Origin of the sequence: Ligilactobacillus aviarius subsp. aviarius DSM 20655 (genome assembly GCF_001436315.1) — a bacterium.
GTDB classification, from domain to species: domain Bacteria; phylum Bacillota; class Bacilli; order Lactobacillales; family Lactobacillaceae; genus Ligilactobacillus; species Ligilactobacillus aviarius.
Genome location: NZ_AYZA01000004.1, coordinates 1 through 57,226 on the forward strand (window position 1 = coordinate 1; position 57,226 = coordinate 57,226).

68 protein-coding genes and 1 tRNA gene (1 of these 69 cut by a window edge) are annotated in these 57,226 nt (G+C 40.8%); 59 read left to right on the forward strand and 10 right to left on the reverse strand.

Annotated elements, in window-relative coordinates:
• The first annotated feature begins 115 nt into the window (after positions 1-115).
• The 3 genes from FC33_RS00205 (at position 116) to FC33_RS00215 (ending at position 3,235) form a co-directional block, all read left to right on the forward strand.
• Positions 116-189 (forward strand) — tRNA-Pro (locus tag FC33_RS00205).
• A gap of 124 nt (positions 190-313) precedes the next feature.
• Entirely contained in the window at positions 314-781 is a 468-nt protein-coding gene (locus tag FC33_RS00210) for a CtsR family transcriptional regulator (protein WP_057826618.1), read from the forward strand.
• Positions 782-796: 15 nt separating this feature from the next.
• The gene (locus FC33_RS00215) at positions 797-3,235 is read left to right on the forward strand and encodes an ATP-dependent Clp protease ATP-binding subunit (protein WP_057826619.1); all 2,439 of its coding nucleotides are present in this window, start codon (positions 797-799) and stop codon (positions 3,233-3,235) included.
• Positions 3,236-3,243: 8 nt separating this feature from the next.
• Here the strand turns inward: FC33_RS00215 and FC33_RS00220 are convergent, their stop codons facing one another.
• Positions 3,244-3,915 carry a TMEM175 family protein gene (locus FC33_RS00220; protein ID WP_057826620.1) on the reverse strand — a complete coding sequence of 224 codons (672 nt, stop codon included), beginning with the start codon at positions 3,913-3,915 and terminating at the stop codon, positions 3,244-3,246.
• A 297-nt stretch (positions 3,916-4,212) separates the two neighbouring features.
• Between FC33_RS00220 and rpoB the strand changes: the two genes are divergently transcribed.
• Together rpoB and rpoC are read left to right on the forward strand one after the other, a co-directional pair.
• Positions 4,213-7,821: a DNA-directed RNA polymerase subunit beta gene (gene rpoB, locus FC33_RS00225; protein ID WP_086427370.1), complete on the forward strand. Its 3,609-nt coding sequence runs from the start codon at positions 4,213-4,215 to the stop codon at positions 7,819-7,821.
• A 50-nt stretch (positions 7,822-7,871) separates the two neighbouring features.
• Positions 7,872-11,540: a DNA-directed RNA polymerase subunit beta' gene (gene rpoC / locus FC33_RS00230; RefSeq protein WP_057826622.1), complete on the forward strand. Its 3,669-nt coding sequence runs from the start codon at positions 7,872-7,874 to the stop codon at positions 11,538-11,540.
• Positions 11,541-11,600: 60 nt separating this feature from the next.
• Here rpoC and FC33_RS00235 read toward each other — a convergent pair whose 3' ends face one another.
• Positions 11,601-12,284 (reverse strand): prepilin peptidase, encoded by a 684-nt coding sequence (locus tag FC33_RS00235; protein ID WP_057826623.1) that lies wholly within the window; start codon positions 12,282-12,284, stop codon positions 11,601-11,603.
• A 208-nt stretch (positions 12,285-12,492) separates the two neighbouring features.
• Here FC33_RS00235 and rpsL point away from each other — a divergent pair, with 208 nt between their 5' ends.
• The 43 genes from rpsL (at position 12,493) to FC33_RS00445 (ending at position 39,455) form a co-directional block, all read left to right on the forward strand.
• A complete protein-coding gene (rpsL, locus tag FC33_RS00240) occupies positions 12,493-12,909 on the forward strand; it encodes a 30S ribosomal protein S12 (protein ID WP_057826624.1) in 417 nt (138 codons plus the stop codon).
• Between the two features lie 28 nt (positions 12,910-12,937).
• Positions 12,938-13,408, forward strand: coding sequence for a 30S ribosomal protein S7 (gene rpsG / locus FC33_RS00245; protein WP_057826625.1), 471 nt, complete (start codon positions 12,938-12,940; stop codon positions 13,406-13,408).
• 97 nt (positions 13,409-13,505) lie between these two features.
• Complete coding sequence (gene fusA, locus FC33_RS00250) at positions 13,506-15,599, forward strand: elongation factor G (RefSeq protein WP_057826626.1); 2,094 nt, start codon at positions 13,506-13,508, stop codon at positions 15,597-15,599.
• 284 nt (positions 15,600-15,883) lie between these two features.
• Positions 15,884-16,192, forward strand: coding sequence for a 30S ribosomal protein S10 (rpsJ, locus tag FC33_RS00255; RefSeq protein WP_057826627.1), 309 nt, complete (start codon positions 15,884-15,886; stop codon positions 16,190-16,192).
• Positions 16,193-16,222: 30 nt separating this feature from the next.
• Entirely contained in the window at positions 16,223-16,846 is a 624-nt protein-coding gene (rplC, locus tag FC33_RS00260; RefSeq protein ID WP_057826628.1) for a 50S ribosomal protein L3, read from the forward strand.
• A gap of 23 nt (positions 16,847-16,869) precedes the next feature.
• Positions 16,870-17,493, forward strand: a complete 624-nt coding sequence (gene rplD / locus FC33_RS00265) for a 50S ribosomal protein L4 (RefSeq protein ID WP_057826629.1) — start codon at positions 16,870-16,872, stop codon at positions 17,491-17,493.
• On the forward strand, positions 17,493-17,780 hold the full coding sequence (gene rplW / locus FC33_RS00270; RefSeq protein WP_057826630.1) for a 50S ribosomal protein L23: 288 nt from the start codon (positions 17,493-17,495) through the stop codon (positions 17,778-17,780). Before rplD ends, rplW begins: the two co-directional genes overlap by 1 nt.
• 28 nt (positions 17,781-17,808) lie before the next feature.
• Positions 17,809-18,642, forward strand: coding sequence for a 50S ribosomal protein L2 (gene rplB, locus FC33_RS00275; protein ID WP_057826631.1), 834 nt, complete (start codon positions 17,809-17,811; stop codon positions 18,640-18,642).
• A 37-nt stretch (positions 18,643-18,679) separates the two neighbouring features.
• Positions 18,680-18,961, forward strand: a complete 282-nt coding sequence (rpsS, locus tag FC33_RS00280) for a 30S ribosomal protein S19 (RefSeq protein ID WP_057826632.1) — start codon at positions 18,680-18,682, stop codon at positions 18,959-18,961.
• Between the two features lie 16 nt (positions 18,962-18,977).
• Positions 18,978-19,325 carry a 50S ribosomal protein L22 gene (gene rplV, locus FC33_RS00285; protein WP_057826633.1) on the forward strand — a complete coding sequence of 116 codons (348 nt, stop codon included), beginning with the start codon at positions 18,978-18,980 and terminating at the stop codon, positions 19,323-19,325.
• A gap of 13 nt (positions 19,326-19,338) precedes the next feature.
• Positions 19,339-19,995 (forward strand): 30S ribosomal protein S3, encoded by a 657-nt coding sequence (rpsC, locus tag FC33_RS00290; RefSeq protein ID WP_057826634.1) that lies wholly within the window; start codon positions 19,339-19,341, stop codon positions 19,993-19,995.
• A gap of 3 nt (positions 19,996-19,998) precedes the next feature.
• On the forward strand, positions 19,999-20,433 hold the full coding sequence (gene rplP / locus FC33_RS00295) for a 50S ribosomal protein L16 (protein ID WP_057826635.1): 435 nt from the start codon (positions 19,999-20,001) through the stop codon (positions 20,431-20,433).
• Complete coding sequence (gene rpmC / locus FC33_RS00300) at positions 20,423-20,617, forward strand: 50S ribosomal protein L29 (protein WP_057826636.1); 195 nt, start codon at positions 20,423-20,425, stop codon at positions 20,615-20,617. Before rplP ends, rpmC begins: the two co-directional genes overlap by 11 nt.
• Before the next feature lie 26 nt (positions 20,618-20,643).
• Positions 20,644-20,910 carry a 30S ribosomal protein S17 gene (gene rpsQ, locus FC33_RS00305; protein WP_057826637.1) on the forward strand — a complete coding sequence of 89 codons (267 nt, stop codon included), beginning with the start codon at positions 20,644-20,646 and terminating at the stop codon, positions 20,908-20,910.
• A 65-nt stretch (positions 20,911-20,975) separates the two neighbouring features.
• Positions 20,976-21,344 carry a 50S ribosomal protein L14 gene (gene rplN / locus FC33_RS00310; RefSeq protein ID WP_057826638.1) on the forward strand — a complete coding sequence of 123 codons (369 nt, stop codon included), beginning with the start codon at positions 20,976-20,978 and terminating at the stop codon, positions 21,342-21,344.
• A gap of 35 nt (positions 21,345-21,379) precedes the next feature.
• Positions 21,380-21,685, forward strand: coding sequence for a 50S ribosomal protein L24 (rplX, locus tag FC33_RS00315; protein ID WP_057826639.1), 306 nt, complete (start codon positions 21,380-21,382; stop codon positions 21,683-21,685).
• A 24-nt stretch (positions 21,686-21,709) separates the two neighbouring features.
• A complete protein-coding gene (gene rplE / locus FC33_RS00320; protein ID WP_057826640.1) occupies positions 21,710-22,252 on the forward strand; it encodes a 50S ribosomal protein L5 in 543 nt (180 codons plus the stop codon).
• Positions 22,253-22,267: 15 nt separating this feature from the next.
• Entirely contained in the window at positions 22,268-22,453 is a 186-nt protein-coding gene (locus tag FC33_RS08120) for a type Z 30S ribosomal protein S14 (protein WP_081035599.1), read from the forward strand.
• A gap of 33 nt (positions 22,454-22,486) precedes the next feature.
• A complete protein-coding gene (gene rpsH / locus FC33_RS00325) occupies positions 22,487-22,885 on the forward strand; it encodes a 30S ribosomal protein S8 (RefSeq protein ID WP_057826641.1) in 399 nt (132 codons plus the stop codon).
• A 30-nt stretch (positions 22,886-22,915) separates the two neighbouring features.
• Positions 22,916-23,452: a 50S ribosomal protein L6 gene (rplF, locus tag FC33_RS00330; protein WP_057826642.1), complete on the forward strand. Its 537-nt coding sequence runs from the start codon at positions 22,916-22,918 to the stop codon at positions 23,450-23,452.
• A gap of 31 nt (positions 23,453-23,483) precedes the next feature.
• A complete protein-coding gene (gene rplR / locus FC33_RS00335) occupies positions 23,484-23,849 on the forward strand; it encodes a 50S ribosomal protein L18 (protein ID WP_057826643.1) in 366 nt (121 codons plus the stop codon).
• A gap of 21 nt (positions 23,850-23,870) precedes the next feature.
• Entirely contained in the window at positions 23,871-24,371 is a 501-nt protein-coding gene (gene rpsE / locus FC33_RS00340) for a 30S ribosomal protein S5 (protein WP_057826644.1), read from the forward strand.
• A 14-nt stretch (positions 24,372-24,385) separates the two neighbouring features.
• Positions 24,386-24,568 carry a 50S ribosomal protein L30 gene (rpmD, locus tag FC33_RS00345; RefSeq protein ID WP_057826645.1) on the forward strand — a complete coding sequence of 61 codons (183 nt, stop codon included), beginning with the start codon at positions 24,386-24,388 and terminating at the stop codon, positions 24,566-24,568.
• 33 nt (positions 24,569-24,601) lie between these two features.
• A complete protein-coding gene (gene rplO, locus FC33_RS00350) occupies positions 24,602-25,036 on the forward strand; it encodes a 50S ribosomal protein L15 (RefSeq protein WP_057826646.1) in 435 nt (144 codons plus the stop codon).
• A 3-nt stretch (positions 25,037-25,039) separates the two neighbouring features.
• Positions 25,040-26,338: a preprotein translocase subunit SecY gene (gene secY, locus FC33_RS00355; RefSeq protein WP_057826647.1), complete on the forward strand. Its 1,299-nt coding sequence runs from the start codon at positions 25,040-25,042 to the stop codon at positions 26,336-26,338.
• 122 nt (positions 26,339-26,460) lie between these two features.
• The gene (locus FC33_RS00360; RefSeq protein WP_057826648.1) at positions 26,461-27,120 is read left to right on the forward strand and encodes an adenylate kinase; all 660 of its coding nucleotides are present in this window, start codon (positions 26,461-26,463) and stop codon (positions 27,118-27,120) included.
• 174 nt (positions 27,121-27,294) lie between these two features.
• Complete coding sequence (infA, locus tag FC33_RS00365; protein ID WP_003692975.1) at positions 27,295-27,513, forward strand: translation initiation factor IF-1; 219 nt, start codon at positions 27,295-27,297, stop codon at positions 27,511-27,513.
• Between the two features lie 34 nt (positions 27,514-27,547).
• Complete coding sequence (gene rpmJ / locus FC33_RS00370) at positions 27,548-27,661, forward strand: 50S ribosomal protein L36 (RefSeq protein ID WP_003689393.1); 114 nt, start codon at positions 27,548-27,550, stop codon at positions 27,659-27,661.
• Between the two features lie 22 nt (positions 27,662-27,683).
• Positions 27,684-28,049 carry a 30S ribosomal protein S13 gene (gene rpsM / locus FC33_RS00375; RefSeq protein ID WP_057826649.1) on the forward strand — a complete coding sequence of 122 codons (366 nt, stop codon included), beginning with the start codon at positions 27,684-27,686 and terminating at the stop codon, positions 28,047-28,049.
• A 24-nt stretch (positions 28,050-28,073) separates the two neighbouring features.
• Positions 28,074-28,460, forward strand: a complete 387-nt coding sequence (gene rpsK, locus FC33_RS00380) for a 30S ribosomal protein S11 (RefSeq protein WP_057826650.1) — start codon at positions 28,074-28,076, stop codon at positions 28,458-28,460.
• 85 nt (positions 28,461-28,545) lie between these two features.
• Positions 28,546-29,490, forward strand: coding sequence for a DNA-directed RNA polymerase subunit alpha (locus FC33_RS00385; RefSeq protein ID WP_057826651.1), 945 nt, complete (start codon positions 28,546-28,548; stop codon positions 29,488-29,490).
• A gap of 26 nt (positions 29,491-29,516) precedes the next feature.
• Positions 29,517-29,900: a 50S ribosomal protein L17 gene (gene rplQ / locus FC33_RS00390; RefSeq protein ID WP_057826652.1), complete on the forward strand. Its 384-nt coding sequence runs from the start codon at positions 29,517-29,519 to the stop codon at positions 29,898-29,900.
• A 246-nt stretch (positions 29,901-30,146) separates the two neighbouring features.
• Positions 30,147-30,977, forward strand: coding sequence for an energy-coupling factor transporter ATPase (locus FC33_RS00395; protein WP_057826653.1), 831 nt, complete (start codon positions 30,147-30,149; stop codon positions 30,975-30,977).
• Positions 30,953-31,804, forward strand: coding sequence for an energy-coupling factor transporter ATPase (locus FC33_RS00400; protein WP_057826654.1), 852 nt, complete (start codon positions 30,953-30,955; stop codon positions 31,802-31,804). The genes FC33_RS00395 and FC33_RS00400 overlap by 25 nt, the downstream gene beginning before the upstream one ends.
• 22 nt (positions 31,805-31,826) lie before the next feature.
• Positions 31,827-32,621, forward strand: a complete 795-nt coding sequence (locus FC33_RS00405) for an energy-coupling factor transporter transmembrane component T family protein (RefSeq protein ID WP_057826655.1) — start codon at positions 31,827-31,829, stop codon at positions 32,619-32,621.
• A gap of 1 nt (position 32,622) precedes the next feature.
• Entirely contained in the window at positions 32,623-33,375 is a 753-nt protein-coding gene (gene truA / locus FC33_RS00410; RefSeq protein WP_057826656.1) for a tRNA pseudouridine(38-40) synthase TruA, read from the forward strand.
• Positions 33,376-33,508: 133 nt separating this feature from the next.
• Positions 33,509-33,952 (forward strand): 50S ribosomal protein L13, encoded by a 444-nt coding sequence (gene rplM / locus FC33_RS00415; RefSeq protein WP_057826657.1) that lies wholly within the window; start codon positions 33,509-33,511, stop codon positions 33,950-33,952.
• A 16-nt stretch (positions 33,953-33,968) separates the two neighbouring features.
• Entirely contained in the window at positions 33,969-34,361 is a 393-nt protein-coding gene (gene rpsI, locus FC33_RS00420; protein WP_057826658.1) for a 30S ribosomal protein S9, read from the forward strand.
• 224 nt (positions 34,362-34,585) lie between these two features.
• Complete coding sequence (locus FC33_RS00425; RefSeq protein WP_162257600.1) at positions 34,586-35,668, forward strand: toxic anion resistance protein; 1,083 nt, start codon at positions 34,586-34,588, stop codon at positions 35,666-35,668.
• A 4-nt stretch (positions 35,669-35,672) separates the two neighbouring features.
• A complete protein-coding gene (locus tag FC33_RS00430) occupies positions 35,673-36,869 on the forward strand; it encodes a hypothetical protein (RefSeq protein WP_057826660.1) in 1,197 nt (398 codons plus the stop codon).
• A complete protein-coding gene (locus tag FC33_RS00435; protein WP_057826661.1) occupies positions 36,869-37,465 on the forward strand; it encodes a hypothetical protein in 597 nt (198 codons plus the stop codon). Before FC33_RS00430 ends, FC33_RS00435 begins: the two co-directional genes overlap by 1 nt.
• Complete coding sequence (locus FC33_RS00440; protein ID WP_057826662.1) at positions 37,466-38,251, forward strand: 5-bromo-4-chloroindolyl phosphate hydrolysis family protein; 786 nt, start codon at positions 37,466-37,468, stop codon at positions 38,249-38,251.
• A 118-nt stretch (positions 38,252-38,369) separates the two neighbouring features.
• A complete protein-coding gene (locus FC33_RS00445; RefSeq protein WP_057826663.1) occupies positions 38,370-39,455 on the forward strand; it encodes an ATP-binding protein in 1,086 nt (361 codons plus the stop codon).
• A gap of 41 nt (positions 39,456-39,496) precedes the next feature.
• On the opposite strand, the gene FC33_RS00450 is transcribed toward FC33_RS00445, so the two are convergent.
• On the reverse strand, positions 39,497-39,733 hold the full coding sequence (locus tag FC33_RS00450) for a hypothetical protein (RefSeq protein WP_057826664.1): 237 nt from the start codon (positions 39,731-39,733) through the stop codon (positions 39,497-39,499).
• 179 nt (positions 39,734-39,912) lie between these two features.
• Here FC33_RS00450 and FC33_RS00455 point away from each other — a divergent pair, with 179 nt between their 5' ends.
• From FC33_RS00455 to FC33_RS00465, 3 genes are all read left to right on the forward strand, one after another.
• Complete coding sequence (locus tag FC33_RS00455) at positions 39,913-40,632, forward strand: glucosamine-6-phosphate deaminase (protein ID WP_057826665.1); 720 nt, start codon at positions 39,913-39,915, stop codon at positions 40,630-40,632.
• Positions 40,633-40,766: 134 nt separating this feature from the next.
• Positions 40,767-41,867, forward strand: coding sequence for a YibE/F family protein (locus tag FC33_RS00460; protein ID WP_057826666.1), 1,101 nt, complete (start codon positions 40,767-40,769; stop codon positions 41,865-41,867).
• Entirely contained in the window at positions 41,867-42,643 is a 777-nt protein-coding gene (locus FC33_RS00465; RefSeq protein ID WP_057826667.1) for a YibE/F family protein, read from the forward strand. The genes FC33_RS00460 and FC33_RS00465 overlap by 1 nt, the downstream gene beginning before the upstream one ends.
• A 49-nt stretch (positions 42,644-42,692) precedes the next feature.
• Here the strand turns inward: FC33_RS00465 and FC33_RS00470 are convergent, their stop codons facing one another.
• Entirely contained in the window at positions 42,693-43,103 is a 411-nt protein-coding gene (locus FC33_RS00470; RefSeq protein ID WP_057826668.1) for a peptide deformylase, read from the reverse strand.
• A gap of 12 nt (positions 43,104-43,115) precedes the next feature.
• The gene (locus tag FC33_RS00475; protein WP_057826669.1) at positions 43,116-44,204 is read right to left on the reverse strand and encodes a DHHA1 domain-containing protein; all 1,089 of its coding nucleotides are present in this window, start codon (positions 44,202-44,204) and stop codon (positions 43,116-43,118) included.
• 143 nt (positions 44,205-44,347) lie between these two features.
• Between FC33_RS00475 and FC33_RS00480 the strand changes: the two genes are divergently transcribed.
• The 5 genes from FC33_RS00480 to FC33_RS00500 are packed head-to-tail and all read left to right on the forward strand — an operon-like array spanning position 44,348 to position 48,530.
• Positions 44,348-45,121 (forward strand): 1-acyl-sn-glycerol-3-phosphate acyltransferase, encoded by a 774-nt coding sequence (locus FC33_RS00480; RefSeq protein WP_057826670.1) that lies wholly within the window; start codon positions 44,348-44,350, stop codon positions 45,119-45,121.
• Between the two features lie 10 nt (positions 45,122-45,131).
• Entirely contained in the window at positions 45,132-45,959 is an 828-nt protein-coding gene (locus FC33_RS00485; protein ID WP_057826737.1) for a glycosyltransferase, read from the forward strand.
• Between the two features lie 14 nt (positions 45,960-45,973).
• Entirely contained in the window at positions 45,974-46,942 is a 969-nt protein-coding gene (locus FC33_RS00490) for a glycosyltransferase family 8 protein (RefSeq protein WP_057826671.1), read from the forward strand.
• On the forward strand, positions 46,936-47,817 hold the full coding sequence (locus tag FC33_RS00495) for a lysophospholipid acyltransferase family protein (RefSeq protein ID WP_057826672.1): 882 nt from the start codon (positions 46,936-46,938) through the stop codon (positions 47,815-47,817). Before FC33_RS00490 ends, FC33_RS00495 begins: the two co-directional genes overlap by 7 nt.
• A 14-nt stretch (positions 47,818-47,831) precedes the next feature.
• Positions 47,832-48,530 (forward strand): zinc-ribbon domain-containing protein, encoded by a 699-nt coding sequence (locus FC33_RS00500; RefSeq protein ID WP_057826673.1) that lies wholly within the window; start codon positions 47,832-47,834, stop codon positions 48,528-48,530.
• A 60-nt stretch (positions 48,531-48,590) separates the two neighbouring features.
• Here the strand turns inward: FC33_RS00500 and FC33_RS00505 are convergent, their stop codons facing one another.
• The 4 genes from FC33_RS00505 to FC33_RS00520 form a co-directional block, all read right to left on the reverse strand.
• Positions 48,591-50,612 carry a KUP/HAK/KT family potassium transporter gene (locus FC33_RS00505; RefSeq protein ID WP_057826674.1) on the reverse strand — a complete coding sequence of 674 codons (2,022 nt, stop codon included), beginning with the start codon at positions 50,610-50,612 and terminating at the stop codon, positions 48,591-48,593.
• A 230-nt stretch (positions 50,613-50,842) separates the two neighbouring features.
• The gene (locus tag FC33_RS00510) at positions 50,843-51,115 is read right to left on the reverse strand and encodes a DUF454 family protein (protein ID WP_057826675.1); all 273 of its coding nucleotides are present in this window, start codon (positions 51,113-51,115) and stop codon (positions 50,843-50,845) included.
• Positions 51,112-51,729, reverse strand: coding sequence for a DedA family protein (locus tag FC33_RS00515; protein ID WP_057826676.1), 618 nt, complete (start codon positions 51,727-51,729; stop codon positions 51,112-51,114). Before FC33_RS00515 ends, FC33_RS00510 begins: the two co-directional genes overlap by 4 nt.
• Before the next feature lie 259 nt (positions 51,730-51,988).
• Complete coding sequence (locus FC33_RS00520; protein ID WP_057826677.1) at positions 51,989-53,683, reverse strand: oleate hydratase; 1,695 nt, start codon at positions 53,681-53,683, stop codon at positions 51,989-51,991.
• A 180-nt stretch (positions 53,684-53,863) separates the two neighbouring features.
• Here FC33_RS00520 and FC33_RS00525 point away from each other — a divergent pair, with 180 nt between their 5' ends.
• The 3 genes from FC33_RS00525 (at position 53,864) to FC33_RS00535 (ending at position 56,357) form a co-directional block, all read left to right on the forward strand.
• The gene (locus tag FC33_RS00525; protein WP_057826678.1) at positions 53,864-54,292 is read left to right on the forward strand and encodes a CopY/TcrY family copper transport repressor; all 429 of its coding nucleotides are present in this window, start codon (positions 53,864-53,866) and stop codon (positions 54,290-54,292) included.
• 227 nt (positions 54,293-54,519) lie between these two features.
• Positions 54,520-54,951 (forward strand): MarR family winged helix-turn-helix transcriptional regulator, encoded by a 432-nt coding sequence (locus FC33_RS00530; RefSeq protein WP_057826679.1) that lies wholly within the window; start codon positions 54,520-54,522, stop codon positions 54,949-54,951.
• Between the two features lie 71 nt (positions 54,952-55,022).
• Positions 55,023-56,357, forward strand: coding sequence for a flavocytochrome c (locus FC33_RS00535; protein ID WP_057826680.1), 1,335 nt, complete (start codon positions 55,023-55,025; stop codon positions 56,355-56,357).
• On the opposite strand, the gene FC33_RS00540 is transcribed toward FC33_RS00535, so the two are convergent.
• On the reverse strand, positions 56,354-57,226 hold the 3' portion of the coding sequence (locus tag FC33_RS00540; protein ID WP_057826681.1) for a LysR family transcriptional regulator. 6 nt of this gene lie beyond the right edge of the window; the window shows 873 of its 879 coding nt (coding positions 7-879); the start codon falls outside the window, past its right edge; its stop codon occupies positions 56,354-56,356. The genes FC33_RS00535 and FC33_RS00540 overlap by 4 nt on opposite strands.

Sequence of the window (57,226 nt, forward strand, 5' to 3'; positions counted from 1 at the left end):
TAGAGCACTTGGTTTGGGACCAAGGGGTCGCAGGTTCGAATCCTGTTTTCCCGATAGTAGAAGTCATCGCTGATCGGTGATGACTTTTTTACTATCAAATTAAAGATAACAATATCGGGAAGTAGCTCAGTTTGGTAGAGCACTACGTTCGGGACGTAGGGGTCGCAGGTTCAAATCCTGTTTTCCCGATAATGTGAAGAGGGTGGACTTTTAAGGTTCATCCTTTTTTTGTTATATTAAGTATTTTTTGCAATTTGTCATTGTCATCAAGTATAATAAAAGTCAATGTTAGTCAAATAATGGAGGCGATTCAATGCAAAATCGAAATATTTCAGATATTATTGAAAGCTACTTAAAAGAAATCCTTGCAGATTCAAAGCAAATTGAGATTAAGCGGTCTGAAATTGCAGAACAATTTGATGTTGTTCCCTCACAGATTAATTATGTGATTAAAACCCGATTTAATATCCAAAATGGATACCTTGTTGAAAGCAAACGAGGTGGGGGTGGGTATATCCGAATCGCTAAAGTTAATTTGATCAATAATGTAAATGTAATTGATGACTTGATCGATTACATTGGCGAGGACATTAATGCCCGTAAAGGCCTTCAAATCATTCAAAGTTTATATGAAGATAAAGTCTTGACTAAAAAAGAAGCAAATTTAATTTTGGCTGCAATCGACAGTAATACGCTTTCGTTTGCAGATAAAAAAATTGAAGATCAGGTTCGGGCACGGGTCTTGATCAGTATATTAAATCGATTAAGGTGTAAAGAATAGGAGGAGCTGATATAAATGGAAAACTACGACTTTACCGCAGCATCACAACGAGCATTGAAATACATCAGCTCATTAAACATTGGTGATCAAAAACGGCAATTAGGAACAGCTGATCTTCTTTGGGGATTAGCCAATTCAACTCCAAGTATTGCAGCCGTTGTTCTGTCTTCAGAGGGTTTATTGCCCAATGAGATCTTAAATGAGATGGAACGCATTGGTGATCACGAGAATGGTGGAAACATTGAGACTAAAGGCGGTTATACTCCAGGATTAAAGGCAACTTTTAAACTGGCAAAAAGAATTGCAGGATTGTTGAAATCTGATGAAATTGGGACCGAACATTTATTATTAGCACTCCTGGCAGCGCCGGATTCCCTTGCCGTTCGGATTTTGAAAAACTTGGATATTGACGTTGCAAATGTAAAACGAACAACGTTGCTCCAATTAGGATTTGCTCCGTCAGAATTGAGTCGAATCCGTAAAGAAGCGGAAAATCCGCGAAAGCAAAAATCATTGATCGAAGAGCTTGGACGAGACCTTACTAAAATGGCTCGGAACGGTGAGATCGATCCGATTTCAGGACGGGAAAAAGAAATTAATCGCGTAATTGAAATTTTAATGCGGCGGTCGAAAAACAATCCGGTCTTACTAGGAGAACCAGGTGTTGGGAAAACAGCGATTGCAGAAGGGCTTGCCCAACGAATTGCCGATGGCGAAGTTCCAACTGAATTAGCTGATAAGCGGATTGTTTCCCTTGATATGGGAACCTTAGTTGCAGGAACCAAATACCGGGGTGAATTTGAAGATCGTGTAAAGAAGATTCTTCGTGAAATCAAAGATGCTGGTGACATTATTTTGTTTGTCGATGAAATGCATACAATGGTTGGAGCAGGAGGCGCTGAAGGAGCAATTGATGCTTCGAACATTATGAAACCAGCGCTTGCACGGGGCGAAATTCAATTATTAGGGGCAACGACCCTTGACGAATACCACAAATATATTGAGAAGGATGCTGCATTGGAACGACGGTTTGCAACGGTTAAAGTTGAAGAACCTTCAAAGGATGAAGCCTTTGAAATTATTTCAAATTTACGGGCTGAATACGAAGAGTTCCACCATGTGTTGATTTCAGACGAAGTTATTCAGGCAGCAATCAACTTAAGCAAACGTTATATTCCAGATCGTTTCTTACCGGATAAAGCAATTGATGTTCTTGACGAAGCTGCTGTTCGGGCTCATCTGCGAGATAATCAAAATAATGAAAGTCAAATTGGCCAGTTACGGCTTCAGCAGAAGAAATTAAAACAGAAAATTGATTTTGATTTGACGACCCGTCATATGGATGATTTAGTGTCAGCCCAAAAGGAATATGAACACAATCAAAAGCAACTTAAACAGTATGAAGAACAAGCAAACGATGAAGATCGCCAAAAGGTTAAGGTTACCCCTGAAGATGTTGCAACGATCATTTCTGAATGGACAAACGTTCCGGTTACACAAATTTCAAAGACCGAAAGTGAACGCTTGTTAAATCTCGAAAAGACATTGCATCAACGGGTAATCGGTCAAAATGAAGCAATCAGTTCAATTGCAAAGGCAATTCGCCGGTCACGCAGTGGATTAGCGGATCCGCATCGTCCAATTGGATCATTTATGTTTTTGGGACCAACGGGGGTTGGAAAGACCGAATTAGCAAAGGCCCTCGCGGCTTCAGTCTTTGGTTCAGAAGATTCAATGATTCGAATCGACATGAGCGAATACATGGAAAAATTTGCATCGAGTCGGTTAGTTGGTGCTCCTCCGGGATATGTTGGTCATGATGAAGGCGGTCAGTTGACCGATAAGGTACGGGAAAATCCTTATTCAGTTGTTTTACTTGATGAAGTTGAAAAAGCCCATCCGGACATCTTTAATTTGCTTTTGCAGGTCTTAGATGATGGCTTTTTGACGGATTCAAAAGGACGGAAAATCGATTTTCGTAATACGATCATCATTATGACGTCGAACTTAGGAGCAACGGATCTGCGTGATGAAAAAGAGGTCGGGTTCGGAGCAGCTACTCCCGAAAACGAATACCGGGCAATGTCGCAAAAGATTCATCAACGGTTAAAGCGGACGTTCCGCCCAGAATTTTTAAACCGGATCGATGATATCTTAGTCTTCCATTCACTTTCGAAAGATGAGTTGCATCAAATTGTAAAATTGATGGCGCAAAAAGTAATTAAACGGGTTGCAGTTCAGGGGGTTAACTTAAAGATTACCTCTGCTGCGATCGATACGATTGCGAAGAAAGGCTACAACCCTGAATACGGGGCACGGCCATTGCGGCGAGCACTTCAAACCGAAGTTGAAGATCGGTTAAGTGAAGCATTGCTTTCAGGCGAACTGGACTTGGCTTCACAAGTAACGATTGGTTCGCAAAAAGGAAAGATCACATTAAAGGTAAAAAAATAAAGCGGTGATTACCGCTTTATTTTTTTGATTAATTTCTTATGACTTGGAAGAAAGAAATCCAAAATTGGAAGTGCTAAATAAGCATAAATCGTTAATTTAGGATTTAAGAGCGCTAAAGCAATCAAGCTTCCGTTTAAGATGAATAGCAAAATCGTTCGCAATCGCATTTGCCGGTCGGTATGGTCTTCAATGATTGCTGCCCGTTCGGCGGGTAAAGCAGAGGAAATATGAATTGAAAAAACGATATGGCGCAGCCAAGTTCGAACGAGTTGGGCAATTAAGTAAACAATTCCGTAATTTGCAACAGCCAAAACGCTTGGCTTTTCGATGATCCATGAAGTAAGAACTGGCAGCAAGGTTAAATCTGCCAGATACATCAGGTCAACGATAATCACTCGCTTGGGGGCCTGCTTAATGTTACTTAACAATAAGGTCAAGTGGTACCAGAAATTTCCAATGACAAAAAAGCTGATCAAAAAGATCGAAATCGACTTGATAAATGCAGGATACGCAGCCTGCGAATGCGGGGCTGGAATTTCTAACGCAAGAATTGTAATGATGATTGCAAATACCCCCTCATTAAAGGCTTTAAGATGTTCCATCATCTTTTCATGAGTTTGATCTTGAAGATGATCGATGTATGAGCGCACTTTCGCTTGATCGATTGTCTTTTTTTCCATGTTGTTCTCTCCCAAACTTAAATAATAATGTTTACTATATAACGCAAATGGCTGATTTTTAAAAGGATAAAGGTTGACGGACAGGTGAAATGTTAGTATACTATTAAAGTATAATTGTAGATCGAAAGTCCAGTGTGATATATTGTCCATACTGGTAGGTGAAACAAAAATAGTGTAGTTTGAAGTTTTCAACGAATCTGTTTTTGGTTTTTTTTTGCCAAAAAAACAGAAAATGAGCATTATTTTTGAATTTGTAAACAAATTGTAATATTAACGATTTACAAAATTTTTGGAGAGGTGAACAACTTGGCAGGACACTTAGTAAAATACGGTAAGCATCGTGTACGCAGAAGTTATTCTCGAATCAAAGAAGTGCTTGATTTACCAAACTTGATCGAGATTCAAACAGATTCCTACAACTGGTTCTTAGATGAAGGCCTTCGGGAAATGTTTGAAGATATTATGCCGATTGATGACTTTGCCGGTACATTATCTTTGGAATTTGTCGATTACCAATTATTAGAACCAAAGTATACCGTTGATGAAGCGCGTGAACATGATGCAAACTATTCTGCACCATTACACGTTACTTTACGGTTAACAAACCATGAAACCGGTGAAATTAAATCCCAAGACGTCTTCTTTGGCGACTTCCCGTTAATGACAAAACAAGGAACTTTCATTATTAATGGGGCAGAACGGGTTATTGTTTCACAACTTGTCCGTTCACCAGGGGTATATTACTCTTCAGAATTAGATAAGAACGGTCGCAACATTTATGGAACAACGGTTATTCCTAACCGGGGTGCTTGGTTAGAATATGAAACCGACTCAAAGAATGTTGCATATGTCCGGATCGACCGGACCCGGAAGATTCCAATGACTGAATTGATTCGGGCTTTGGGATACGGATCAGATTCAGAAATCATCGAAATGATGGGTGAAACTGATTCATTAATGCTGACCCTTGAAAAGGATGTTCACAAGAACACCGAAGATTCACGGGTCGAAGAATCATTAAAGGATATTTACGAACGGTTACGTCCAGGTGAACCAAAGACGGCTGATTCTTCAAGAAGCTTATTGACAGCTCGTTTCTTTGATCCAAAACGTTATGATTTAGCACCGGTTGGCCGTTACAAGATCAACAAGAAGTTGAGCTTAAAGACGCGGTTATTGAATACAACGGTTGCTGAAACATTGGCTGATCCTGATACAGGTGAAATCATTGTTAATAAAGGTGACGTAATTGATAAGAAGGTTATGGACAAACTTGCTCCATACTTAGACCGGGAAGACTTTAAGACGGTTACATACCAACCTTCAGAAGAAGGGGTCGTTCAAGATCCAATGACCCTTCAAGTAATCAAGGTCTACTCAGCTAATGACCCTGAAAAGGTTATTAACATGATTGGAAATGGCAACATCGACTTGAAGTACAAGCACATTACCCCAGCAGATATTATCGCTTCAATGAACTACTTCTTTAACTTACAAGAAGGCTTTGGTTCAACTGACGATATTGACCACTTGGGTAACCGGCGGATTCGTTCAGTTGGCGAATTGCTTCAAAATCAATTCCGGATTGGACTTGCACGGATGGAACGGGTTGTTCGTGAACGGATGTCAATCCAAGATACATCAACCGTTACGCCGCAACAATTGATCAACATTCGGCCAGTTGTTGCTTCGATTAAGGAATTCTTTGGTAGTTCACAACTTTCACAATTCATGGACCAAACAAACCCATTAGGTAGTTTGGAACACAAGCGGCGGTTATCAGCTTTAGGACCTGGTGGTTTGACACGTGACCGTGCCGGATATGAAGTTCGTGACGTTCACTATACTCACTATGGCCGGATGTGCCCAATTGAAACCCCTGAAGGACCAAACATCGGGTTGATCAACAACCTTTCATCATATGCACGGGTCAATAAGTATGGCTTTATTGAAACACCATACCGGCGCGTTTCATGGGAAACACACAAGGTTACAGATAAGATCGATTATTTAGCTGCCGATGAAGAAGATAACTACGTTGTTGCGCAAGCTAACTCACCATTAAATGACGATGGTTCATTTGTAGATGACGTTGTTATGGCACGGCACAAAGATGACAACATTGAAGTTTCAATCGATAAGGTTGACTACATGGATGTTTCACCTAAGCAAGTTGTTGCGGTTGCGACAGCATGTATTCCATTCTTGGAAAACGATGACTCAAACCGGGCCTTGATGGGGGCTAACATGCAACGGCAAGCTGTTCCGTTGATTCAACCACACGCTCCATTAGTTGGAACCGGGATCGAATACAAAGCTGCTCACGACTCAGGTGACGCTTTGATTTGTGAACATGATGGGGTTGTTGAATACGTTGATGCTTGTGAAGTTCGGGTTCGGCGTGAAGACGGAACGCTTGATACTTACAAGTTGATGAAGTTCCACCGTTCAAACAGTGGAAAGAACTACAACCAAACACCAATCGTCCGCGTTGGCGAACACGTTAAGGCTGACGAAGTATTGGCTGACGGTCCTGCAATGGAACAAGGTGAATTAGCCTTAGGTCAAAACCCATTGATTGCCTTCATGACATGGGACGGTTACAACTTCGAAGATGCGATTGCCATCAACGAACGGTTAGTTAAGGAAGATGTTTATACTTCAATTCACATTGAAGCTCATGAATCAGAAGCGCGGGATACGAAACTTGGACCGGAAGAAATTACCCGTGAAATTCCAAACGTCGGCGAAGACGCTTTGAAAGATTTGGATGAATTCGGAATCGTTCGGGTCGGTGCCGAAGTTCATGATGGTGATATCTTGGTTGGTAAGGTAACGCCAAAGGGAGTTACTGAATTATCAGCCGAAGAACGGTTATTACACGCAATCTTTGGCGAAAAAGCACGTGAAGTTCGGGATACCTCACTTCGGGTTCCTCACGGCGGTGGCGGAATCGTTCGTGAAGTTAAGGTTTACACCCGTGAAGCTGGCGATGAATTAGCACCTGGAGTTAACCAAATGGTTCGGGTATTCATTGCTCAAAAGCGGAAATTACAAGTTGGGGATAAGATGGCTGGTCGTCACGGTAATAAAGGGACGGTTTCAGTTGTTATTCCAGAAGAAGATATGCCATTCATGCCTGATGGAACTCCAATTGACATTATGTTGTCACCAATGGGTGTGCCATCACGGATGAACATCGGACAGGTTCTTGACTTGCACTTGGGAATGGCTGCACGGAAGTTAGGAATTCATGTTGCAACGCCTGTTTTCGATGGTGCGCGTGATGAAGATATTTGGGATGCCTTTAAGGAAGCCGGTTTACCAGGCGACGGAAAGAGTATCCTGTATGATGGCCGGACAGGTGAACCATTCGACAACCGGATTGCCGTTGGGGTCATGTACTACATGAAACTGGCACACATGGTTGACGATAAGATTCACTCACGTTCAATCGGACCTTACTCATTAGTTACCCAACAACCACTTGGTGGGAAAGCTCAATTTGGGGGCCAGCGTTTCGGTGAAATGGAAGTTTGGGCCTTGGAAGCTTACGGTGCTGCTTACACATTGCAAGAAATCTTAACATATAAGTCAGACGACGTTGTTGGTCGTGTTAAGACATATGAAGCAATTGTTAAGGGTGAACCAATCCCACAACCAGGTGTTCCAGAATCATTCCGTGTTCTTGTTAAGGAACTTCAAGCTTTAGGCCTTGATATGAAGGTTCTTGATGCAGATAAGAACGAAATTGAATTGCGTGACATTGATGACGATGACGACAGCGTAATTAATGTTGATGCGGTTGCAAAGCTTAAAGAAAAAGAAGAAAACAAACAAGCTCAAGACGTAATGAAGCAGGAAGAAGATCGGAATCCTGACGAACGGAAAGACGATAATAAGTAATTATTTGTTAGTAAAAACTGAAAGAAAAAAATGAAAGGGAGGTCGGTCCTTTGATCGATGTCAATAAATTCGATAGTATGCAAATTGGATTAGCTTCATCAGACAAGATTCGGAGCTGGTCATATGGTGAAGTTAAGAAGCCGGAAACAATCAACTATCGTACATTGAAGCCTGAAAAAGACGGTCTTTTTGATGAACGGATTTTCGGACCTACAAAAGACTGGGAATGTGCCTGCGGAAAGTACAAGCGGATTCGTTACAAAGGCGTAGTTTGCGACCGTTGTGGCGTTGAAGTTACACAAGCAAAGGTTCGGCGTGAACGGATGGGTCACATCGAATTAGCTGCTCCTGTAACTCACATATGGTACTTCAAAGGAATTCCAAGTCGGATGGGCTTAGTCTTAGACATGAGTCCACGTGCTTTGGAAGAAATCATCTACTTTGCATCATATGTTGTTACTGACCCAGGTGAAACTCCACTTGAAAAGAAGCAACTTTTGACCGAAGCAGAGTACCGTGAAAAAGTAGACGAATACGGAAAAGACGCATTCAAGGCCGGAATGGGTGCTGAAGCTATCCGGACCTTATTGCGGGATGTTGATCTTCAAAAAGAATGCGACGAATTAAAGGAAGAATTGCGTGACGCAACTGGCCAAAAGCGGACCCGTGCTGTTCGGCGGTTGGATATCTTGGAAGCATTCCTTGACTCAGGAAATGAGCCTGAATGGATGGTTATGGATGCAATCCCAGTTATCCCGCCTGATTTACGGCCAATGGTTCAACTTGAAGGTGGTCGGTTTGCAACGTCTGACTTGAACGATTTGTATCGCCGGGTTATCAACCGGAATAACCGGTTAAAGCGGTTATTGGACTTAAATGCTCCTGGAATCATTGTTCAAAACGAAAAGCGGATGTTACAAGAAGCCGTTGATGCTTTGATCGATAATGGTCGGCGTGGCCGTCCAGTTACTGGACCAGGAAACCGTCCGTTGAAGTCCCTTTCACACATGTTAAAGGGTAAGCAAGGTCGGTTCCGTCAGAACTTACTTGGGAAACGGGTTGACTATTCTGGTCGTTCAGTTATTGATGTTGGGCCAAAATTGAAGTTGACTCAAATGGGTATTCCGCACGAAATGGCTTTGGAATTGTTCAAACCATTTATGATGCGTGAACTTGTTAAACGTGATATGGCATCAAATATCAAGAACGCTAAGCGGAAGATCGACCGCCGCGATGAAGATATTTGGGATGTCTTAGATGACGTTATTAAGGGCCACCCAGTATTGCTTAACCGGGCCCCTACACTTCACCGTTTAGGGATTCAAGCCTTCGAACCAGTTTTGGTTGACGGAAAAGCAATGCGGTTACACCCATTAGCATGTGAAGCTTATAACGCCGATTTTGATGGGGACCAGATGGCGATCCACGTTCCATTATCTGATGAAGCCCAAGCTGAAGCACGGTTGCTGATGCTTGCTGCTCACCACATTTTGGCACCAAAAGATGGAAAGCCGATCATCTCACCATCACAGGATATGACTATCGGGAACTACTACATTACCCTTGAAGAAAAAGATCGTGAAGGCGAAGGCATGATCTTTAAGGATGTTAACGAAGCGCGGACAGCATACCAAAACAACTATGTTCACTTGCATACACGGATTGGTTTGCAAACATCATCATTAGCTGCAAAGGGTAAGCCATTTACTGATTGGCAAAAGGAACGGATTTTGGTAACGACTGTCGGAAAGGCAATCTTTAACGAAATCTTGCCAGATGACTTTGTATACTTGAATGAACCAACACAAGAAAACTTACAAGGTCATATTCCAGACAAGTATTTCTTGGAACCAGGTGAAGATATTCACGAATTCTTGAAGAAACAAGATTTGATCGGACCGTTCAAGTCAGGTTTCTTATCAGATATCATTGCCCAAGTTTACAAGGAATACAAAGTAACAGCAGCCTCAGAATTGCTTGACCGGATGAAGGATCTTGGCTACTTCGAATCAACGAAGTCAGGATTAACGGTTGGGATTGCTGACGTTACTGTTTTGAAAGAAAAGCCAGAAATTATTGCTGAAGCACGGAAGAACGTTGAAGTTGTTAAGAAACAATTCCGGCGTGGTTTGATCACTGAAGATGAACGTTATAACCGGGTCATTGCAATTTGGAATAAGGCTAAGGATGACATCCAAATGAAGTTGGTTGAAAACATGGATCCATCAAACCCAATCCAAATGATGAGTGATTCAGGTGCGCGTGGTAACATTTCAAACTTTACGCAGTTATCAGGGATGCGTGGTTTGATGGCTGCTCCAAACGGTAAGACCATGGAATTGCCAGTTATCTCAAACTTCCGTGAAGGGCTTTCTGTTTTGGAAATGTTCATTTCTTCACACGGTGCTCGTAAAGGAATGACAGATACGGCTTTGAAGACTGCGAACTCAGGATACTTGACCCGGCGTTTGGTTGACGTTGCCCAAGATGTCATTGTTCGTGAAGAAGATTGTGGCACTGACCGTGGATTAGACGTTTACGCTATCAAGGAAGGTAACGAAATGATCGAACCATTGTACGACCGGATCTTAGGCCGGTACACAATGAAGACGGTCAAGAACCCTGAAACTGGTGAAGTAATTGTTCCAGCAAACACATTGGTTGATGAAGAAATGGCTCAAAAGGTCGTTGATGCAGGTGTTGAAAAGGTAACGATCCGGTCAGCATTTACATGCAACACTCGTCACGGGGTATGTGTTCGCTGCTATGGCCGGAACTTGGCAACCGGTGATGAGGTTGAAGTTGGGGAAGCAGTCGGAACGGTTGCTGCTCAATCAATCGGTGAACCAGGTACGCAATTGACAATGCGGAACTTCCACCAAGGTGGGGTTGCTGGCGACGGTGATATTACTCAAGGGCTTCCTCGTGTTCAAGAATTGTTTGAAGCACGGAATCCTAAAGGACGCGCAATCATCAGTGAAGTTACTGGGGTTGTTGATACGGTTGAAGAAAACCCAGCTGAAAGAACGAAGGTTGTTACGGTTGCGGGTGAAACTGATACCCGGACATATGATTTGCCATTTACTTCAGTATTGAAGGTTAAGGAAGGCGACTCAGTCCACCGTGGTGATCCGTTGACAGTTGGTTCAATCGATCCAAAGGAATTGATCAAGGTTCGCGACGTCTTATCAACTGAAAACTACATCTTACACGAAATCCAAAAGGTTTACCGGATGCAAGGGGTAGATATTTCAGATAAGCACGTTGAAATCATGACCCGGCAAATGCTTCAAAAAGTTCGCATCATGGATCCTGGTGACACATCAATGCTTCCAGGAACATTAATGGATACAAGCGAATTTATGGATCGCAACGTTGAAACCCTTGTAAAGGGTGGAATTCCTGCAACATCACGGCCAGTTCTTCTCGGAATCACAAAGGCTGCTTTGGAAACAAACAGTTTCTTATCAGCTGCATCATTCCAAGAAACAACTCGGGTATTGACGGACGCAGCAATTCGCGGCAAGAACGACCCATTAATCGGTTTGAAAGAAAATGTTATTATTGGGAAGACAATTCCAGCTGGTACCGGAATGAAGAAGTACCACGATATTCAGCCTGAAGAAACTGGACTTGCAACCGACAATGTCTACTCAATTTCAGATGTTGCTAAGCAAATCGGGGTTGAAGAAAGTACAAAGTTGCCAGACCAAAAATAATGAATAATTTAAAATGGTAATCTCGTTGGAGATTACCATTTTTTTATTTAGTAAGACTGATCAGGTTGTTAAATGCAAAAGTAAAGTTACAATGATTCCAATTAAAAGCCATGGAATAAAAGGAAGCGTGGTTTGATTTGAAAACTTCAATGTAATGAAGGCACCGCAAGAAGCAATTAAAATGATCACCGCAAGGGTAATTGGTGGAAATAAAATTCCAAATAAACTTATCAGACAGGTATCAGCCCATCCAAAGTAATTGTTAAGCGATAAAATTGCGAGACTTCCACTGATGATGATCCAGAACTCGATTTGAATTAACGGAATATTGAAAATTCGATTGCCAAAGATTAAGAGAACACTGCATGTACCACCAAGCAAAAGTTTAAGCGAGACCGTCTGGGTGAAGAAATCTTCAAGTGCTAAAATTAAAAGCCAAGTTAATAAGAAACCAAATTGAATTGCAGCTAAGCCGGAAAAGGTTGAAAATAAGTAAATGAAGAATCCCCCGCCGAGAAATTCACCGATGGGGTAAGCAACCGTGATTGGGAAATGGCAATTAACACACTTTCCGCCCTGAAGTAGATATCCAAAAATTGGAATCAACTGCCACCATTTAAGTCGCTGATGGCAATGATCACAAATCGACCAGCTGCAGTTTTGAATTTGCTCAACATACCGCCGTGCTTGGCACATTCCAAATGAAACACATGCGGTTCCGAGAATAAAAAAGATAATTAACATAAAGTCCCTCCTAAAGATAATTACGAAATTTAAAATTATTTTTGAAATTGAATTGACATCAAAAATGCTCTGTGATAAATTAAAAAAGGTGCTTTATGAGAACTGTTTAGCACAGTAATATCTCACACCGAGTTTTTTTATAATTAAAAAAGAAACTCCTGGGTGTGTGTACTAGAAAAATGACAATTAAGGAAGGAGGAAGCTTTAGATGCCTACAATTAACCAATTAGTTCGTAAAGGTCGTAAGTCTAAAGGTTCAAAATCTAATTCCCCAGCTTTAAACTTTGGGTACAACAGTTACAAAAAAGTTCAAACAAACACTCCAGCTCCACAAAAGCGTGGGGTTGCAACTCGTGTTGGTACAATGACACCAAAGAAGCCTAACTCAGCTTTGCGGAAGTACGCTCGTGTACGTTTGTCAAACTTGATCGAAGTTACAGCTTACATTCCAGGTATTGGTCATAACTTGCAAGAACACAGTGTTGTTTTAATTCGTGGTGGCCGTGTAAAAGACTTGCCTGGTGTTCGTTACCATGTTATTCGTGGTGCTTTGGATACAGCTGGTGTTGAAGGCCGGATGCAAAGCCGTTCAAAATATGGTGCAAAGAAGCCTAAGAAGAAATAATCAATACTTATTTTAGGAGGTAGAGCATATGCCAAGAAAAGGTCCTGCAGCAAAACGCGAAGTACCTGAAGATCCAATTTATCATTCACAATTGGTTACAAGTTTAATTAACCACCTTATGTTAGATGGTAAGCGTGGTACAGCTTCAAAGATTTTATACGAAGCATTTGATATGATCAAAGAAAAGACTGGCAAGGATCCATTGGAAGTCTTTGAACAAGCAATGGAAAACGTTATGCCTGTTTTGGAAGTTAAGGCCCGCCGGATTGGTGGTTCTAACTACCAAGTTCCGATCGAAGTACGTCCAGACCGTCGTCGTACATTAGGTTTACGTTGGATCGTAAACTACGCTCGTCTTCGTGGTGAACACACAATGTCTGAACGTTTAGCAAAAGAAATTATGGATGCAGCTAACAATACTGGTGCTTCTGTTAAGAAACGTGAAGATACACACAAGATGGCTGATGCAAACCGTGCATTCGCACACTATCGTTGGTAATATTTTGTGGAATGGCTGTTATAGATTCTTTTATCCTATAATAGTCATTTTTTTGAAAATTCGATTGATTTAATAATTGGAAGGAGAGAATAATTCCATGGCTAATAAACGTGAATTCCCTTTGGAAAAAACACGTAATATCGGGATCGTAGCTCACATCGATGCTGGTAAAACAACTACAACAGAACGTATTCTTTACTATACAGGTAAAATTCACAAAATTGGTGAAACACACGATGGTGCTTCACAAATGGACTGGATGGAACAAGAACAAGAACGTGGGATCACAATCACATCAGCTGCTACAACAGCTCAATGGAAAGATCACCGAATTAACATTATTGATACCCCAGGGCACGTTGACTTCACAATCGAAGTTGAACGTTCACTTCGTGTTTTAGATGGGGCCGTTGTTGTTTTGGATGCCCAATCAGGGGTAGAACCACAAACTGAAAACGTATGGCGTCAAGCAAGTACATACGGGGTTCCACGGATCGTCTTTGTTAACAAGATGGATAAGATCGGTGCTAACTTTGATTACTCAGTTGATACGATCCGGGATCGTCTTCAAGCAAACCCATTGCCAGTTCAAATGCCAATCGGTGCTGAAGATGAATTCGAAGGGGTTATCGACTTAATCGAAATGAAGGCTGACCTTTATGACGAAGATAAGTTAGGTTCAAAGTGGGATACAGTTGATATTCCAGAAGAATACCGTGAAGAAGCTGAAAAGCGTCGTGAAGAAATGATTGAACAAATCGCCGATGTTGACGATGAAATCATGGAAAAATACCTTGGCGGTGAAGAAATTTCAAACGATGAACTTCGGGCAGCAATTCGTCGCGGAACATTAACATTAGACCTCTTCCCAGTATTTGCTGGTTCAGCATTCAAGAACAAAGGTGTTCAAATGATGCTTGATGGGGTTAACGACTACTTGCCATCACCATTAGATGTTAAGCCATATACAGCTACAGATCCTGACACAGGTGAAGAAGTTGACTTAATTGCTGATGACTCAAAGCCATTTGCCGGTTTAGCATTTAAGATCGCAACAGACCCATTCGTTGGTCGTTTAACATACTTACGGGTTTACACAGGTACTTTGGAAGCTGGTTCATACGTATTGAACGCTACAAAGGGCAAGCGTGAACGTGTTGGTCGTTTGTTGCAAATGCACTCAAACCACCGGAAAGAAATCCCAGAGGTATTCTCAGGTGATATTGCAGCCGCAATCGGTTTGAAGGATACAACAACTGGGGATTCATTAACAGACCCAGATCACCCATTGATTCTTGAATCAATGGAATTCCCAGATCCAGTTATCCAAGTTTCAGTTGAACCGAAGTCAAAAGCTGACCAAGATAAGATGGATGTTGCTTTACAAAAGCTTGCTGAAGAAGACCCATCATTCAAGGCTGAAACAAATCAAGAAACTGGTGAAACATTGATCGCCGGGATGGGTGAATTGCACTTGGATATCATTGTTGACCGGATGAAGCGTGAATTCCACGTTGAAGCTAAAGTTGGTGAACCACAAGTTGCTTATCGTGAAACATTTACAAAGCAAGTATCTGCTCAAGGTAAATTCGTTCGTCAATCAGGTGGTAAAGGTCAATATGGTGATGTTTGGATCGAATTCACACCAAACGAAGAAGGTAAAGGCTTCGAATTCGAAGATGCTATCGTTGGTGGGGTTGTTCCTCGTGAATACATTCCTTCAGTTGAACAAGGTTTGAAGGAAGCCATGCAAAACGGTGTCTTGGCTGGTTATCCATTGATCGACGTTAAGGCTAAGTTATATGATGGTAGTTACCACGAAGTCGACTCAAGTGAAGCAGCCTTCAAAGTTGCTGCATCATTAGCTTTGAAGAATGCTGCAGCTAAAGCTGGCGCAGTTATCCTTGAACCAATCATGAAAGTTGAAATCGTATGTCCTGAAGACAACTTAGGTGATGTTATGGGACACGTTACAGCTCGTCGTGGTCGGGTTGACGGAATGGAAGCCCGTGGCGGTTCACAAGTTGTTAATGCTTATGTACCATTGGCTGAAATGTTTGGTTACGCAACAACATTGCGTTCAGCAACTCAAGGTCGTGGGACATTCACAATGACAATGGATCACTACGAACCAGTTCCGAAGTCAATTCAAGAAGAAATTATTAAGAAGAACGGCGGTAACGCTGGTTAATAATTAAATGATAAAAAGTCATGCGAGAGCATGGCTTTTTATTTTTGCCTTATAATGGGTAAAATAATTCTTATAGTAGGCTTGAAATCAGAAAAGTCCTTGCTTTTTCGTATTTATTGTAATAAACTATTAAAGTACTTGCGATTTCGTAAGTATTTTGTTCTGTGTTTATAAATAAGCTAAGATGTGAAAGGTTGCGACACACCCGGCCGCTTTGCCACGAGTGAATCGGTAATTTTCACGGAGCTAGTCTTATTTTAAAAATAGACGAAGGAGGGAACATCATGGCAAAACAAAAAATTCGTATTCGTTTAAAAGCATACGAACATCGTATTTTAGATCAATCTGCTGATAAGATTGTTGAAACAGCAAAGAGAACAGGTGCTCAAATTTCAGGCCCAATTCCTTTGCCAACAGAACGGACATTATATACAGTTATCCGTTCACCACACAAAGATAAGGATTCTCGTGAACAATTCGAAATGCGCACACACAAGCGTTTAATCGACATTGTAAATCCTACACCAAAGACAGTTGATTCATTGATGAAACTTGATTTACCATCAGGTGTAGATATCGAAATCAAATTATAATTCTAAATTAATTAAATTGGAGGTGTACTCATGACCACAAAAGGAATCTTAGGAAAAAAGGTAGGTATGACACAAGTCTTTACTGAAGATGGTGAGTTAGTACCTGTAACAGTTGTTGAAGTTGGCTCAAACGTTGTTATGCAAGTTAAGACAATGGAAAATGACGGTTACGAAGCTATTCAATTAGGTTTTGATGACCAACGTGAAGTTAAGACTAACAAACCTGCTAAAGGTCATGCAGCAAAAGCTAAAACTGCTCCTAAGCGCTTCGTTCGTGAAATTCGCGGTGTAGAGCTTGGAGAATATAACGTTGGTGACGAAATCAAAGCTGATATTTTCGAAGCTGGCGAATTTGTAGATGTAACAGGTACTTCAAAGGGACACGGTTTCCAAGGTAACATCAAGCGTTGGGGCCAAAGTCGTGGACCAATGGCACACGGTTCTCGTTATCACCGTCGTCCAGGTTCAATGGGTTCAATCATTAACCGTGTATTCCCTGGCAAGGTATTACCTGGTCGCATGGGTGGCAAACGAGTTACAATCCAAAACTTGGAAATCGTTAAGGCTGATACAGAAAATGGCGTACTTTTAATCAAGGGTAACATTCCAGGCGCAAACAAGTCATTTGTTACTATTAAAAGTACAGTGAAATAATTAGATGAAGGGAGGAAACTTACATGCCAAAGGTTACATTATTCAACCAAGACGGTAGCAAAAACGGTGAAGTTTCATTAAACGACACAGTTTTTGGTATCGAACCAAACGACAGCGTAATTTTTGATGCAGTATTGATGCAACGTGCTTCAATGCGTCAAGGGACACACGCTGTAAAGAACAGAAGTGCCGTACGTGGCGGTGGTAAGAAGCCATGGCGTCAAAAGGGTACAGGTCGTGCTCGTCAAGGTTCAATCCGTTCACCACAATGGGTAGGCGGTGGTACCGTATTCGGACCAACACCTCGTTCATATGCTTACAAGCTTCCACGCAAAGTTCGTCGCTTAGCTATTAAGTCAGTACTTTCACAAAAAGTATTAGATGAAGGCTTAGTTGTTGTTAACGAATTAAAATTCGAACAACCAAGAACAAAAGCATTTGCAGAAGTTTTAAGCAACTTAGATGTTAATTCAAAGGTATTAGTAGTTCTTGAAGATGACAATGCAAACGCTGCTTTAGCTGCTCGGAACTTAAAGAATGTTACTGTTATCCCAGCTAAAGGTTTGAACGTCTTAGATGTTATCAACAACGATAAGATGGTCATCACTAAAGGAGCTCTTTCTCAAGTAGAGGAGGTTCTTGCATAATGGAGTCACGCAATGTAATTTTACGTCCAGTTATCACAGAAGCTTCAATGGCTAATATGGACGATAAACGCTATACATTTGATGTTGATACACGTGCTACAAAGACACAAGTCAAGAGTGCGGTTGAAGACATCTTTGATGTTAAGGTTGCTAAGGTTAACATTATGAATGTTAAGGGTAAAAAGAAGCGCATGGGTCGTTATGAAGGCTACACAAAGAAGCGCCGGAAAGCAATCGTTACATTAACATCAGATTCAAAAGAAATTAAATTATTCGACGAAGAATAATAATATTAAGTAATAGGAGGAAAACACAGTGGGGATCAAGAAATATAAACCAACTTCTAACGGTCGCCGGAATATGACTGGTTCAGACTTTGCTGAAATTACAAAGACAACACCAGAAAAGTCATTACTTGTTTCAAAGAGCAAGACAGCTGGCCGGAACTCATATGGTCACATTACAGTTCGTCACCGTGGTGGCGGTCATAAACGCAAGTACCGTGTGATTGATTTCAAGCGGAACAAAGATAATGTTCCTGCAACAGTAAAAGCAATTGAATATGATCCAAACCGTTCAGCAAACATTGCATTGTTAGTTTATGCTGATGGTACAAAATCATATATCCTTGCTCCTAAAGGTCTTGAAGTAGGCCAAAAAGTTCAATCAGGTAAGGATGCAGATATTAAGGTTGGTAACGCACTTCCATTGGAAAACATTCCTGTTGGTACAGTTATCCACAATATCGAATTAAAACCAGGTAAGGGTGGACAATTAGTTCGTTCAGCTGGTACATCAGCACAATTACTTGGTAAGGAAGGCAAGTATGCCATTGTTCGTTTGACATCCGGCGAAACACGGATGATCTTAATTTCATGCCGGGCAACAATCGGTGCCGTAGGTAACGAACAACACGAATTGATCAATATTGGTAAAGCCGGACGTTCACGTTGGATGGGCAAGCGGCCACAATCACGTGGTTCTGTAATGAACCCTAACGATCACCCTCATGGTGGTGGTGAAGGTAAGGCTCCAGTTGGTCGTCCATCACCATTATCACCATGGGGTAAGAAGACAACTGGTCTTAAGACTCGTTCAAAGAAGGCAAAATCAAACAAATTTATCGTTCGTTCACGTCATAAGAAATAATTGCCTGTAAGGTGATTATCCGAAAGGAGGACAAACATTGAGTCGGAGTTTGAAAAAAGGACCTTTCGTCGATGAACATTTGATGAAAAAGGTTGAAGCACAAGCTGATCAAGATAAAAAATCAGTAATTAAGACATGGTCACGCCGTTCAACAATCTTCCCTAGCTTTATCGGCTACACGATTGCTGTGTATGATGGCCGCAAGCACGTGCCAGTTTACATTCAAGAAGACATGGTTGGACACAAATTAGGTGAATTTGTTCCAACACGGACATTCCATGGTCACGGCGGAGACGACAAGAAGACAGGCGTAAGATAATAAGGGAGGATAAAGCATGGCTGAACAAGTTACATCAGCAAAGGCAACCGCTCGTATGGTCCGTATCCCTGCACGTAAAGCACGTCTTGTGATCGACCTTATCCGTGGCAAAAAAGTTGCTGACGCATTAGGCATCTTGAAATTTACACCAAGAAAAGGTGCTTACTTAATTGAAAAAGTTCTTAATTCTGCAATTGCAAATGCAGAAAACAATTTTGATTTAGATGTTGAAGATTTATATGTAAGCGAAGCTTATGTTAACGAAGGACCAACTTTGAAACGGTTCCGTCCTCGTGCTAAAGGTTCTGCTTCTCCAATCAACAAACGTACAAGCCACATTACAATTGTGGTATCTGCTAAATAAGGAGGGATAACGCGTGGGTCAAAAAGTTAATCCAACCGGATTACGTGTCGGTATCATTCGTGACTGGGATGCAAAATGGTACGCTGAAAAAGATTTTGCAACAGATTTACACGAAGACTTACGAATCCGTAAATTCATCGAAAATAAATTAGCCAACGCTTCTGTCTCAACTATTGAAATTGAACGTGCTGCAAAGCGTGTTAACATTTCAATTCATACTGCTAAACCAGGAATGGTTATCGGTAAAGGTGGATCAGAAGTTGAAAAGTTACGTCAAGAATTAAACAAGTTAACTGGTAAACGCGTACACATTAACATTGTTGAAATCAAGAAACCAGACTTAGATGCTAAGTTAGTTGGCGAAAACATTGCACAACAATTGGAAAACCGGATTGCATTCCGGCGTGCAATGAAGCAAGCAATGCAACGTACAATGCGTGCAGGTGCAAAGGGTATCAAAGTTCAAGTTGCAGGTCGTTTAAACGGGGCAGATATGTCACGGGTTGAACACTTCTCAGACGGAACAGTTCCTTTGCATACATTACGCGCTGACATTGACTATGCATGGGTAGAAGCTTCTACAACATACGGTCAATTAGGTGTTAAGGTATGGATTTACCGTGGTGAAGTATTACCAACAAAGAAAAACAACAGCAAAGGAGGGAAATAATCTATGTTAGTACCAAAACGTGTAAAGCACCGTCGTGAATTCCGTGGTCACATGCGTGGCGAAGCTAAGGGTGGCAAGACAGTTACATTTGGTGAATTTGGTTTACAAGCAACTGAATCACACTGGATCACAAACCGTCAAATCGAAGCTGCTCGTATTGCGATGACTCGTTATATGAAGCGTGGCGGAAAAGTTTGGATTAAGATTTTCCCTCACAAATCATATACTGCTAAAGCTATTGGTGTTCGTATGGGTTCTGGGAAAGGTACACCAGAAGGTTGGGTAGCTCCAGTAAAGCGCGGCAAGGTTATGTTTGAAATTGCCGGCGTTCCTGAAGAAGTTGCTCGTGAAGCTTTCCGTTTAGCTTCCCACAAGCTCCCAGTGAAGACTAAGTTTGTAAAACGTGAGGAAGTAGGTGGCGAATCAAATGAAGGCTAAAGAAATTAATGAATTAACCACTGCTGAAATGCTTGAAAAAGAAAAGCAATATAAAGAAGAATTATTTAACTTACGCTTCCAATTAGCTACCGGTCAATTGGAAAATACTGCTCGGTTAAAAGCAGTTCGTAAGAACATTGCACGTATTAAAACTGCATTACGTCAAGCAGAATTAAACAAATAAGAATACGAAAAGGAGGCTAATTTCGTATGAGTGAAACTCGTAATCACCGTAAAGTTTATCAAGGACGCGTTGTCTCAGATAAAATGGATAAAACAATCACGGTTGCTGTTGAAACTTATGTTAACCACAAGGTTTACGGTAAGCGTGTTAAATACACAAAGAAATTCAAAGCTCACGACGAAAACAACGAAGCAAAAGTTGGCGATATCGTAAAGATTATGGAAACACGTCCATTGTCAGCTACAAAACGTTTCCGTTTATTAGAAATTGTTGAAAAAGCAGTTATTCTTTAATGAATAACCCAAAGAACTAATTCGTATTCTACTAATTATCTAATAGCGAAAGGAGGACACTTACTGTGATCCAACAAGAAAGTCGTTTAAAAGTCGCTGATAACTCAGGAGCACGTGAACTCTTAGTAATCAAGATCTTAGGTGGTTCTCGTGTTAAGACTGCTAACATCGGTGACATCATTGTTGCTACTGTTAAACAAGCAACACCAGGTGGCGTTGTCAAAAAAGGCGATGTTGTAAAAGCTGTTGTTGTTCGTACAAAGTCTGGCGTACACCGTGCTGATGGCTCATACATCAAATTTGATGAAAATGCTGCAGTAATCATTAGTGATGATAAGTCACCTAAAGGTACACGTATTTTCGGACCAATCGCCCGTGAATTACGTGATGGAAACTTCATGAAGATCGTTTCCTTAGCACCTGAAGTATTATAATGAACCATTAGTTGATAAGGAGGTGCACAAGCAATATGTTCATCAAAAAGAATGATAAAGTTAAAGTAATCGCCGGTAAAGATAAAGGCAAAGAAGGTACAGTTGAAAAAGTATTTCCTTCAAAAGAACGTGTAATCGTTAAAGGCGTAAACATCGTTAAGAAGCACCAAAAACCAACTAACGCAAATCCAAATGGTGGAATTGTTGAAGTTGAAGCACCGATTCATGTTTCTAACGTTATGCTTATCGATCCTTCAAACAATGAACCAACACGGGTTGGCTTCAAGATTGAAGATGGCAAGAAAGTACGTGTTTCTAAAAAGACAGGTAAAACATTGTAATAAAGGAAGGAGGATACTTTCTTCATGGAAAATCGCTTAAAAGAAAAGTATGATAAAGAAATCGTTCCATCAATGATGGAAAAATTTAATTATACATCAGTAATGCAAGCACCAAAGATTGATAAAATCGTTATCAACATGGGTGTTGGTGATGCTGTAAGTAACGCTAAAAACTTAGACGAAGCAGTTGAAGAATTAACTTTGATTGCTGGTCAAAAACCAGTTATCACACGTGCTAAGAAATCAATCGCTGGTTTCCGTTTACGTGAAGGTAACGCAATTGGTTGCAAAGTTACATTACGTGGTCAACGGATGTACGAATTCTTAGACAAGTTGATCTCAGTTTCATTACCACGTGTTCGTGACTTCCATGGAATCAGCAAACGTGCGTTTGATGGTCGTGGGAACTATACACTTGGAATCAAGGAACAATTGATCTTCCCAGAAATTGACTTCGATAACGTTAACAAGGTTCGTGGAATGGACATTGTAATCGTAACAACTGCTAACACAGACGAAGAATCAAAAGAATTATTAACTCAATTAGGAATGCCATTCGCTAAGTAGTAAGGGGGTTTCACATTGGCTAAAAAGTCACAAATTGCAAAGAATAAACGTGCTGCTAAGTTCTCAACACAAGAATATACTCGTTGCGAACGTTGTGGTCGTCCACATTCTGTATATCGTAAATTTAAGTTATGTCGTATCTGCCTTCGTGAACTTGCTCATAAGGGTCAAATCCCTGGCATGAAAAAGGCTAGCTGGTAATCCATAATAAAGTAAGTAAGGAGGCAAAATAATATGGCAATGACTGATCCAATTGCAGACTTCTTAACACGCATTCGCAATGCTAACATGGCAAAGCACGAATCATTAGAAGTACCTGCATCAAAAATTAAGCGGAGTATTGCTGAAATTCTTAAGAACGAAGGTTTCATTCGCGATTATGAATTTATCGAAGATAACAAACAAGGCATTATCCGTGTATTCTTGAAATATGGTAAAAATGGTGAACGCGTAATCTCAGGGATTCGTCGGATCTCAAAACCTGGTTTACGTTCATATGTTAAAGCTGATGCTGTGCCAAAGGTTCTTAACGGCTTAGGAATCGCTATTTTGTCAACATCTGAAGGTGTTATGACAGATAAAGATGCCCGTGCTAAGAAAATCGGTGGCGAAGTAATCGCTTATATCTGGTAATATTTTAAAGAGTAAGGAGGTGTCTGGCTCGTGAGTCGTATTGGATATAAAGTTGTTGAATTACCTGCAGGCGTTGAAGTAAAACAAGACGGTAACATGGTTACTGTTAAGGGCCCAAAGGGTGAATTAACACGTGAATTTTCTGATAAAATTTCAATGAAGATTGAAGGAACAACTGTTTCTTTTGACCGTTCATCAGATGATAACAAGACAAAAGCACTTCACGGAACAACACGTGCAAACTTCAATAACATGGTTGTTGGGGTTACAGAAGGCTTCAAGAAGGAACTTGAACTTCGCGGGGTTGGTTACCGTGCACAAATGAAGGGTAACACACTTGTATTGAGTGTTGGTTACTCACACCCTGTTGAATTTGAACAAACAGATGATGTTAAGTTTGAAACTCCTTCAGCAACATCAATCGTTGTTTCAGGAATCAACAAGGAAGTTGTTGGTGACATGGCTGCACGGATCCGTGCTGTCCGTGCTCCAGAACCTTACAAAGGTAAAGGTATTCGTTATGTTGGCGAATATGTACGCCGTAAGGAAGGTAAGACTGGTAAATAATGCAGCATAGGCTGTTAAATAAAATTAAGAGGTGAAAATCGTGATTTCTAAACCAGATAAAAACAAAACACGCCAAAGACGTCATATGCGTGTTCGCAATAAAATCTCTGGTACTGCTGAGTGCCCACGCTTAAATGTTTATCGTTCAAACAAAAACATCTACGCTCAAGTAATTGATGACGTAGCGGGTGTGACGCTAGTTAGTGCCTCTACATTAGACAGCGAAGTAAGTGGCAACACAAAGACTGAACAAGCTGCTTCAGTTGGTGAAGTCGTTGCTAAACGTGCTGTAGAAAAAGGTATCAAAGAAGTTGTATTTGACCGTGGTGGATACCTCTACCATGGACGTGTTGAAGCTTTAGCAGAAGCTGCTCGCGAAAATGGCTTAGACTTTTAATAGAAGGAGGAAATAACGTTTATGGCTTTTATTGATCCAGCTCAATTAGATTTAGAAGATCGTGTCGTTGCTATTAACCGGATTACTAAAGTTGTAAAAGGTGGACGTCGTTTACGTTTCGCTGCTTTAGTAATCGTTGGCGATCACAATGGTCATGTAGGTTTTGGAACTGGTAAGGCTCAAGAAGTCCCAGAAGCAATCCGCAAGGCTGTTGACGCTGCTCGTAAGAACTTAATCGAAGTTCCTGTTGTTGGAACAACTATTCCTCATGAAGTTCTCGGTCAATACAGCGGTAGCCGCATTATGTTGAAGCCAGCTGAAGCTGGTTCTGGGGTTGCTGCAGGTGGTGCGGTTCGTGCCGTTATGGAACTTGCAGGTATTGATGATATTACAAGTAAGTCATTAGGTTCTAACACACCAATCAACGTTGTTCGTGCAGCAATGGATGGTTTATCACAATTGAAGAGTGCTGAACAAGTTGCTTCATTACGTGGAGTTTCAGTTCAACACTTAGCAGAATAAGGAGGACTTAGATTATGGCTCAATTGAAAGTTACTTTAGTTCGTTCAGTCATTGGACGTCCTCAAAAACAACGCGAAATCGTTAAAGGCTTAGGCCTTGGTCGTGTTCATAGTTCTGTTATTGTTCCTGATAACGTTGCAATGCGGGGAGCAATTCGGAAAATCAATCATTTAGTGGACGTTGAATTGGCTAAATAGTCAATATTTAGTTAGAGGGAGGTGCCGAACCTAATGAAGTTAAATGAATTAAAACCAGCAGAAGGTTCACGTCAAGTAAGAAATCGGGTTGGTCGTGGAACTTCTTCAGGTAACGGAAAGACTGCAGGTCGTGGTCAAAAAGGTCAAAAAGCACGTGGTAAAGTTCGTTTAGGATTTGAAGGTGGCCAAATGCCATTATTCCGGCGGATGCCAAAACGTGGTTTTAAGAACATCAACCGCGTTGAATATGCAGTTGTAAACATTGAAAAATTAAACAAATTTGAAGACGGTACAGAAGTTACACCAACATTGTTGGTTGAATCAGGTATCGTTAAGAACGAAAAAGATGGTATCAAGATCTTGGGCAATGGCGAATTAAAGAAAAAGTTAACTGTTAAGGCTAACAAGTTCTCAACATCAGCTAAGAGTGCCATCGAAGCAGCAGGCGGTCAAGCCGAGGTGATGTAATAGATGCTTAAGACAATGAAGAACGCCCTTGCTGATAAAGAAATTCGAAAGAAAATCTTATTCACGTTGGGTGTCTTGATTGTATTTCGCTTAGGCACATACATTACTGTCCCTGGGATCAACGCAAAAGCATTAGCGAGTGTTGCATCTTCAGGGTTAATTAGTATGTTAAATACTTTCAGTGGTGGCGGTCTGACCAACTATTCAATTTTAGCGATGGGGGTTTCACCATACATTACCGCCCAAATTGTTGTTCAACTTTTGCAAATGGATATTGTTCCGAAATTTGTAGAGTGGAGTAAGCAAGGTGAAGTTGGACGGCGTAAATTGAATCAGGTTACCCGTTATTTAACAATTGTGCTTGCGTTTGTACAATCAATCGGGATTACAGCTGGTTTCAACGCTTTGAGTAGTCTTCACTTAGTTCAAAACCCAAGTGTTCAAACTTACGTATGTATTGGTGTGATTTTAACAGCTGGTACAATGTTTGCTACTTGGTTAGGTGATATGATTACTGATCGGGGAATCGGCAATGGGATTTCAATCATTATTATGGCCGGAATCCTTGCGCGGGTCCCAGTTGGAATCAGGCAAATTTATCAAGAAGAATTTGTTCATGTAAGTAAATCGCAACTTTGGCATTCAGTATTGTATTGTGTCGTTCTCTTGTTAGTTATCCTTGTGATCGTAACATTTGTTACATATGTTCAACAAGCTAACTACAAGATTCCGATTCAATATACAAGACGGGTTGCAGGTTCTTCAGAAAACTCATACTTACCATTAAAAGTTAACGTTGCTGGAGTTATTCCTGTTATCTTTGCCAGTTCATTTATTGCAACGATTCAAACGATCTTGATGGCCTTCACAAGAACTCATTCAGGTGATGGATGGTATCAAACATTGTCGAATATTTTCAATATGCAGACAGTGCCAGGAATGATTTTGTACACAGTCTTAATTATTCTGTTTACATTCTTCTATGCTTTCGTTCAAGTTAACCCTGAAAAGTTATCAGAAAACTTACAAAAGCAAGGAAGCTACATTCCATCTGTATGGCCCGGAAAAGAAACTGAAAAGTATGTATCTCGTTTATTGATGAGATTAAGTACTGTTGGTTCACTTTTCTTAGGATTCGTTTCATTGATTCCTTTAGTCGCATCAAGCGTTTGGGGATTGAATGAATCAATCGGTTTAGGTGGTACTAGTTTGCTGATTGTTGTAGGGGTAACCCTTGAAACAATGCGGCAAATTGAAGGTATGATGATGAAACGCGAATATGTTGGATTTATTCGTGAGTAGTTAAGTTAGTTATTAAAAGGACTCGTAAGAAATTACGGGTTCTTTTTGTTTTTGATAAACTTTTATCTTTAAAAAAATTGGGTTATAATACGTTAGTGAATTTATTTAAAGGAGAAATTTAAATGGCATTGAATTTAATGTTAATGGGTCTTCCTGGCGCAGGAAAGGGTACTCAAGCAGAAAAAATTATTGATGAATATCACATTCCACACATTTCAACGGGTGATATTTTCCGGGCTGCAATGCAAAACGGAACTGAAATGGGCCTTGAAGCTAAGAAATACATCGATAAGGGTGAATTGGTTCCAGATGAAGTTACAAATGGAATCGTCAAGGATCGTTTAAGTGAAGACGATGTGAATGATGGTTACATGTTAGACGGTTTCCCACGGAACATGGCTCAGGCAGAAGCATTAGACAAGTTTGGCGCTGAATTAGGCAAACCACTTAACTGCGTAATCAACATCAAAGTTGATCCAGATTCATTAATGGAACGGTTAACAGCCCGTTACATTTGCAAGAACTGCGGTGCAACTTATAACAAATTATTTAACCCAACGAAGGTTGAAGGCACTTGTGATCGTTGCGGCGGCCACGAATTCTTTCAACGGGACGATGATAAGCCAGAAACCGTTAAGAACCGGTTAGACGTTAACATCAAGATGAACACTCCATTGTTAGATTTCTACCGTGAAAAGGGAATTTTACATGAAGTAAATGGAAACCAAGCAATTGATGATGTGTTCGCTGACATCAAGAAAGTTTTAGACTCAATTAAATAATCGCGAGAAAACCTGGATTATAAGCCATAACGTATTGCATTTTAGATTTGCGTGTGGTATCATAATTCAGGTTTATCTTTTCAATAGGTCTAGTTTGCCGCAAAAGCTACTGGATCAGCGAAAATAACTGTTTTCGTTTAAAGTTTTCAAACCATATTAAGGAGGTACTTTTGCGTGGCGAAAGATGATGTGATTGAAATTGAAGGTACGATCAAAGAAACGTTGCCAAATGCGATGTTCAAAGTTGAACTCGAAAATGGACACGAAATTTTAGCTCACGTTTCCGGTAAGATTCGGATGCATTATATTCGTATTTTACCTGGGGATCGGGTTACCGTTGAAATGTCCCCTTACGATTTGACTAAGGGTCGCATTACCTATCGCTTTAAATAGATTGTACTTCAGTAATTTATAGGAGGTATGATTCATGAAAGTAAGACCATCAGTTAAACCAATGTGCGAACACTGCAAAGTTATCAAACGTAAAGGTCGCGTTATGGTTATTTGCAGCAATCCAAAGCACAAACAACGTCAAGGTTAATTTTTAAGGAGGTGTAATTGTAATGGCTCGTATTGCAGGTATCGATTTACCACGTGACAAGCGTATCGTAATCGGATTAACTTACATTTATGGAATCGGTAATACAACAGCAAAGAAGATTCTTGCTGCTGCTGGTGTTTCAGAAGACGTTCGTGTACGTGACTTAACTCCTGACCAAGAAGATAAGATCCGTGCCGAAGTTGATAACTACAAGGTTGAAGGTGACCTTCGCCGTGAAGTATCAATGAACATTAAGCGTCTTTCAGAAATCGGCTCTTACCGTGGCATGCGTCACCGTCGCCACTTGCCTGTTCGTGGTCAAAACACCAAGAACAACGCGCGGACACGCAAAGGCCCAGCAATTTCAATTGCAGGGAAAAAGAAATAATAATTAGAAGGAGGGAAAACGTTCATGGCTGTTAAGAAATCACGTAAGCGTCGTGTAAAGAAGAATATTGAAACGGGTGTTGCTCACATTCACTCAACATTCAACAATACACTTGTTATGATTACTGATGTTCACGGAAATGCCGTTGCATGGTCATCAGCAGGTGCATTAGGTTTCAAAGGCTCACGGAAGTCAACCCCATTTGCTGCTCAAATGGCTTCAGAAGCTGCAGCTAAGGGTGCAATGGATCACGGAATGAAGACTGTTGAAGTTTCAGTTAAGGGTCCTGGTTCAGGTCGTGAAGCAGCAATTCGTGCTCTTCAAACAACTGGTTTGGAAGTTACATCAATTAAGGATGTTACACCAGTTCCTCATAACGGATGCCGTCCTCCAAAACGTCGTCGTGTTTAATGTGGATTCGTATTCATTTTGAGGGTAACTTCATTTTGTTTTTGCCAGATTACACGTTACGTTTTGAAAGGGGTAGACAAATAGCATGATCGAATTCGAAAAACCAAAGATTCACACAATTGAAGAAAACAATGACTACGGTAAATTTGTTGTCGAACCGTTGGAACGTGGTTATGGTACTACGTTAGGAAATTCTTTACGGAGAATTTTACTTTCATCATTACCAGGTGCAGCGATTACTGATGTTCAAATTGATGGTGTTTTGCATGAATTTTCAACTGTTGAAGGTGTCATGGAAGACGTTACAACCATTATCTTGAACTTAAAGAAGGTTGCTTTAAAGATGGACACTGAAGAACCTCAAATCCTCGAGATTGATGTTACAGGTGCCAAAGAAGTTAAAGCAGGCGATATTCACTGCGGTGCTGATGTTGAAGTTTTGAATCCAGAATTGTACATTTGTACAGTTGCTGAAGGAGCTTCATTCCATGTTCGAATGACTGCTAATAAAGGTCGTGGATATGTTTCTGCTACAGAAAACAAAGCTAAAGCAGATGATATGCCGATTGGTGTTTTAGCAATCGACTCAATTTATACCCCAATTGAACGTGTAAACTACCAAGTAGAAAAGACACGTGTTGGTCAAAAAAATGATTATGATAAATTGACATTGGATGTTTGGACAAACGGTTCAATTACTCCAAGTGAGGCAATCAGTTTATCAGCTAAGATTTTAACAGAGCATTTGTCAATCTTCGTTAACTTGACTGATGAAGCAAAGAATGCTGAAGTCATGGTTGAAAAGGAAGAAACCCATAAAGAAAAGATGCTCGAAATGACAATTGAAGACTTAGACTTATCAGTTCGTTCATACAACTGCTTGAAGCGTGCTGGAATCAATACGGTTCAAGAATTAACTGACAAGACTGAAGCTGACATGATGAAGGTTCGGAATTTGGGCCGGAAGTCACTTGAAGAAGTTAAGTCAAAACTTGCTGATTTAGGTCTTTCATTACGTCATGATGACTAATTAGAATTAAAGGAGGGAAACTATTCATGGCTTACCGGAAATTAGGTCGTACAAGCGGACACCGTAAATCAATGTTACGGAACTTAACAACAGATGTAATCGTTAACGGCAAGATCGTTACAACTGAACAACGTGCTAAAGAAGTTCGTCGTCAAGTTGAAAAGATGATCACTTTAGGTAAAAAAGGTGATTTGACATCACGCCGCCGTGCAGCAGCTTACTTAATGGATGTTGTTGCAGACGTTAAGGAAGATGGCGATGACATCGTTGTTCAAACAGCTTTACAAAAGTTGTTTGATGAAGTCGCTCCACGGTTCAAGGATCGGAATGGTGGTTACACACGAATCATCAAGATGCAAGAACGCCGTGGCGATGCTGCTAAGATGGCAGTTCTTGAATTAGTAGACTAATTTAATTGCTAATACTAAAATAAATTATATTTTGTGTCACTTTTATAACGACAACGGGCGTTACGATGGTGGGAAACCTAGTCTAGTCCTAAGTAGTACGGTTGTACGAAAATCGTTATAAAAAGTGATTTTTTTGTTAGATATTGTTTTCAAATGATTGTGAATTAGAAGGATTGGATGAATGTCCAATCCTTTTTTGCTTTTCATGATATAATACAGGTAATTATTTTCGGAGGACAATGGGAAATGCCGTTAATTCAAATTCAAGATCTAACATATGAATATGATGACTTCAAACTCGGACCGCTAAACCTTGAGCTTGATAAAGACCAATGGATCTCAATTATTGGACGGAATGGCAGCGGGAAAAGTACGCTTGCACGGTTGATTGACGGGTTGATTGAAGCTCAGTCGGGAACAATTACCGTTAATGGACTTGAGGTTAATGAACAGAATGTATGGCAAATTCGCTCTCAAATCGGTGTTGTTTTTCAAAATCCCGATAATCAATTTGTGGGCGCAAACGTGGAAGATGATGTGGCTTTCGGTTTAGAAAACCGCCAAATCAGCCATGAAGAAATGGTCAAACGGGTCAACGAATCCCTTGAAGCGGTTGGAATGGCAGAGTTTGCGAAGCATGAGCCTTCCAAACTTTCAGGCGGGCAAAAGCAACGGGTCGCAATTGCCGGAATTTTAGCAATTCGTCCGCAAATCATCATTTTAGATGAGGCCACCAGTATGCTTGATCCTGAAGGACGACGAGATTTGATTCAATTGATTCGGCATCTTAAAGATCGATTCCATTTTACGGTCATTGCGATTACGCATGATATTGATGAGACGGTTTTCTCCGATCAGGTCATTGTTCTTGACCAAGGTAAAATTCGGATGCAAGGGTGCCCAGTTGAAGTTTACCATAATCGTGACCAGTTAATGGATTTAGGATTGGATTTACCGTTTGTTGAAAAGTTGAAGCTTAAACTTCAGGAAAATGGATTAGCCGGATTAACAGATGATGAAACATTAGACGAAAAAGAAATGGTAGCAAAATTATGGCAATTGAATTCAAACATGTAAGTTATACTTATCAGGCAGGAACGCCGTTTGAACAGCAGGCCCTTGATGATATTTCAGTTAAGATCAAAGATGGGAGTTTTACGGCTCTGGTTGGCCATACTGGAAGCGGAAAATCAACGTTTATTCAGCATTTAAACGGCCTGCTTAAACCAACAGCGGGTGAAATTCAAATTAATGACCAGCTGATCACGCCGCAAACGAAAAATAAAGAACTTGATGATTTACGGCATCAAGTCGGGATTCTTTTTCAATTTTCTGAAAACCAGTTATTTGAAGAAACGGTTTTGAAAGACATTGCGTTTGCCCCGAAAAATTTTGGAAAAAGCGAATCCGAAGCTGAAGAGCTTGCACGGACAAAAGCAAAACTGGTTGGAATTGACGATCAGTTGCTTGAACGTTCACCATTTGAACTTTCAGGCGGGCAGATGCGTCGGGTTGCCCTTGCTGGAATTTTAGCAATGGAGCCGCAAATTTTGGTATTAGACGAACCGTTGATTGGGTTAGATCCGGTTGGAAAACGGGAAACAATGAGAATTTTTAAACAATTGCATGAAAATGAAAAAATGACGATCCTCATTGTAACCCATAATATGGATGACGTTGCCGATTACGCTGATCAGGTAATTGCCCTTGAACGGGGCAAGTTGATTGCTGCTCAAAGCAAACAAGAATTTTTCAGTGATCCGCAATGGCTTTATCAGCATCACCTTGGATTGCCCCGAGCAGCTGAATTTGCAGTGCAGTTAATGCAAAAAGGGACGCAGTGGGATGGCTTGCCATTAAATGTTGATGAATTGGCACGCCAATTGGTAACAAAGTTGAAGTAATGTGATCAGGTAGGAGCGAAAGATGAGTAATATTATTCTCGGAAGGTATATTGACGGTGGTTCGATAATTCACCGGATGGATTCACGGGCAAAATTAATTCTCAGTTTATACTTTATTGTGATCGTTTTTCTATGCAATAACTGGCAAACATACGCTTTATTGGGAATTTTTACCCTTGCTTGCGTGTTGCTTTCCAAAATCAAAATGAGTTTTTTTATTAAAGGTGTCCGGCCATTGATCGGCTTAATTTTGATCACGGTTTTGTTGCAGCTTTTCTTCACAAGCGGAGGAACCGTTTATTGGCAATGGGGACCATTCAAGCTGACGAGTTTTGGAATTATTAATTCAATTTATATTTTTTGCCGAATCGTTTTGATCGTGTTGATGTCAACGTTACTAACGGTTACGACGACTCCGTTGGAAATTGCTGATGGCCTTGAATCCTTGATGGCACCGTTACGGAAAATCAAAGTGCCGGTCGATGAAATTGCCTTGATGATTTCAATTGCATTAAGGTTTGTTCCGACCTTAATGGATGAAACGCAAAAGATTATCAATGCTCAACGTGCGCGGGGAGTCAATTTTGGTGAAGGAAACTTATTTAAGCAGGCCAAAATGCTGATTCCGATTTTAATTCCGTTATTTGTCAATTCAATCAAACGCGCTGAAGATTTGGCAGTGGCAATGGAAGCCCGCGGTTATCAAGGCGGGCCGAACCGAACGAAGTACCGGCAACAGCATTGGCATCTGGTTGATACGGTCGGGATCGTTGTGTTTTTAGCGTTAACCGGCGGATTAATGTTACTGAGAGGTTAAGATGACAAAGAGATATAAAATTACAATTGCATATGATGGAACGAATTTTGCTGGGTTTCAATCGCAGCCTCATCAACGGACGGTGCAATCCGTTCTTGAACGGGCTGTGAATAAGATGAGCAAAAAGGACGAATTCATCCCGATTTTCGGTTCTGGCCGAACTGATTCAGGAGTTCATGCGCTGGGGCAAGTTGTTCATTTTGATTTTCCGCATGAAATGAGTGCTGATAGCATGCTGAAGGCGTTGAATAGTATGCTGCCGTTGGACTGTGTGGTGGTCGATTGTGAAATTGTGCCGGACGACTTTCATGCCCGGTTCACGACCCATGGCAAACGGTATATGTATCGGGTTAGTCAAAGCTATTTTGTTGATCCGTTTAAACGAAATTATACGGGGCATTACAAATATCCGGTCGACCTTGAAAAGATCAAGGCCGCGTTGCCGGATGTGATTGGGACCCATGATTTTACGAGCTTTTGTGCATCGGGCAGCAATGTTAAAAGTCATGTCCGAACGGTTTATGATGCAACTGTTCGGCGGGACGAAGCTCAAAATGAATTGATCTTTGAATTTGCAGGAAATGGCTTTTTATATAATCAAGTCCGGATTATGGTTGCCACGTTGCTTGAGATTGGACGGGGCAAACGCCCAGTTCACGACTTCTTAAGGTTATATGAAGTCAAAGACCGGAATGAAGCGCGGGAAACGGCCCCGGCTTCAGGATTATATTTGAAAGAGGTCTATTACGATTAGAAGATAAAATTTCTTTGAAATATTGACTAATATAGGGATTAATCGTAATATAGTACTTGGTATTGTTTGCCCCACAATAGCCCCGTTAAAACTATTGTATGTCAAACAAGCATAAAAGATGGAGGAATTAACCGTGCGTACAACATATATTGCAAAACCAGGTGAAGTAGAACGTAAATGGTATGTCGTAGATGCTACAGATGTTCCTTTGGGACGTTTATCTACAGTCGTTGCTTCAGTTTTACGTGGTAAGAACAAGCCACAATTTACACCAAACGTTGATACAGGTGACTTTGTGATTGTTATCAATGCTGATAAGGTAGCATTAACAGGTAAGAAAGCCGAAAAGAAAGTATACTACCACCACACATTGCATCCAGGTGGATTGAAGGCACGCACAGCTGGTGATTACCGTGAAAAAGATCCAGAAAAATTAATCGAATTATCAGTTCGCGGCATGCTTCCAAAGGGTACTTTAGGTAAGCAACAACTTAAGAAGTTGCATGTATACCGTGGTGCAGAACACAAGCATGAAGCACAACAACCAGAAGTATTAGACATCACAAACTTAATCTAGTAGGAGGAATTTTAAATTGGCTCAAGTACAATATCAAGGCACAGGCCGTCGTAAAAATTCCGTTGCTCGTGTTCGTTTAGTTCCTGGTTCAGGAAAAATCACGATGAACGGTAAACCAGCAGAAGAATACATTCCATTTGCAAACTTACGTGAAGTTATGATCGCTCCATTTAAGGTTACTGAAACAGAAGGTCAATACGATGTTTTAGTTAACGTTAATGGTGGTGGCTTCTCAGGTCAAGCTGGTGCAACTCGTCACGGAATTGCACGTGCTTTACTTCAAGTTGACCCAGACTTCCGTCCTGCATTAAAGAAGAGCGGTTTATTAACACGTGACGCTCGGATGAAGGAACGTCGGAAACCAGGTCTTAAGAAAGCTCGTAAGGCTTCACAATTCTCAAAGCGTTAATATTACTTCATATTATCGAACAAAAGTCATGGATTTTTATTCATGGCTTTTTTGTTATCCGTTAATATTGATCAATAAGCTTTAACTTAATATTGAAATCCGGATTTGAGTTAAGATATAATCTTTATTAGTTAACTTTATGAATTTTTAATGAAGAATCTAGAGGGAGATATTTAGATGAATAATGAAAACGAACCATTAACGGTCAAAGTTTGCCAACCGAAGTGGCGGTTAAAGATGAAGATCTATTAAAAATCAAAGCGAAATTAACGCCGGAACAATTAGTTCAAGCGCAAAACTATGCCGTGGCGTTAAAAGATTCACGTCAAAATGCAATTACCGATTACGGTAAGGAAGTTCAAGACCAAATGTCGCAATTTACTGACGAGGTGATTGGCAATGTCAAAAGCAAGGAAGTCGGTGAAATTGGCGATACCCTTCAAAGTTTAGTTACCAGTTTAAACAGTGCGGATCCTGAAAAACTTTCCGGTGACAAGAAACCCAAAATTTTCCGGCTATTCAAGAAAATTAAAGATTCCGTTTTTGAAATGACGGCGAAGTATCAGGAAGTCAGTGCGCAAATTGGCAAAATCGCAACCAAACTTGAAAATCAGGAAAATGATTTGCTGAAAAATAACGATATGCTGGATGAAATGTATACCGCAAATCAAAAATACTTCCAACAATTAAACACACTGATTGTTGGTGGTCAAATTCGGCGGGATGAATTAAACAAGGAAATGGCTGCGCTTCAAGCAGATGTGGATGCTGGCAAGGCAGATCAAATGGACGTTCAAAATCTTCAAGATATGAAAGCCCAAGCTGATCGTTTAGATCACCGGTTATCAGATTTGATGCTGACGCGGGAAATTACGATCCAACAAGCCCCACAGATCCGGCTGATTCAAAATAACAACTCCGTTTTAAGTGAAAAGATCCAGTCATCAATTACAACGGCAATTCCATTGTGGAAAAATCAGGTCGCAATCGCATTGTCATTGTTAAGCCAAAAAGATGCTGTCAAAGCGCAGGATGCAGTTGCGAATACTACCAATGAGCTGTTGAAGAAGAATAGCGAAATGTTGCATGAATCAACGGTCGATGTTGCCAAGGCTTCCCAACGCGGCTTGGTTGATGTCGATACGTTGAAAGAAACCCAAGAAAACTTGATTTCGACAATTCAAGAAGTAATGCAGATTCAAAGTGAAGGAACCCAAAAGCGCCAAGCAATTGAAGGCGAATTAGCGCAAATGGAAGACCATCTGAAAACGGCTTTGATTCCTTCTGATTCAAAGACGGAGCAGTAAAGCGATGAAGAGAGAGTATCAAAGTGCGGTTCATTTTAAGAAGGAAAGTAAGACTGATTTGTGCCTTGGAACTGCAGTTTTCGTTTTTATTTTGAGAATATTATCGGTAACGTTTGAATTACAATATCAGTCCGCAGGCGGTTCCCTTAATTGGTTTGGCCATTGTATTAGCGCAAGCGCAATCATCCTTGGATGCTTGGTAGTTTTTGGTTTAATTCATTCATATAAGAATTACGGACAAGTTGCATTCGCAATTGATAGCAATGATCAAGGACTTTGGATTAATTCTGGACGGAAATTACAGATGATTTATATTCCATTTTCCATGGTAGAAATCACATGCAACCAAGGTATTTTGACAATTAAATATCAAAATGCCTTTTGTTATACTTCAAAAGGAAAATTACGGATGCTTTCTTCAGGAAAAGAACGATTCCGAATTAAGACGGTTGATAAGAATGAGTTTCAAGAATTTGTTACTCGGTTAAATCAATTAGCACGGAAATCAAATGAAATTAAATTAAGTGAACAGGATCTGCAAGTTTCCTCTTTTAAGTGGGAATCTTTATTGGGTGGAATATTACTGTTTTGTGGACTGGCTTGTACATTGGGGTTTAATCCGGGAATCGATGCGTTTGTAAGTCAATTTATCGGACAAAAGACAAACTCGACTACATCGTCAGATAATTTTAACGCGGAACCCGATAACTCTCAATACTTTAAATGGAAAGATTTGAAATATAATCAGGCATACGTCGCTAAAAAAATTAACTTGACGGTTAATAAAGCATATCGTGGACAAACGAAGTCTGGGAAAAATGTTGTAATTTTCAATGTAACTCTTTTATCCAAAAGTTCAGATTCAGAAGTTGGAAATTTCTATATGACAACGGATAAGAATATCCTTTCCGACGGGGACGAATATGCTCAAAGTCCGTTAAATGCGACGATTTTTTCAGTAGGAGGAAAGAACTCACCAGTTGTCAATCAATTGGATGATGAGGATGATTATTGTAATCCGATGACTGAAGGCACAGGTAAAAAGTTAACTTTTAATGTTGTATTTAGTCTTTCAAATGAAAAAAAGACCGGTTACTTAATTTACACTGATTTTGATTTACAAGGTAAACCGGATGAATTTAATAATCAACCAGCTTATATTTTAAAGTTTGATCCTCAGAAATTGGAGGTTCTTCAGTAATGAAAAAAGTTGTTTATTTTTTGATTACACTATTAATGATATTTTTTAATAGTGAAGTTGTAAATGCTGCCAATTCAAGCCAATTGAATAGCAGCAATCTTTATGCTTTTTGCCCAGTTAATAAAACTGGTTTTGATAGCAATAGTGTTGAATATAAGGTTTTAGGGTACCAAATTCTTAAAGATCCGCGACCTTCAGCAAACAGTAATGCACGTTATTTGTTGGTAAAATGTCAGGTTAATACTGATGATTTGGATCAAGATGAAGCAAAGTATACAAGTGTTGATAGTGATTTCGTAAAAGTCTATGATAATGGGAGCGAAGCCCAAAGCATTACTGATTTAGCTTCTAAAAAAAGACTTGAACAACCGCCATTTGATCATGTTCGTAATTCGTTAAATCACGTTAAAATAAGTAAAACTTACGAATTTGATAAATGTTTTGTAGTTTATCCATATGATGATCTTAAATTACAATTTGCTCCGGATAACGGTGATAGTGGAATTAAAATCGATATCCATCAAGTTCAAAGTTCAAATGGAGTGACAATGGATACACAAGATTCACTTGCAAATTACGAACAGGAGGATAATTAAATGCGGCAGGCAATTGATAACTTCCATCCTGTGAGGATTGGAATTGCGTTGATTCTTTTAGTCCTTTCGATTGTATTTGGGGTGAAGGGTGAAATTTTTCCGATTTATATGACGGCAGTTCTTGGAAGTTTATTCTTTTTTGATATTTTTAATTCATATATGGTGATTGGCCCAGGGTTGACAATTATCAGTACGTTGATTATTTTTGGTCGGCGGCTGATGAGTGATGGATTTTTTTTAATATTTTTTATGTTGATGGTAATGCTATTCATTATTGGAGTTATTATTGGAGGAATTCATCGAGGAGTAATGCTTCGACAATTGCAGAAATACCCCGAAATCGTCAACAGTCTTTCTGATGATAAATTGCACTTTAATGAAGAGAAGCTGCGTGAATCCAAACTTTCAAATGAAGAGCTATCCTTCTTTAAGAGTGAAATGCGGAAATACTATAAAAGTTATCAGTATCTTCAATCAGTTAAAGATTTGATGGAACATAAAGTTGATTCGTATGATAAAGATTTGACGATGATCCACGCCATTTTTAACGAACTGATCGATTCGCCGCGGATGTTGTTGAAAATGAATGACTTTTTGTATTCACATTTGAAAGACTATGTGGATAAAGTCAAAGCGATTGTGGATTTAGATGACAACGTGGTGGAATCGGATGAGGATAAACAGCTGGTTGAAAATGCTAAGGAGCAATTGGCGACAATTTCGCATCAGTTCCGCGATGATTTTGTTCAGGTAACGGAAGATGAACGGGATGCGTTGAAGGAATAAAAATGATGATGAGCTTTCATTTTGGATGGAAGCTCATTTTTTGATAAAAGTTCTAAAAAGTTCTAAAATGAAATTAAAGTTCTAAAAACTTCTAAAAAAAATGAAAAGAGGGATTGAATTGCAAGAACGGAATCCGTTTAACCCGACTTTTGGGAATGTTCCACCAATTTTTCTTGATAAGCAAAAGGTAATTGATGAATTGATTGATGAAATTCAGAATGGTTATCCACAACCGTTTTTTGTTACGGGAGTCCGCGGCTCGGGGAAGACGAGTTTTTTAACTCGAATTTCTCAAATCTTGAATGAGGATCCTAATTGTTATTGTGTTGACTTGATCAATGAAGAAGGAATTCTTACAAGTTTAGCGCGGAAATTGTATCGTGATCATGGTTCAAAACTTTCCAAAATATTTAACGTGTTTGAAAGTATCAAAATTGGAGCAGTAACCTTAACAAAGGAAACTGAAATTCCAAATGTTGAGGAAATGCTTGAAGAGTTAATGCAAAGCATTCAAAAGCAGGGAAAATATGTTGTGATCACCGTCGATGAAGTGAACGATTCGAAAGCGATTCGTTCATTTGCGCAACAATACAATAGCTTGAAACGTCAAAATTATCCGATTTATGCAATTATGACGGGGCTTCCGGATCTTGTACTTGATCTTCAAAATAATGAACGGTTAACTTTCTTACTTCGATCGCGAAAAATTGTAATGCAACCGTTAGATAATCTAGATATGGAAAATGCTTATCAGGATGTCTTTGATGGGAACTTTGAGGTTGCTCATCAAATGGCAGGACTAACGAATGGATATTCATATGCATTTCAACTTCTAGGAGATATTTATTTCCGTTACTTGAAACGGCAACAGTTATCTCCAAGCCTGGATAATTTAAATGCAATTTTTAATCAATATGAAATTACACTCTTCAATAACGCATATCAAAAAATTTTTGCAGAAGTTTCAGAGGGCGATCGTAAATATTTAGTGGCAATTTTAGACCATCCACAACTTTCAGCCTCAGCTCAAGTAATGGGGAAAGGTGTAAGCTATGTTTCGCAATACCGGAAACGGATGATTGATCGGGGGCTAGTTCAACCAAGTACCTATGGAAAAGTCCGCTATACATTACCGCTTTTTGATAAATTTATTGAGCAGACCCAAAATCCAAATTCAGAATTTTTCTGGGAAATTAATTATTAAACAAAACCCGGCCGTGATTTTTATCACCGCCGGGTTGACTTTTAATCGTCAATTCGTTTAACAACTTTGTATTGCTTAGCGTTTTGTTCTTTTTTGTGTTCTTCTTCAATGGCCGCTTCTTCATTGAAAACGATGAATGGCTTATTGTCTTCTTCTTTAACAACGAGCACGGGCTTTTTTACTTTTTCATGGTAAATCTGAGCAGCGACATAGGCTTTATTATAATCAAAGTCGCTTGAAATTGATTGCCCAGGGTTAAAAAATACATCTTCACTCATGTTGATTTCTCCCTTCATTAAATAAATCAGGATTCCTTTGTCTTTATCATACCATACTGCGAAAACGATAACAAAGCTGATATATCAATCAGAATAAATTCGAAAAGGGGTTGAAAAAAGGTATAGTCCATCGTATAATTGGACTATACCAAATAGATGAACGAAAGGGAGTTATTTTGATGAAAGTTATTATTGTTAAGGATCAAAATGAAGGCGGAAAAGAAGCTCTCAAATTATACGAAAACGAAATGAAGAACGGAGCCAAGGTATTTGGTTTAGCAACTGGCAGTACACCGATCACAACCTATGAAGATATCGTTGCAAGTGATTTAGATTTTTCTGATTGCGTTTCAGTAAACTTGGATGAATATGTTGGCTTAACTCCAGATAATGATCAAAGTTACCACTATTTTATGAATGAACACCTTTTCAAGTACAAGAAGTTCAAACACTCATATGTTCCGGACGGGACGAACATGGATGCGGCAGCTGAAACAGCGCGGTATGATAAAATTATTGAAGAAAATCCAATTGATTTACAACTTTTAGGATTGGGACGGAATGGCCACATTGGTTTTAATGAACCCGGAACGCCATTTGACTCGACAACCCACAAGATCAAGTTGACCCAATCAACGATCGATGCCAACTCACGGTTCTTTGAACGTGAAGAAGATGTTCCGAAAGAAGCATATTCAATGGGAATCGGTTCGATCATGACAGCTAAACATATTTTGCTTGAAGCATACGGTGACAAGAAGGCTGAAGCAATTCAAAAGATGATCCAGGGACCAGTTACAACGGATGTCCCGGCTAGCGTTTTGCAAAAGCATCCAAACGTGACGGTAATCATTGATGAAGCAGCCGCAGCTTTGCTTGATCGGAGTAAATTAAACTAATACAAGGTTTTAAAGATTTGAAGAAGAATCCAGTTCACGGATTCTTCTTTTTTGTGTTCAAAATTTAACATGAATATCACTTTTATTTTATTTAAATGAATGCTATCTTAGAGGTTGTCATCGAGGTGATATTTATGAGTAAAAAAAGAACATTGATTGAGGTAATTGTTCTTTTGTTAAGTGGATTAGTACTTTACTTCTTCACTTCGCATGATGCGTTTTTGTACAAACAAGATATTGGACGGGTCATTAAGGTTGAAAATGCCAAGCCGGTTCAAACCGAAGACGCATACGAAAATAAAGACGAAACAACCGAGCAATCATTAACGCTTAAAATCATTAATGGTTCGCGCAAAGGCGAAATCATCCACTTGAAGAATCAATTCTCCAAGTCAGGTGCTTATGATCAGGAATACTTCAAGGGGCAACAGGTCTTCTTGAAGCTGCACCATGATGGCGGTAAATTGACCGCGGTCATTTCGCACTATAAGCGAGATACATACTTAGTAATGATGCTTTGGTTAGTCGTTGGATTACTTTACCTCACAATGCATGCAAAAGGATTAAGGGCATTGTTAAGTGTAGTAATTAACTTTGTGATCTTCTTAATTTTCGTTCAGATGGACGTTGATTTTGACTTTACGAACTTCTTCTGGTTGTTTGCAATCAGTGCGGTGTTATTTACAGGATTATCACTGATTCTTGTTATCGGGTGGAATAAGCAAACGCTGGTTTCATTCCTGTCAATTGTAATTGGAACGACAATGGCGATGGCAATCGGAATCGGAATTCTGAATTTGACAGGGAATAATGGAATCCATTATGAAGCGCTTGATTACGCGACCCAGCAACCAGAACAGCTTTTCTTGTCGGCGACGATTATTGGACTGTTAGGGGCAGTTTTGGATGCATCGACCGATATTGTTTCAACATTGTTTGAACTTAAACGAACCCAGCCGGATATTTCGGCAAAGCAGTTGTTCAAATCAGGCCAAGGTGTTGGGCATGCAATCATGGGACCACTGATTAATGTCTTGTTAATGATCTTCTTTGCTGAAACATTTGCAATTGCCGTTCTTTACTTCAGAACAGGAAATACTTACGGATATACCTTTGCATGGGCAATGGGCCTGGGGGTGGCCCAAGCATTGATCAGTGGGATTGGAATTACATTAGTGATTCCAACTGCAAGTTTCCTCTGTTCGCGTTTCTTAAGCAGAAGGAGGGCTGACTAATGCCGTCAATTTTAGCATTAACGATCGTATTAGCTGTTTTAATGATGGTTTTTGGCGGAAAGCAGGGAACGTCATCGTTCTTTAGCGTTTTGCTGAACTTCGGAATTTTATTCGTAACCGTTATTTTAATTTCAAGCGGCTTTCCCCCGCTGCTGGTTTCGTTGTTTGCTGGGATCTGTATTTTGGCGACGACCATTTATATGGGAAACAGCGATGATCGCTCAACCAACATTGCGTTTGAAGCAACGATCATTGTCCTGGTCGTCATGATCATCATGATCGTTCCAATGGATCACTGGGCTCAGATCAAAGGCTTTTCAACGGAACAGTCGGATGAAATCGAAGCATTCAACCTTTTGATTGGGATCAACTTTGAAAAGTTAGCAATCTCAACGGCGATTTTAAGTACGCTGGGAGCAATTTCAGAAGCCGCGATCGCCATTTCAAGCGGGTTGCAAGAAATTATCGATCAAAACCCTGACATTACCAAGAAAAAACTTTATCAAAGCGGAAGCAACATCGGCTCGCAAATTATGGGAATGACCTTTAACACGTTGTTCTTCGGAATGTTTGGGAGTGACCTGGCGTTATTTGTTCTGCTGGCGAAGGTCCATGCCGGAATTGGATATTGTATCAACGCGAAGATTTTTGTTTCTGAATGTATGCTGGTGCTGTATTCAGCCGTTGCGGTCATTTGCGTCATCATGATCACCACGTTTTTGATGGCTCACCGGCTTGAAAAACAGCAAAAAGCAAAAGAAAAAACAGAAGATTAATTTAAGATAAGAAATAGGCTGCGGTCCTTGAAGGGCTGCAGCCTATTTCTTAAATCAAAATTCCATTACAATGATCGATCTCATGTTGAATGACTTCAGCAATCAAATCGGTGAAATCTTGGGTTTGCCACTGGAATTGTTCGTTTTGAAATTTAACCGTGATGTGCTTGAAGCGTTGCGTTGGCCGAACCCCATCAAGCGATAAGCAGCCTTCCGTTGTCTGGTAAGGGGTGTCCTGCGCAATGATTTCCGGATTGATCATCATTACAGGCAATTTTCCAAGACCGAACACGATGATTCGCTTATGAATGCCGATCATGTTGGCAGCTAATCCGGCAGCCCGGTCAGAATTGGCAATAAACGTTGCTTTTAAGTCTCGAACTGCTTGGATGTCAGCTGAAGTTGCCGGCGTTGATTTTTGTGATAAAAAATGAACGTCATGGATAATTTCTTTGATCATGCTATTTTCCTCTTATTTATCTTTGAAAAGGGCAGCAAGTTTAGCGGCCGCTTCTTTGGAAATTGAATCGGCGAGGTTGCCGAGATTTTCGTCAGCCTGAGTTTGCGTTTCAGCATTGACTTGTGCTTGTTGTTTGACGGCTTCGACGATTTTCTTTTCGGCTTCTTCGATCGGGTTAAGCGGTAAAACGCCGCCGGCTGAATCCGCATGACCGCCGCCGTTGAAATACTTAGCAGCAAATTCAGCAACATCTAACTGACCATTGCTCCGAAGCGAAACGCTATGGGCGTCGATTACCAATGCAGCTTCGACATCGTGCCGTTGAAGCAGGGCATGGGCAATTTCTGATTTGAAGTCGCTGGCATAGACAACGCCGAATGAGTGACCGTCAACGGTGAACTCAACAACATTTTTAAGGTGCTTGTCAAGGTAGCGTTGCCGCCGGCCGTTTAACGTATTGATCAATAACGTATTTTGGTCATGATACTGTTTCCAGCCTGTTTGATAAACCTTCGTTACAAATGACTGAGACTGGCTTAACGGATAAAACCAGAAAAGCTGGTTTAATTCATCGGCTGCTTTCCGTTCTTCGTTGCTCATGTTCGGATCATTTTGCCAATCCCAGGTATCATATGCCCGAATCAGTTCGACGATTTCTTGCAATTCCTGTTGGCGCGCAGTCGGAACGTTGGCAAAGTTGACCTGTTTGCTGACCCAGTCCCATACAAGACTCACGGCACTGGGATTGATTGCCGGATTAGCGGGTGAAATACAGTTGGCAGCATACTTTTGACGCAGTTCTTCTTCGCTTTCATGGTGATCAAAAATCAGCCAGTGGTTTGCAAAATGCTGTTCAAGCTGTTGGAATGAATAATCGCTGTCAGGCGTCATATCCATAATGTAAATATCGCTGTACTTTTGAACATCGGGTTGGCGGAAGAACCGTTCAAGTTCCTGGTCAAGCCGGCCAGCCGAACACGTTGTTAAATCAAACGTCACGTTACTGAATAACTCAGGTTGTAAGGCCTCCAAAAGAAGGGGAGCGCCAAAACCGTCTAAGTCGTTGTGTGAAATTAATTTAATGTACTGTTGTTTTTTCAATCTTGTTCCTCATATTTCTAATTTTCTGAATCTAAAATCATGCTAATTATAGCATATCAAAGCCCGTCAGTTTGACGATGATTGCTAATTTGGGTATCATACTTAAAAGGAGAATAGTCTGAAATTAAGGACGGGATCGGATTTTGGCAAAAAACAAGATTCAATATTTTACTGGGTTTGATGAAGACCTGGTTGAAACTGCCGACCAGAACTATCAGCTTAAAGACAACTTTAAGTGGATTCGAACTGATTGGCAATTTAATTTTTTAGCGACCGTGATATCAGCTGGGGCCAAAGCCTTTGGATACGGCTTTAACAAGCTGGTCTTAAGGCAGCGGTTTGCGAACTTAGACGTCCTCAAGCCATATCGCGGCCAGGGATATTTTATTTATGCCAATCACACGCAGCCGGTGGGTGATGTTTTTTTGCCAATGCTTGCAGGAGGGGCCCGTAAGTACTATGTAATTTGTGCCCAAGCTAACTTAGGAATGCCGATCATCGGACCGTTGCTTCCTTATGGCGGGGCAATGCCGATTCCGTCAGATATTCATCAACTTCCTTCTTTAATTAAGGCAGTTGATTATCATATCAAACAGGGTGATTTTGTAACGGTGTATCCCGAAGCCCATGTGTGGCCGTATTACACGGGAGTTCGGCCGTTTTCAGAAGCTGCTTTCCATTTTCCAATCACAACGAACGCGCCATCGTTTGTAATGACCAACACTTATCAAAAAGCGCGGCGAGAAAATCGACCGCAAATGATTACGTATTTTGATGGCCCAATTTATCCTGATTCGACCCTTCCGCGGAAAGAGCGGCAGCGGAAATTAATGCAGGACGTTAAGCAGCAAATGGAAAAGCGGGCGGCGTTAAGCGACGTTGAATATGTTAAGTATGTCAAACGAAAGGAAAAGTGAAATTAACGGCATGAATCTTCTATATTGCGGTGATCAAAATATTCAAGACGGATTATTGATTTCGATTTTGTCACTGCTGAAACATGAACCAGATGAACTTCATATTTACATTATGACAATGGAGCTTCATACCGCAGAAAAGGATTACCATGCAATTCCTGATCGGACGATTTCATTTTTGAATCAGTTAGTGCAACGGACCAATCGGCATAGTTTTGTTAAGAAGTATGACTGCACGGCCTTGTTTGAACGGCAAATTCCGCGAAAGAATATGGGGACGCGTTTTACCCCGTATGCAATGTTACGGCTCTTTGCCGACCAGCTTCCTGACCTGCCAGCGAGATTGCTTTATCTTGATAGTGATGTTGTTTGTCGGAAAGATCCGCGTGAATTTTATCACCAAGATATTACCGATGTTGAATTTGTCGGGGTGCTGGACTATTATGGCCGCTGGTTTTTCCATCATAGTTTAACGCACTTGGATTACATTAATTCCGGGGTGCTCTTGTTAAATATGGAAAAAATCAACCAAACCAAATTGTTTGAACGGGCGCGGGAAAGGTGTGTGAAGCGCTGGATGTTTATGCCGGATCAGTCAGCGCTCAATAAGTTGGCTCAGGCGAAACGGATCGCCCCGCGGAAGTATAACGAACAGCACCAGTTGCATGCCGATACCGTTTTTCAGCATTTTACAACGAGTTTTAAGTTTTTCCCGCTATTCAAGATCCAAACGATCAAACCGTGGGAAGTTCAGCAAGTTCACGATGTTCTTGGAATTCATGAATATGATGATATTTTAAATGAATATCAACAGTTAGTCCCGAATTTGGCAAAATAAGAAGGCGAATAAAAATGAAAAATGAAGTTATTCCAGTATTTTTAACCATTGATGACGGTTTTGCAAAGTATACAAGTGTAATGATCCGGTCGATCATTGAAAATGCAGCGCCCCAAGACCATTACAAAATTTGGATCATCCATCGCGGTTTAAGTGACGCGAACCGGCAAAAACTTGAAGGAATGGCGACCGCCAATGTTGAGGTTGAAACACATTTCTTAAAGGCTGATCTGAGTCGCATTGCTAACCGGGAAGAAAATTATTTACGGCTTGATTTCTTTACATTATCGATTTTTTATCGTCTGTTCTTAGCCGATGAATTTCCGGAATATGATAAGGCAATTTACCTTGACTGTGATGCGGTCGTTCCCGGTAATTTGGCTGATTTATATCGGATCGACCTTGGAAATAACCTGATTGGGGCTGCGCCGGATCATTCAATTTGGCATGTTCCGGGAATGATCAAATACATTGAAGGCGCCCTTGGAATTCCATATAAGACGTATATTAATTCAGGAGTGCTGCTGATCAATATGAAAGCCTTTCGCGAAGAACATTTTACGGAACACTTTCTCAATGTAATGAATAAGCACTACTTTGCCTGCATTGCACCTGATCAGGATTATTTGAATATGATGTGTCGCGACCGCATTTTATATCTTGATGAAACGTGGAATGCAATGCCCAAAGATCATCAGTATGATGCTGAAAAACTGACAGCTCCCCAATTGGTCCACTATAATTTGTTTTATAAACCATGGCACTTTGATAATGTAATGTATGAAAATTATTTCTGGAAATATGCGGATGCAACGCCTTACGCCCAAGAGATCCATGCTGAAAAGGACAACTTTACGGACGAACAACGCCGCGGCGAAGTTGAAAAACTTGATAAGCTGATGGAACGGGCAGCGGCATTGCCAGCAACGGAAGGGACATTTAGAAAGGTTATTGCACAAGGAGAACGAATTAAGTTATGTTAATTTTTCCGAATCGGGATCAAGTGATCGCGAATATTAAGCAGAATATTAAGGACGGAAACTTCAATAAAAAGGTTGAAGTTGACGATCCGCAGTTATCGAATAAGGAGCGGTTGGAGCTGATCAGCCAGTACTTTGACCGCCGCAAGACTTTATTTGGAAAAGCAGAAAATGTTGTTGCGCGAACAATTTACCGGGCAGTTACCTGGGCAGAAAACACGAAAACGGAAATTGTCGGCTGGGAAAACCTTAAGGGTCTCGATCCGCATAAGGGCGCGGTGATTACCAGCAATCACTTTAATCCGTTGGAGAATACAATTATCCGTAAAATGACGGAAAAGCTTCATAAGCGGTTGTACATTGTTAGTCAGGATACTAATTTTGGAATGAAGGGACTTGTCGGATTTCTTTTAAACAACGTTGATATCATTCCGTTAAATACCAGTATTGAATATTTAGGCCGAACTTTTCCGAAATTGATCAAACAAACGATTGATGCTGGAAACTACATTTTGATCTATCCTGAAGAAGAAATGTGGTTTAATTACCGGAAACCGCGACCGTTTAAGCGGGGAACATATTATTATGCGGCCCAAGCCGGAGCGCCGATTATTTCATGCTTTGTTGAGCTGCATGATCTTGAAAGTTTTGAGCCCAACGCGAAGGGGCAAATTCACCGCGTCAAAGCGACGTTACACATTTTGCCGATAATTTCCCCTGATCCGCATAAATCAGCCCGGGAGAACAGTATCTGGATGATGGAAAAGGACTACGAGCAAAAGAAAGCAGCGTATGAAGCAGCATACGGAAAGAAATTGACGTATGATTTTCATCCGGAAGATATCGCCGGATGGGTTGGACCTCAAGATAAAAAATAAAGAAGGATGGATCAATGAAAAAATGTCCGCAGTGTGGATTTGAAAATCAACCGCATAATCAGTTTTGCAAACAATGCGGGGCAAAGTTAACAGCTGATGAAGATCAGCCGATGACACGGGAAGCCGCAAAGGAGAAGAGCAGCAAGCGAAAGCGCAAAGTGATTTACCTTGTAATTGCAATTATTCTAATTTTAATTCTTGTGCTTTTTGGAATTGCGCAGGCGACGGGGAAGCATTCATCTAAGTCGCCGGCTTCAACTTCGCCTAAGACGGAGAAAAAGGCTTCTTCAGTTGCTAAAAAATCCCCAACAACGGCTGCTTCTTCGACAGCTGCAAGTGCCAATTCAGGGAGACAAACGGCAATTCAAACCATGCCGGATGTTAATACAAAGAACCTGACGACCCAACAAGTTAATAAGTGGGTCTATGCTAATATCATGGCAGATTGGAATAAGAATAACACGGATGAACCGCCATTGACGCCGGCTGATCAGGATGCATTTATTTTTGGTCAAAGTACAGATGACCATGGATGCGTTGAGATTCAGGTTCAAGAAAATCACCAAAGTGCATTTATGAAGAGTATTCATGCTGATCCGGAATCCACGCCGACAATTGGATGGTATCGAATCAACGCTCAAGGGTACTTGCAACAGGGAGCTCCTGGAAGCGACAATTGGAATACAATTGCGCAAAACTATCAGGAACCGTAATTTTAGCAATCAAAAAAAAGCTTGCCATCTGGCAAGCTTTTTTATTATTCATTTAAACAATTATTCTTCAGATTCATCTGGAAGTTCAGCGTTAATGATCTTTTGCTGGTTAACAAACGGCATCTGGCGCTTCTTTAAGTAAAGCGGGACCCGTTCGACCTTCACGTCACTAAATTCAAGCCCAAACCATTGAACCGGACTAGTTGAATGGTTCTGTAACCAGATCCGCGACGAAATCAAGAACCGTTTCCAGGGTGAAAGATTGGTGTTCGGTGAAAGTAATTCCCGAATCAAGACAAAGACAAAGTCGCCGACCTTCCGTCCAGGTGTAGTGGTGTATTCTTGCGGCTGTTCGTCGATAACTCCTTGATCCATCAAGTCATTAACGATTTGCCGTAAGTAAAGGTTCAAACTGTGATTTGACTTGAATCCAAGGTAAAGCTGCAAGTTAACAACGTTCCGGGTTCCCATCATATCAACGGTGTAGTAGTTTGTATACGGTTCGTTGGTCGTGTTGACAGTTACGAACCAGTAAACCTTTGCCCGTTTAGGTTGTTTATCCAAAATTGAATATAAAATTTCCCGTTTAACTTTGTGGTTAGGTTTAACCTTGGCTAACATGACTAAGTTGCTCATGTACAATGGAATACTTTCGTCTTGTGAAAGGGCAACTAATTGATCAACGTAATCGTCCAGGCAAACTTCTTCGGTAGCGTCCATTAAATCGTCCCGAACACGATTACCGTAGTACCAAATTACCATAATGAAGATCAAAACAGCGGTAATTAATGCTGTAACGTAACCACCATGAACGAACTTGACTAAACTTGAAATGAAGAAGATCGTTTCAATCGTGCCAAAGAACAGCAGACACGTTAGCGCAAGCGGCGTTGACCACCGGCCGCGAATGTATTCGAATAACAGGAACGTCGTCATCAGCATTGTCAACGTGATTGCCAATCCATAAGCGGCTTCCATGTGTTCAGATGTTCTGAAGAAGAAGACAACACTTAAAGTGATCACACACAGAATCCAGTTAACAACTCCGATGTAGATCTGACCCTTCAACACGTTTGGATGGTAAACCTTTAATCGTGGTAAGATCTTCAATCCGATTGCTTCTTCAACTAGGGTGTATGACCCGGTGATCAAAGCTTGAGAAGCGATAATCGCGGCCAAAGTTGCAATGATAACCCCGACAAGGTAAACCGAGTGCGGAAGCATATCGTAAAACGGATTGATGTTTGACGTTACGGTTTGGTGTTTGATTTGGTGAATGATCCAAGCCCCTTGACCGAAGTAGTTCAAAATCAATGATAGGTAAACGAATGGCCAGGTAATGTAGATGTTTCGCCGGCCAACGTGTCCCATGTCAGAATACAAGGCTTCAGCCCCAGTCGTTGCCAGGAAAATACTTCCTAAAATGAAGATTCCCATTTTGTTATGCGGACTGAAAAGGACTTGCAAGCCGTAAATTGGGTTCAATGCGCGTAAAACGGTTAAGTCCTTGCACATATTGGCAAACCCGAAAACGGCCAGAAAGCCGAACCAAAAGACCATGACGACCCCGAAAGTTTTTCCGATCGAGCTGGTCCCTAGTCGCTGGACAAGGAACAGGACCAGCAAGATGGCAATCGTGATGAAGACAACGTCATTTTGGTTCGAGACCGGAATGAGATTTCCAAACTTGAATCCTTTTAACCCTTCGATCGCCGTTGTGACCGTAACAGCGGGGGTCAATGTTCCGTCTGCCAGAATTGCCGCCCCACCGATCAACGCCGGGATGATCAGCCATTTTGCCCGCTTTTTGACCAATGCATAAAGGGCAAAAATTCCACCTTCACCGTGGTTATCGGCGCGCATGGCAATCACAACGTATTTGATCGTCGTGATGATCATTAATGTCCAAAAAATTAATGACAAACAGCCAATAATATAGTTAGGAGTTACCCGGGAAACACCGCCCTGATCACCAATCAAGGCGTTCATAACATATAACGGGGATGTCCCGATATCGCCATAAACGATCCCTAAGGTAATAATTGCTCCTAAGAAGTATTCTTTGCCATATTTCTTTAACAAAGTTGTTTTCCTCCTTATGGATAAAAGAATAATTGCATTAATTACTTATATTTAAATTAATTAAACAAAAGGTATTATAACGAATATAATACCATTTTTGAAAACTATTTCGGTGTTTTTTACGAATTGTCATTTTCTTGTAATGTAAAAAATAATTCGCAAATTAATCATGGTCAAATAATGCAAAAAGATTGCGACTGATGTCACAATCTTAGTTGAAGTTAAAGTGATTAATGATGAAAATGGCGCGCAATTCGTTGTAAAAAAGGATGCTGCGCCGCTATTTGGGTGCATTTACGTTCAAACTTTAAAACGTATTTCCGATAAAAATTCCGGGTCCGAATCCAGTGATGAACTTTCGGCGCGCCTTTTGATAGACAGAAAAAGGCGATGATCAAAAATGGAATTTGCGGAATAACTGGTAGGATGATTCCAATAACTCCCAGAATAAAGAAGAAAATGGCTCCAATTAACCAGCAGGTTTTCTTTGCGTATGTTGTCATTTCGTGCTCCTTTTCATTTTTATGCGATAGATCAAATATCCGCTTCCGCCGATCAGAACTACAACGGCGAGAAGGACAAAACTGTATTTTTCAATTAAAACGGAGAAACGTTCCCAGGACGTCCCGGCCAATCGACCGACGACAATCAAAACGGCGTTCCAGATCAACGAACCGCCGGCGGTAAAAATTAAAAAGCGTTTAATTGGAAATTCAGCCATTCCAGCGGGAACAGAGATCAAGCTGCGAACAACGGGCAAAAATCTGCCCCAAAAAGCAGTGGAACTGCCATGACGTTCGAAGAACCGTTGGGCTTTCTCAAGGTGTTCCATTTTAAAATGAAGAATTTTCCCCCATTTACCGGTGATCAACCGTTCGAGTTTTTCAAACGAGATCAGCTTGCCTAAAAGGTAAAGGACGATTGCGCCTACTAACGCTCCGATTGTTGATGCAATGATCAGGCCGCCAAGATTTAAATGGGCTGAAATTGATAAGAACCCACTGAAAGTTAGAATAATTTCAGATGGAATCGGCGGAAAAATATTTTCAACGGCAATTAAAATTGCGACGGCCAAATAGCCGTAATTACTAATGAAATCAATAATTGTTGTGTTCATAAAGATCCTTTCGCACTTTAAGTAATGACAGTTTACCTGAATTGACAGTAAAAAGCGAGGGGAATGATTGGACTTAATAAAAAAGTAAAAAATAGGCTGTGACCTGTGAGCCACAGCCTATTTACAAGATTTGTATAATCGGGTTCCAAAACAAACGAGCTGCGACGCGAAGCTAGTGAAGGGCGCAAACCTCCGCGCGATTCGTTCGCTTTTCTGCTTCCACCACGCTCGTTTTTAGCGTTTTGTCACACCTTCTCAATTAATCAAACATTCGCTTTGCAGCCTTCATCAAGGTTACCGGATCATGGTCATACCGCGGAGTCTTAACCAGTTTCGAGTCTGGAACACCAGCAAAGTGGAAGGCGGCAATTTCACCAGACCGAACGGCACTTTCTTCAGTGAAGATCATTTGATATGGTTGTTCAACAAATTCACCGGTGAATGCCAAGTTTGTTGAAAAGTCCGGAATTACCTTTGGTCGGTCAGCTTTTGCCCGGTTGTTAAAGAGGGCAGAAGCGTATGGCATGTATACCGGGATACAATTAATGACGCTTTCAAGAATTTGATCCTTCTTCTTCATAATGTTTGTTGGACCAGGATCAACCTTTGAAAGTTGACCAAGCAATTCTTCAAGCATTTCTTTCCCGGTCATCTTGATGTATTGCTTGTGAACAAATTCACCTTCGCGCCGTGGGTATAAGAAGTAACCCCAAATAACCGTTTCGTTTGGCTTTTGCGTCGTGAAGTGCGGTTGGTGGTGAACAACAATCGACATGTTAACGTCTTTTTGACCTAACGGAGTGATCGGTTCGGTTGAAATAAATGAATTCAGCGCATTTCCAGGAACCTGGTTCGTGATCCGGGTAATTTCATTGATCAACGTGTGGTCTTTAGTTGTTAACGTGAAGCTTACCCATTCGGATGCATCCCGGTCAGCAAAGAATTTATCTGGATTACCAAGGTTATAGAAGTGTTCCGTTGCTTGTTTCCAAAGCGATGAAGCGGCACCATAGTCTGGGTTTTCAGGGGCAGGCGTATTGTAGTCGCCCAACGTTGCGGAATCAGTAATTGAACCGTTGGTAAAGAAGACGGCCGTTTCATCATCAATGGCAACGTGTTCTTCAAGGCCGCTGTCAGTATTTAACATCTTTAATCCGGTAACCGTGATTTCATCTTGCATCTTCGTGTCTTTAAATTCAAAGGCAGTTACCCGCCGGTTCATTACGAATTTGCATCCTGCACCTTCAAGGTATTTGATCAATGGAAGCATGATACTTTCAAATTGGTTGTAACGTGTCCGGTTGACCCCGACTAAGTGTTCGATTTGAGTAAATTCGTAGATCATTTGGTGCATATAGCGCCGTAATTCTTGAGCAGATGATTGGGTGCGGAATGCAAAGGTTGTTTCCCACATGTACCAGAAATTCGTTTGGAACATATGCGGATCATCCTTGAAGTATTCCGCAATTGAAACGTTATCGAGTTTTGTTTCTTCATCGTCGCGCATTAAGATCAATTTGGTTAATAATAACCGGTCAGTGTTGTTTAAGCCTAGTTTGTGACCATCGACAATCCCTTTTCCGCCTTGAAGAAGCCGGGCAACATCGTATGTCCGGTGTTTGGCATCAAAATCACGGGTATCTTCAGCAGCAGTCATCCCGGGTTCTGTAACTGATGGAATCCGGTCAAGCAGATCCATCAAGTCGACGTATGTCCGGTAGTTTAACATCCGGCCGCCCCGCGCAATAAATCCTTTCGTGTTTTCCATTGGATGGTTTTTATTCCAATATTCAGTTGCGGCTTCTGATGCAGTTGAGCCGTCATTTGAACCGTGTTTATCGAGTGCGTAGAACGTAATGTTTTCTGGGTTCCAGTGGCCTTCTTGAATTAAGTAGACTGCTGCAGCCATGTTGGCAATTCCAGCACCGATCATTACAGCTTTGCTTTTGATCATATTAATCCCTCCCAAAAATGTTGTTAACGATTACATTTATATTATACTATGTTAGATCAATTTTGGTTGATTTTAAACCTTAAGACTCTTTAAAATTGGCAAACGTTATCGTTTACAAACTATTGACTTATATTGTAAAATTTAAGGTAAAAAAGCTAGGACAAAGAAGGGTAGTTAAGCATGCCAGCAAAAGTTGAAATTAGTAATGCTGAATGGGAAATTATGCGGCTGTTATGGACGCTGAAAAGTGCAACCAGTCGTCAGTTGACCGAATTGCTTTCTGCGAAGTTTCAGTGGAAACCAGCAACCGTTAAAACTTTGCTGCGCCGGCTTGCAGATAAAAAGATTGTCCGGATTGAAAAGAATGGACGAGCATTCACGTATTATCCGAATGTCCCTGAGCAGGAGACAATCGAACATCAATTGATGGATTCTGTGGGGAAAATCTGTCAGATGCACGTGGGTAGGACCCTTGATGAAGTGATTAAGGAGGTTCCGCTGACGCAGGATGATATTTTGCGTTTGCAGGAAACACTAAGAATGAAGTTAAGGAATGCACCAACTAAATTGGAGTGTAATTGTTTATCATGTTCCCAGTGGAAGGAATAAGTGAAAGGAAGCGAAATATTATTTAACGATAAGCAGATGCAACCGTTAAGGGTTAGGGTTAGCGGTTCCTGAAACTGATCGTTACCAGATTTTTTGTTAAAACGTTTCAAAGATTTTTTAAGTGGCTGTCCAGTCTCGGCAATCATTTTGTTTATTTACAAAGGGTTAGGCCCCGACGTATAATGGTTACTTAAGAGAGAATAAGAATAGGTGGGAAGTGTTAAATTATGTTATCAATGCAAAAGACAATGATCGATCTGTTGCAAAAGGTTCAACTTCACAATCACTTAAACCAATACAAAGAGTTTGAAAAGTTGGGCGCAATTGATATGTACTACCTTGAAGCCATCAATCAAGCCAATAACACAACGATTGGCGCGGTTTCAAAGATGTTAAATCAATCAACTCCCAATACAAATTACCACATTAAGAAGTTAATGCGGCTTGGTTTGATTGAAAAGAAAGTTGATCAGCAAGATCGGCGGGTATATCACCTTACAGTTACAAAGAAGTACGTCGAAATGATGGATAATAATACTGAATTTTGGCAACGGCTGCAAGATGGCCTTGAAAAGAAGGTTTCACCTTCAGACTTGGCAATTTTCAAACGGGTGCTTGAACGGGCACTTGATGTGATCGACGAAAATAATGAAAATTAAAATAACGGCAATGGAGCTGGCGGCGACGTCAGTTCTATTGCCGTTTTGTTGTATTTTAAGGAGGAATTGAAATGAAAAATCAGGTTGAAACGATCGTGATTGGTGCTGGGTGTGCCGGATTGACCGCGGCATTGCAAGCTCACGAAATTGGTAAAGAAGTAATGATTTTAGAAAAAATGCCGCGAATTGGCGGCAATTCAATGCGCGCATCTTCGGGAATGAATGCCGCCGAAACTGATTTACAACTTAAAAATGGGATCATTGATAGTTCAGAACAGTTCTATAATGAAACGTTCCAGGCGGGCGGTAAAATGAATGACCCTCAATTGTTGCAATACTTTACAACCCATACGAATGGGGCGATCGAATGGCTTAAACAGTATGATGTCGATCTGGGAGACCTGACAACGCTTGGGGGAATGAGTTTAGCCCGAACTCACCGGCCAACGGATACTTCACCGATTGGGGCTTATCTTGTAAAGAAACTCGCCGCTGCGGTTGAAAATGCTGGAATCGAAATTCGGACGGATTGTAAGGTTACGGATTTACAACGAACCGCAACGGGATTTCAATTAACGGTTATTCAAAATGGAGCTCAAATTCACCTTGAATGCCGCAAAGTGATTCTCGCCACCGGGGGATTCGGGGCTTCCAAAGAATTGATCAAGCGGTATGCGCCGCAATACGCTAACTTTAAGACAACGAATCAAGATGGGGCAACGGGAGACGGCTTAAAATTAGCCCAGAACCTTGGAGCGCAGTTGGTTCAGCTTAATTTAGTTCAGATTCATCCAACCGTTCAGCAAGATAACCCGCACACGTACTTGATTGGGGAAACGGTCCGCGGTGAAGGCGCAATTTTAGTAAACAATGCCGGCAAGCGGTTTGTTAATGAACTTGATACCCGGAAAAAGGTTTCAAACGCAATTATTGCTCAACCAACCGGACATGCGTACCTGATTTTAGATCAAAAGGTTTTTCAACGGGTCAAAGCCCTCGGGTTCTATCAAAGTGTCGGATTGGTTGAACAAGCCGATACGTTAGCTGAACTGGCTGATCAAATCAACGTTGATCCGCATCAATTTGATGAAACGGTCACTGAATGGAATGCTGCGGTTGAAAATCAAAAAGACGCCCAGTTTGGACGTCATACAGGAATGCGCACGCTTGATGCGGCCCCGTTTTATGCAATTCATGTTGCTCCGGCCGTTCATTATACAATGGGTGGAATCCATATTGATAAGGAAACCCGCGTTTTAGATGAAAACGGCAATGTTATTCCCGGATTATTTGCAGCTGGCGAAGTTGCCGGCGGATTGCATGGAAACAACCGGGTCGGCGGGAATTCGATTGCTGAAACAATTGTTTTTGGCCGCCAAGCAGGAATTCAATCAAGTAAGGATTAAATTGATTTTCGCAAAATGTCTAAAAGCTGTTGCTGTTTATCGGTTAAGTAGTGCCGCGCATGGTAGGCGATTGACATGTTAAAGATTGGGAAATCTTCAGCCTCAATATCGATCGCATGCAAATGATCATCGGGATTAATGGAAATGGCCGTTTGGAGACTAATGCCGATATTTTCGGCAACAAGGGCTTTTAAAATGTTAACGTTATCTGTTTGACAAACAATGTTTAATCGAAAATGGCCAAGCCGGGCCATTTTTTTTAATGCCCGGTGCTGGACGAAACTTTCATTTTGCGAAATAAAGCGTTGACCACGAAGTTCTTCAATGCTGACGGATTGCCGGTTGGCCCATGGGTGGTCGTCCCCAACGATGATTTTATATGGGGAACGGGCGAAGGTTTCGGTAATTAAATTCGGTTCCTTTAACGAATAGTTTGATCCAAGCAGCGCAATATCAAGGTCACCGTTTAAAAGCATTTTTCGGCAGAAACTTGATCCGCGACTGACGATCGTAAGGTCATCAAGCAGACCGTTGCGAAGCAGCTCAGGCGTAATCGGCGGAAAATAATATGTTCCGATAATTGGCGGAAGGCCGAAAATGATTTTTTGTTCGTCAGCGTCGCGAATTTCTTTGGAAGCGACTTTCAGCTCTTGCATAATGTGTTTACTATGTTCATAGAATTGTTTTCCGGAATCAGTTACGATCAATTCCTTATGCGATTTGTTGCGGATAAAGAACTTTGTGTTGAATTCTTCTTCTAAGCGTTTGATGGCCATCGTAATCGTTGGCTGACTGACATTAAAATTTTGGGCAACAATTGAAAAATTTTTAGTCGTCATCAATTCATTAAAATATTCAATATCTTTGAT

Coding starts and splice junctions, on each gene's coding strand:
- FC33_RS00210 (WP_057826618.1), top strand. CDS start 314: ATGCAAAATCGAAATATTTCAGATATTATTGAAAGCTACTTAAAAGAA.
- FC33_RS00215 (WP_057826619.1), top strand. CDS start 797: ATGGAAAACTACGACTTTACCGCAGCATCACAACGAGCATTGAAATAC.
- FC33_RS00220 (WP_057826620.1), bottom strand. CDS start 3,915: ATGGAAAAAAAGACAATCGATCAAGCGAAAGTGCGCTCATACATCGAT.
- FC33_RS00235 (WP_057826623.1), bottom strand. CDS start 12,284: ATGTTAATTATCTTTTTTATTCTCGGAACCGCATGTGTTTCATTTGGA.
- rpsL (WP_057826624.1), top strand. CDS start 12,493: ATGCCTACAATTAACCAATTAGTTCGTAAAGGTCGTAAGTCTAAAGGT.
- rpsG (WP_057826625.1), top strand. CDS start 12,938: ATGCCAAGAAAAGGTCCTGCAGCAAAACGCGAAGTACCTGAAGATCCA.
- fusA (WP_057826626.1), top strand. CDS start 13,506: ATGGCTAATAAACGTGAATTCCCTTTGGAAAAAACACGTAATATCGGG.
- rpsJ (WP_057826627.1), top strand. CDS start 15,884: ATGGCAAAACAAAAAATTCGTATTCGTTTAAAAGCATACGAACATCGT.
- rplC (WP_057826628.1), top strand. CDS start 16,223: ATGACCACAAAAGGAATCTTAGGAAAAAAGGTAGGTATGACACAAGTC.
- rplD (WP_057826629.1), top strand. CDS start 16,870: ATGCCAAAGGTTACATTATTCAACCAAGACGGTAGCAAAAACGGTGAA.
- rplW (WP_057826630.1), top strand. CDS start 17,493: ATGGAGTCACGCAATGTAATTTTACGTCCAGTTATCACAGAAGCTTCA.
- rplV (WP_057826633.1), top strand. CDS start 18,978: ATGGCTGAACAAGTTACATCAGCAAAGGCAACCGCTCGTATGGTCCGT.
- rplP (WP_057826635.1), top strand. CDS start 19,999: ATGTTAGTACCAAAACGTGTAAAGCACCGTCGTGAATTCCGTGGTCAC.
- rpmC (WP_057826636.1), top strand. CDS start 20,423: ATGAAGGCTAAAGAAATTAATGAATTAACCACTGCTGAAATGCTTGAA.
- rpsQ (WP_057826637.1), top strand. CDS start 20,644: ATGAGTGAAACTCGTAATCACCGTAAAGTTTATCAAGGACGCGTTGTC.
- rplX (WP_057826639.1), top strand. CDS start 21,380: ATGTTCATCAAAAAGAATGATAAAGTTAAAGTAATCGCCGGTAAAGAT.
- rplE (WP_057826640.1), top strand. CDS start 21,710: ATGGAAAATCGCTTAAAAGAAAAGTATGATAAAGAAATCGTTCCATCA.
- rpsH (WP_057826641.1), top strand. CDS start 22,487: ATGGCAATGACTGATCCAATTGCAGACTTCTTAACACGCATTCGCAAT.
- rpsE (WP_057826644.1), top strand. CDS start 23,871: ATGGCTTTTATTGATCCAGCTCAATTAGATTTAGAAGATCGTGTCGTT.
- rpmD (WP_057826645.1), top strand. CDS start 24,386: ATGGCTCAATTGAAAGTTACTTTAGTTCGTTCAGTCATTGGACGTCCT.
- rplO (WP_057826646.1), top strand. CDS start 24,602: ATGAAGTTAAATGAATTAAAACCAGCAGAAGGTTCACGTCAAGTAAGA.
- secY (WP_057826647.1), top strand. CDS start 25,040: ATGCTTAAGACAATGAAGAACGCCCTTGCTGATAAAGAAATTCGAAAG.
- FC33_RS00360 (WP_057826648.1), top strand. CDS start 26,461: ATGGCATTGAATTTAATGTTAATGGGTCTTCCTGGCGCAGGAAAGGGT.
- rpmJ (WP_003689393.1), top strand. CDS start 27,548: ATGAAAGTAAGACCATCAGTTAAACCAATGTGCGAACACTGCAAAGTT.
- rpsM (WP_057826649.1), top strand. CDS start 27,684: ATGGCTCGTATTGCAGGTATCGATTTACCACGTGACAAGCGTATCGTA.
- rpsK (WP_057826650.1), top strand. CDS start 28,074: ATGGCTGTTAAGAAATCACGTAAGCGTCGTGTAAAGAAGAATATTGAA.
- FC33_RS00385 (WP_057826651.1), top strand. CDS start 28,546: ATGATCGAATTCGAAAAACCAAAGATTCACACAATTGAAGAAAACAAT.
- rplQ (WP_057826652.1), top strand. CDS start 29,517: ATGGCTTACCGGAAATTAGGTCGTACAAGCGGACACCGTAAATCAATG.
- FC33_RS00395 (WP_057826653.1), top strand. CDS start 30,147: ATGCCGTTAATTCAAATTCAAGATCTAACATATGAATATGATGACTTC.
- FC33_RS00400 (WP_057826654.1), top strand. CDS start 30,953: ATGGCAATTGAATTCAAACATGTAAGTTATACTTATCAGGCAGGAACG.
- FC33_RS00405 (WP_057826655.1), top strand. CDS start 31,827: ATGAGTAATATTATTCTCGGAAGGTATATTGACGGTGGTTCGATAATT.
- truA (WP_057826656.1), top strand. CDS start 32,623: ATGACAAAGAGATATAAAATTACAATTGCATATGATGGAACGAATTTT.
- FC33_RS00430 (WP_057826660.1), top strand. CDS start 35,673: ATGAAGAGAGAGTATCAAAGTGCGGTTCATTTTAAGAAGGAAAGTAAG.
- FC33_RS00435 (WP_057826661.1), top strand. CDS start 36,869: ATGAAAAAAGTTGTTTATTTTTTGATTACACTATTAATGATATTTTTT.
- FC33_RS00440 (WP_057826662.1), top strand. CDS start 37,466: ATGCGGCAGGCAATTGATAACTTCCATCCTGTGAGGATTGGAATTGCG.
- FC33_RS00450 (WP_057826664.1), bottom strand. CDS start 39,733: ATGAGTGAAGATGTATTTTTTAACCCTGGGCAATCAATTTCAAGCGAC.
- FC33_RS00455 (WP_057826665.1), top strand. CDS start 39,913: ATGAAAGTTATTATTGTTAAGGATCAAAATGAAGGCGGAAAAGAAGCT.
- FC33_RS00460 (WP_057826666.1), top strand. CDS start 40,767: ATGAGTAAAAAAAGAACATTGATTGAGGTAATTGTTCTTTTGTTAAGT.
- FC33_RS00465 (WP_057826667.1), top strand. CDS start 41,867: ATGCCGTCAATTTTAGCATTAACGATCGTATTAGCTGTTTTAATGATG.
- FC33_RS00470 (WP_057826668.1), bottom strand. CDS start 43,103: ATGATCAAAGAAATTATCCATGACGTTCATTTTTTATCACAAAAATCA.
- FC33_RS00485 (WP_057826737.1), top strand. CDS start 45,132: ATGAATCTTCTATATTGCGGTGATCAAAATATTCAAGACGGATTATTG.
- FC33_RS00490 (WP_057826671.1), top strand. CDS start 45,974: ATGAAAAATGAAGTTATTCCAGTATTTTTAACCATTGATGACGGTTTT.
- FC33_RS00495 (WP_057826672.1), top strand. CDS start 46,936: ATGTTAATTTTTCCGAATCGGGATCAAGTGATCGCGAATATTAAGCAG.
- FC33_RS00500 (WP_057826673.1), top strand. CDS start 47,832: ATGAAAAAATGTCCGCAGTGTGGATTTGAAAATCAACCGCATAATCAG.
- FC33_RS00510 (WP_057826675.1), bottom strand. CDS start 51,115: ATGACAACATACGCAAAGAAAACCTGCTGGTTAATTGGAGCCATTTTC.
- FC33_RS00515 (WP_057826676.1), bottom strand. CDS start 51,729: ATGAACACAACAATTATTGATTTCATTAGTAATTACGGCTATTTGGCC.
- FC33_RS00520 (WP_057826677.1), bottom strand. CDS start 53,683: ATGATCAAAAGCAAAGCTGTAATGATCGGTGCTGGAATTGCCAACATG.
- FC33_RS00525 (WP_057826678.1), top strand. CDS start 53,864: ATGCCAGCAAAAGTTGAAATTAGTAATGCTGAATGGGAAATTATGCGG.
- FC33_RS00530 (WP_057826679.1), top strand. CDS start 54,520: ATGTTATCAATGCAAAAGACAATGATCGATCTGTTGCAAAAGGTTCAA.
- FC33_RS00535 (WP_057826680.1), top strand. CDS start 55,023: ATGAAAAATCAGGTTGAAACGATCGTGATTGGTGCTGGGTGTGCCGGA.